We start from the raw sequence: 51,971 nt of genomic DNA, 5'->3' as shown, positions 1-51,971 counted from the left end.
TGAATAGCCTCTATTTTCAAATTCATATTAAACTTAGACAAAAAAACTGCACCTCCAGATTGTTAGATGGTGTCTAACAATTGGGGTGCAGTTCAAATCCTCAGCCTGCTTTCTTATGTTTGATTACTTTGCCGCGGCAGCAACCTGCTGTTTCTCCTTATGCAAAGCAACGGTACGCGCACGATCCCGCTCTAGAATCGGTTTCAAATATTTCCCTGTATAAGATTGATCTACTTTGATGACCTGCTCAGGCGTTCCGGTAGCAACGATCATACCGCCGCCGCTGCCGCCCTCTGGCCCAAGATCAATGAGATAATCAGCAGTCTTAATGACATCCAGATTATGTTCTATGACAAGTACAGATTCACCAGAATCCACTAAACGATGCAGGACATTCAATAGTCTGTCGATATCATGTACATGCAAGCCCGTTGTAGGCTCATCCAAAATGTAGAGCGTTTTGCCGGTCGAGCGACGATAAAGCTCAGCAGCCAGCTTCACGCGCTGCGCTTCTCCGCCGGATAAAGTCGTTCCAGGCTGGCCCAGCTTCATATAGCCTAGTCCAACATCCAACAAAGTCTGTACCTTGCGGAGTATGCGCGGAATATTTTCAAAGAAGGTGCACGCATCCTCGATTGTCATATCCAGCACTTCTGCAACGTTTTTGCCCTTGTATTTCACTTCGAGCGTCTCGCGGTTATATCGCTTGCCTTTGCAAATTTCGCAAGGAACATATACATCTGGAAGGAAATGCATCTCGATTTTGATGATACCGTCACCGCGGCAAGCCTCACAACGTCCACCTTTAACATTAAAGCTGAATCTGCCCTTCTTATAGCCGCGAACCTTGGATTCCGTCGTGCTTGCATATAGATCGCGAATATCGTCAAATACACCTGTATACGTGGCCGGGTTTGATCTTGGCGTTCTGCCTATTGGTGACTGGTCAATATCGATAACCTTCTCCAAATGTTCAATCCCGCGAAGCTCTTTGTACTGACCTGGACGTGTTTTCGCCCTATTGAGGTCGCGCGCAAGCGTTTTATACAAGATCTCATTCACGAAAGTCGATTTTCCAGATCCGGAAACGCCCGTTACGGCAGTGAACACGCCGAGTGGAATTTTCACATTAACGTTTCGGAGATTATTTTCCTTCGCTCCGCGAACCTCTAACCACTTCTCATTCGTCTTGCGACGATCCGAAGGTACTTCTATGAACTTGCGTCCGCTTAAATATTGTCCAGTCAACGAATGCTCATTTGCCATTACCTCTTCTGGCGTACCTTCAGCAATGATCATCCCGCCATGAATGCCGGCGCCTGGTCCAACGTCAATGATATAGTCAGCAGCAAGCATCGTATCCTCGTCATGCTCAACCACTATCAAAGTGTTTCCAAGATCGCGCATATGCTCAAGCGTCTCAATCAATCGATCATTGTCACGCTGATGCAGTCCAATGCTCGGTTCATCCAGTATATAGAGGACACCCATTAAGCTGGACCCGATTTGCGTCGCCAACCTAATCCGCTGCGCTTCGCCGCCTGACAACGTTCCCGCTGCGCGGCTCAGCGACAAATACTCAAGACCTACATTCACAAGAAAGCCTAAACGGCTGTTGATTTCTTTGAGAATCAAGCTTGCGATCGTAAGCTCCTTCTGTGTAAGCTTCAAGGAATCAAAGTAGCGCTGTGCATCTCCGATCGAGAACGATGTAACCTGGGAAATATGATGAGACTGGATTGTTACGGCCAAGCTTTCCTTGCGCAGCCGCTGTCCCTTGCAGCTTGCACACGGCTTGGCGCTCATATAGTTCTCGATATGCTCGCGCATCATATCAGATGCGGTATCCCTGTAGCGACGCTCCAGATTATGAACGATACCCTCGAATGGGACAAACGCTTCCTTCCGATGGCCAAAGTCATTCTCGTAAAGGAAGCGAACGCGTTCGCCGCCCGTACCGTACAACAGCTTCTTCATCTGTTCGGGCTCAAGCTCAGATACCGGCACATCCTGACGAATGCCATAGTGGACGCAAACGGCGCTTAAAAACTGCGGATAATAATTTGAGGTACTGCCTGCCCATGCAAGGAAAGCCGCATCCTCAATGGATTTGCTCATATCCGGAACAAGCAAATCAGGATCGACGATCATCTTGACACCTAAGCCGTCGCATTCTGGACATGCCCCATAAGGACTGTTGAAAGAGAACATCCGCGGCTCAAGCTCTTCAATGCTGAAACCGCACTCTGGACATGCGAGGTTCGAGCTAAAGAGAAGCTCCTCTTGATCCATAATGTCGACAAGCACGCGTCCTTCAGACAGCTTCAGCGCTGTCTCGAGCGAATCAGCCAGCCTTGTCTGAACATCCGATTTCACGACGATACGATCCACTACCACTTCGATGCTGTGCTTTTTGTTTTTTTCCAGTTCAATGTTCTCACTTAACTCGCGCAGCTCACCGTTTACGCGTACCCGGACGAAGCCTTGCTTCTGTATGTCCGCCAACAGCTTCGTATGCTCGCCTTTGCGGCCTGAAATTAATGGCGCCAGAATCTGCAGTTTCGTCTTCTCAGGATACTCCATAATCCGGTCAACCATTTGCTCTACCGTTTGCGAGGTAATTTCAATGCCATGATCCGGACAATGAGGTTTGCCTACTCGTGCAAATAGAAGTCTTAAATAATCGTAAATCTCGGTTACCGTACCTACCGTAGAGCGCGGGTTGCGGCTTGTCGTTTTCTGATCAATGGAGATGGCTGGCGACAAACCCTCAATAGAATCCACGTCCGGCTTCTCCATCTGACCCAAAAATTGACGCGCATAAGCAGATAAGGACTCTACATAGCGACGCTGACCCTCTGCATAAATCGTATCAAATGCAAGTGATGACTTGCCTGATCCGCTTAACCCCGTCAGTACAACGAATTTATCGCGCGGGATGGTGACGTCGATGTTTTTTAAATTGTGGGCACGTGCGCCCTTGATTACTATTTTATCGCTAGCCAATCGTTTCTCCTCCTACTTAGCCCATTTCGGCACGCAGCTCAAGCAGCGCGTCACGCAATTCAGCAGCTCTCTCAAACTGCAAATTTTTCGCAGCATCCTTCATTTCCGCTTCCAGCCTTTGAAGTAGCGCCAGACGTTCCTTCTTATTCATCTTGCCCGCTCCGACCCCGGTTAAGTAATCAGCCTTCTGTTCGGCTACCTTCGTTGCCTCGATGACGTCATGTACTTTTTTGCGAATCGTTTGCGGCGTAACGCCGTGTTTCTCGTTGTACGCCAGCTGTATGGTACGCCTACGATCGGTTTCTTTGATAGCCCGATCCATGGAATCCGTAATTTTGTCGCCATACATGATTACGCGGCCTTCGCTGTTCCGTGCCGCGCGCCCAATCGTTTGGATAAGCGCGCGATCCGAGCGGAGGAAACCTTCCTTGTCCGCATCAAGAATCGTTACCAAAGATACCTCAGGCAAATCCAACCCTTCACGAAGGAGGTTGATCCCGATAAGGACATGAAACACGCCAAGCCTGAGATCACGCAAAATAGCAAGCCGCTCCAGCGTCTTGATATCGGAATGGAGATATCTGACCTTTATGCCTATCTCCTTCATGTAATCAGTTAAATCCTCTGACATCTTCTTCGTTAACGTGGTAACAAGAACCCTTTCATCCTTGGAAATCCGATCGCGGATTTCGTTCAGAAGATCATCGATTTGTCCTTTAGTTGGACGAACGTCTATGATCGGATCAATAAGACCCGTAGGACGAATGATTTGCTCAATCATCTTGTCCGTATGTTCAATTTCATAAGGTCCTGGCGTCGCAGACACATACACAAGCTGCTTCGCTTTCGCTTCGAATTCTTCAAAGCGAAGTGGACGGTTATCCATCGCTGACGGAAGCCTAAACCCGTGATTAACGAGCATTTCCTTGCGTGCGCGGTCACCATTGTACATGGCGCGAATTTGAGGCAGCGATACATGCGATTCATCAATCACGATTACCATGTCATCCGGGAAATAGTCCAGCAGCGTATATGGCGTAGCACCGCGCTCCCTAAAGGTCAACGGACCGGAATAGTTCTCGATGCCTGAGCAAAACCCCATCTCCGCCATCATTTCCAGGTCATATCTCGTCCGCTGCTCCAGTCTTTGTGCTTCCAGCAGTTTTCCTGCCTCGCGCAGCTCGGCAAGACGCTCCTCGAGCTCTCGTTCAATATTCACGAGCGCGACCTTCATCGTCTCCTCCTGCGTAACGAAGTGAGACGCTGGAAAGATCGCGATATGTTCGCGTTCCCCTATAATTTCACCTGTAAGCACGTCAATTTCCGAGATACGCTCAATTTCATCCCCGAACAGCTCTACCCGAATAGCCCTTTCATTATTCGCAACAGGGAATATCTCGACAATATCGCCGCGAACGCGGAACGTCCCCCTTGTAAAGCTAATGTCATTGCGCTGATATTGAATGTCTACCAATCTATGAAGAATCGCATCACGGGGTTTCTCCATTCCAACTCGAAGCGAGAACACTAGACCGCCATATTCAGTTGGCGACCCGAGACCGTAGATGCAGGACACGCTCGCTACGATGATAACGTCCCGACGCTCGAACAAGGAACTGGTCGCGGAGTGCCGCAGCTTATCAATCTCATCGTTAATGCTTGAATCCTTCTCAATAAAGGTGTCGGACGATGGAATATAAGCTTCAGGCTGATAATAATCGTAATAGCTTACGAAATACTCTACCGCATTATTTGGGAAGAAGCTCTTGAACTCGCTGCATAGCTGGGCTGCAAGCGTCTTATTATGTGCAATGACCAGCGTAGGCCGATTCAGCTTCTCCACCATGTTCGCAATGGTGTATGTCTTGCCTGTACCCGTTGCGCCGAGCAGCGTTTGATGCCGCTTACCGGCCTTGATACCTTCTAACAGCTGCTCGATCGCTTTAGGTTGGTCACCCTGCGGCGTATAATCCGATTTCAGCTCAAACAGCTTTGCTTCTTTTGCAAGCTCGCTCATTCCAAACCTCCGCTCTGTCATTCGTCATGCTATTGTTTTATCAGTATGGTCAATTATGTGAAATTGTTTTCATTCGATGCCAGAAAATAAGAATGTTTGTTCCCGTTTATTATACCGTTATCTTTTAACTGACGCAATGTGCCATATACAAAAAAAATACGCGCATCAAAGTCCGAAGTCGGTCTCAGCTGTCGTATTTCTTGAAAGCGGCTGCCTTTCTCAACCGATGTGCTCTTTTCCCATCCTTTGGCTCTGCCACTGCTTGTACCAAGCGCTCACCGGTTCCGCTACTGGCAACCCGAGTTCATTCTCCATCGTTAATATTAACCGCTCATAATGAGCTGAAACCTTGTCATAAAAGCCTAATTCATCGTAAAGCTTCATTACAATCAAGCCTTCCGCTTCATTATATGGATCAGCTGCTTGAATTCTTTCAAATAGATTAAGCGCAATTATGCGACTCTCCTTGTGTTGCAGAAAGCTTTGAGCAAGCCCCCTTGCGCGGCTCAGCCATAGCTGACGGAGTCGTTCTCTCTCATTTTCAGCCCAAATGTATCCATAATCCTGCATATAATCGCCTTCATAGTCGTCAAGAAGCTGCAAAAGCTTATCTTTATTCTGTCCTGCAAGATCATCTTGTTTGGCAAGCTCCCGCTCCCACTTTTCCGTATCCAAAACGACTTGCCCCATGTCGAGAATATAACCCTCCTGAATACTGGAGTTCTGAATGGCCAGCTCCATCCCCATTTTCTGCAAACATTGCCTGATTTGATAGATTGCCGTATATAGCTGCGTCATCGCGCGCTTCAATTCCATCTCGGGAAAAAACAATTCCAGCAGCGTAGACTTATGGACAAGCTGCTTGCGGTGATGCAGCAGATACAGAAACAGCTCCTGTGCCTTTGACGTTCGCCATTTTGGAATCTCTGGAGTTAGCCCCTGTGATTGAAAACGCAGCGTTTTGAAGCAATAAATCATTTGTGGCTGATCGATGTCCTGAAACGACTTTATTCGCCCCGCCCTCCGACTTATTAAACGCTCTACCGTCTTCTGGATACGGGATTTTTGCAAGGGCTTGAGCACATAATCCACTGCATTTAGTTCAAATGCATTAATCGCATATTCATCATGAGCGGTTACAAATACAATATCTGCGTCCGGGCAGGCCTGCTGGATAAGCTCCGCTGCTTGAAGGCCTGATATTTCCGGCATATGGATATCCAGAAATACAACATCAGGCTGCAGCGCTTCGGCCTGCTCTACAGCATGCAGCGGGTTCTGAAATGTATCGATTGCAGTCAGTTCAGCCGCCTGGTTCAACATCCGTTCCAATTGGACGAGCGCTAGTCTTTCATCATCTATTAAAAGCACCTTCAATTGCTTCACTCCCATATATAATCTGGAACATGTCAAATTTAGAATTTTATTTTTCATTTCTGCCATTTCTTATATCGGCATTTTTCTGATAATCATTTACGTAAAACATACGAATACATGCCAAACGAACTATATTGTTCAGAAAATGTACAGATGATCTCTATATAGTAATCATGATGCGAATAAAGTCGTGACTTGACGAATGATGACGGTACAGGACTTTCATTTGTTCAACATTATTCTTTTCGTGGCTACATTATTCTTCAGGATTCGAGCAGCTTGCTAAATTCGTCAGCACAGGTGAGCGTGCGTGTTTATCCTATCAGGCATTAATTTCCTTGCCGATTAGTGAACCAGCTACTAAGATCCTGACATTTTCCAAGCACCTGCCTATTACTTCATCGACTTCCACCTTCAGAGCAAGCAGGCTGACTTCAATAAGGAGGCTGATCCGGCTAATTCTCGTTTACCTGGAATGATGCGTCATACTGCCACATGCAAAAGTAAAAACAGATCGAAAGGAAGGAAGAAAGAACCATGCTATTTCAGAACATGCGGAAAGGTCGTACTCTCCCCTTGGTCATTCTGTTCGCCTTGCTGTTGCAAACAGCGCTGCTGCCCTTAGCGGCTCCAGTAAAGGCGAGCACGCCAATTGATGGGCTTACGATTATTAAAACCGCGGATAAGACAGATGTAAGCGTGAATGACGAATTCAGTTACTTCATTAATGTAGCGCTTGCCAGCACTGTAGCTTTGGCAAAAGACTTGAAGATCGAGGACATTGTTCCCGCTCCCTTTAACATCCAAGGAGTGACAGGCGCTGGAGCAACCGGAAATACTGTTAGTATTAACCGTCAACTCAATCCCGGAGAATCTCTAGAAATAGAAATCAAGGTCAAGGTGGGCAACACATACACCAACTCCGTTGTTACCAAGTCAAATACGGCAACTGCTACGGAACTCTCAAACGGAAACGTGAGCTCCAGCAGCATTGATGTCAAGATTGCTGCGGATCCAACGACTGTCCCTACCAATCCACCAACAGCAACACCAACTCCGACACAATCTACATATGACAAGTGGGCAGCCTTCAAAACCCAAGATTCCGGGTTTACAGGCACTGTACTCAATGTAGGCGGAGCAATAAGCTATAAAGTGGGCATCAAATCGGTACAAAAGGGTAACACCCTTCCTGCCGGCGCGCTTAAAGGTATTACCCTAGTAGATACTTACCCGGCAAACGCAACCGTGACGCTTGCTGATATTCAACATTCAGCAGGTCCTAATGTTACTCCCGTAATCGATACGAGCAATCGTACCATTACATGGTCCAATTTTGATCTGTCATCTGGTCAAAATTTTGAAGCTCGCGTCACACTCAAATTCCCAGATCAACTCGGCTGGTCCGGACCCAATAACCAAACAAATAGTGTTAAGATGAAACACTACACCATAGAAGGACCAACCGAAACAGAAGTAACCGATGAAGATGCAGAGGTTATTACAAAATTCGGACCGCCTGTCTCAGGTGGAGGCGCAATCAGCAAGAACCGTACCTTCCAATACCGTTGGCACGGACAAGAACAAACCTATACCATTGGCGGTATTACGAATACAGCTACAGGCGCGAATTCAGAGCTTCGCAATTTGGTTCTGACCGATACGCTTCCGACGGAGCTTTCGTATACGCAATTGAAAATGCCAAACCGTCAATGGACCTCTTTTTCTTATGTATTGAAAAATGGCGGAGTACAATCTTTCACTCCAAACGCCAGCGGCAATGCAATTGAAAAAGCATCGACAGGCAGTACACTAACCATTGGTCCTTCGGGCAATATTATTGTGCCTGCAGGCGACTCTTTAGTCAGTGTCTCTTGGAATTTCGCAACGCTGCCTATCAATCAAACAATCGGCGGAATTGAAATTAAAGGAACGGTTTTAGACACGGCAACTGGCGCTAGATCAAGCGAGAACGCTGCTTGCGGTACGGTAACTTCGAATGCGGACCCGAGTGTCGAGCAAGGAGATATCATCAAAAACTGTGCCGTCATTGCCTATGACGCCTTGACCGAAGTAACGCCTGGCAACTGGGCATATGCTGCCAAAACACCTGGAAAGGCACCATCGACATTCCTTATTAATGAGCCGAAGCCTTGGCTTACCGCTTCGAAGGACAATCAGCCCGGAGGCGCATTTTACGGTCCACTTAGTATCGTTCCATTTACGATTAAAGTGAGCAATAAAATAGACGCGACCGGTCCATGGGTAGATCCTATCATTTATGACCTTCTGCCACAGGATTTTAATTACTATACCAATCCGAAACAGATTGATGTAACAACAGCACTAGCCGCGTCCTTTACGATTACCGGTTTGCCCGCTGGCGCAGTACCTCCGAAATTAGAAATACTGCCCGACTTGAATGGCAAAACACTTGCCAAATGGTCATGGCCTGCAGGCATTTCTCTTGATCCAGGTACGCAGCTAACCATTACCTACAGTGGTCAAATCCGCGCAGGCGCCCTAGCAACAGGCGGATCGGTTAATTACGTCAACAATCTTTATGCAGCTCCAACTAACTCGACAACACAGTTCTGGCATGATCAGAATAGCAATCCATTTGCTCCTTCCGACTTCCCGGGCTGGGCCTCCGACAATACAGGACGCTCAGGAACAGCTCTAGGGTTTGTCATTAATCCTGCTGACCCTGTTGAGCGCTATTATGTCAATGCAAGTGCACCCGTAGTCGTCAGTTTGGCAGCTGTCGTTAAATCAGCAAAATGGAACAAAGGAGATCTCGCACCCGTATTCGACGTCGCTAACTCTGGCGGCTACAGCGGGGAACCAGCGATTTCATTTACACCTTTTGAACGCGTAGTAGGAGGCTCTGAATATACGGAATTCCCGAGATTCAGTTCTACCTATGAGGGCGGCTCAGCCGATTACAAGCTGGTTATACAGAACAGCGGTAATACTCGTTTATCCAAGGTTGACGCAATCGATATCCTTCCGTTTATCGGTGACCAATCCGTACTCGGAAACACGGCTCGTGGTTCCGAATGGCGTCCAAACCTTGCTTCAGCTCCAACCTCAGGTACCGGAAAAACATTTACTTATGTCCCTGAGAGTGGCGGCCCAAGCAAAACCGTCACCTACGATCTGAATGTATATTACAGTCTTTCAGCTGACAAAAGCGCCATCGTGAACTTTCCCAATGCGGTTGGCAGCAAGAACGGCTGGATTAATCAAGCAAGCTTCACAAGTGATGACCTAACCGATATTCAATCGCTGTACTTTGAGATCAAAAACATTAAAGGCAGTGACGGTAGCAATGATTTGGCTCCAGGTGACTATATTGTTCTTAGCTGGGACATGAACGCCCCAGTAGGAACTGAAACTGGAAAAGTAGCATGGAACTCCTTTGCTATTCAAGCAACAAGCGCAGCTAGCGGCAGAACGATGCTGCCTGCAGAACCTAACAAAGTCGGATTCCTGGTGCATCCTACCAATCAACATGTTCCGCTTGGCGAGATCGGGAACTTCGTCTGGTTCGACAGCAACCGCAACGGCATTCAGGACGAAGAATATCCTGGGGACAGCGGGCAAGGCGCCGGGATAAACGGTATAAAGGTTAACCTTTATAAGTATAAGGATGGAGTAGCCACTCCGTATAAAGAAACGATTACCGGCTATCACCAAAATGGAAGCCCCGGCTACTATTTGTTCCAAGGCCTTCCTACCGGTGAATATGAAGTCGAGTTTGTTCTGCCGGAGAGATATTCCCCGACAACGGCTAATACGCCGGGAGCAGATCCTGCACACGAAGAAGATACCGACTCAAATTTAGTCACTAAACGTGCTCCTATCGATACGCATACGCCATATCGTACAGACATCATCACCATTGATGTTTTAGACACGGATAAAATCAAAAACTTCACGATCGATTTAGGTCTTGTAGAAGAGGGTTCTGTGGTTCCTTCGTTCCCGTCAGCTTCTTTGGTCAAGACAATTGAAGCTGTAGCTAAAGGCTCTTCAACAGAAGCGCCAAGTACTAGCTACGTTGTTGCAGGCAACGAAGTGCAATATAAAATCGAATTTACAAACACTTCATCGGTTACTTTACACAACATTAAAGTGCAGGACACGCTTGATCGCAATCAAGCAGGCTTTGCTTTCACGAAGCTAACGTACGACGGCTCTTCTATTGCAATAAACGGCAATACGCACTCGCGTCCTGATCTTATTTCAAGCGTAAGCAATTCAGGAACCGAACCTTATATCGTGATTAAGAAGTTAGCTCCTGGCAAGAAGATTGTGCTAGATGGCACATATTCCGTAACATCAGATGATTTCGATTTAAGCGATCTCGATAATAAGGCAACCGTTTATTACAATGAAGCTGACAAACCTCTGGAGGATCCAGAAAGCATTCCTACTGCAGGCGTCAATGTAGTAAAAACAAGCAGCAGAACATCTGCATCAAGTGCTGATGAAGGTGATTGGATCGATTACCTCGTAACGGTCACGAACACAGGCAGCAGCACATTGACGAATATCGTCATTACGGACACGAAGGTTTCTGGCATTCCATCCATTCCTTCATTGGAAGCAGGAAAGTCGATTGAAATTACTTATCCGTATCAATTAACAAATGCTGACGTTAGCGGTGCCTCCATCGTGAATACGGTTAAAGCTGACCCAGCGCAAACGCCTCCTGTAACGGATACGCATGAAATTCCGGTCACAGGCGATCCGCGAGGATCTATCGGCGACTACGTATGGTTTGACCTAAACGAAGACGGCATTCAAGATGCAAGCGAGAACGGCATTAACGGCATTACTGTGAAACTGCTTGATGCAGGCAATCACGTCATTGCTACAACGCTTACTCGCGACAAGGATGGAAAAGCTGGTCATTATTCGTTCAAAGGATTGCCTTTTGCAACTTATCACGTTCAGTTTGTCGTACCGAACGACTATGATGTAACTAAATCAAATCAAGACACGATCGCCACGGATTCCAATGCGATTGATGCATCGGGTGTAACGGCAGACATTGTGCTTACGGCCCTTGCTCCTGATGATCCAACAATTGACCTTGGCTTATATCCCCGCGGTGAGATCGGCAATTATGTATGGCTGGATCGCAACCGTGACGGCATTCAAAACGAGCTAGAAAAGAATGGCATTAACGGTATCGTCGTCAAGCTGTTCAAGGATAACCCGAATGGTACAGCTATTGCTACTACGACAACAACGAACGATGGCAGCGGAAACCCTGGCTACTATCTATTCGATCACTTGTTGTCTGGCAACTATTTCGTACAGTTCGTTATTCCTAACGACTACAGCAAAACGGTTGAAGGAACTGTTCCTGACTCAGGTACAGACTCTAACGAAACAAACAACAGCGGAGTTACGCAGCAAATTGTTATCGGAGAAGCGGCTGGCTGGATTGATCACACGATTGATTTGGGTCTAGTCGGCAAAGGCAGCATCGGTAACTATGTATGGGTAGACCGCGACAATAACGGCAAGCAAGACGAGGAAGAGAAAGACGGCGTCAATGGCATCAAAGTCAGGCTATACGATCAAAACAAAGTTCTGCTTGAAGAAACCGTAACTGGAAATGATACGGCTGGTGATCCTGGTTATTATTTATTCGAGCACCTAGTCGGCGGGAATTATTATGTCGAATTTGAAGTGCCGAGCATCTTTGGGCTTGCAAAAGCATCCGCGTCTGGCACAACAACGACAGATGACTCCAATTCGACAACGAACGGCTTCACTCAAGTCATCGAGATTGGCGCATCAGCACCAAGTGGCTGGAATGATCTGACGATCGATTTAGGGCTTATCGGAATCGGCAGCTTAGGCGATTATGTATGGCATGACCGCAACCGTGACGGCATTCAGAATGAGAAAGATTCAGATGGCATTAATGGTGTTGTCGTCAAGCTATACAAGGACACAGCAACCGGTACTCCAGTAGCACAAACGACTACAGCCAACGATCCAAGCGGCAAACCAGGCTACTATAGCTTCAAAGAGCTGCTCGAAGGCGATTATTTCGTACAGTTCGTTCTGCCAACCGACTATGAGAAAACTGTAGCGGAAAGCGGCGACAATGACGGAATCGATTCTAATGGAACAAACGGCACCCATACTACTGCAAAAATTGAAATCGGCGAAGCGGCTGGTTGGATTGATGCAAGCATCGATTTGGGACTGATCGCTAAAGGCGAGATTGGCAACTATGTATGGCTGGACCGCAACCGTGACGGCATTCAAAACGAGAATGCTGCACAAGGGATTAACGGCATCACAGTCAACCTGTACAAGGACTCTGCAACCGGTGCACCATATGAAGAAACAACAACGATAACCGGTCCAGACGGCAAGCCTGGCTACTATCTGTTCGATAATCTGCGTGAAGGCAACTATTTCGTACAGTTCGTCTATCCGATTGATTATGAAAAGACCGCAGCTGGTGCAGGCTCCAATTTAGCTCTAGATTCGAACCCTACGGATGACAGTGGAATCACATCCATCATCACGATTGGACACACCGAAGGATGGATTGACCACACGATTGATCTTGGGTTGATTGCCAAAGGTAAAATCGGTAATTATGTATGGTACGACGGCAATTCGAACGGCAAGCAGGACGAAGCGGTTGAAACAGGCTTTAACGGTGTCGTTGTTAAGCTATTTGACAAGGATAAAAACTTTCTTGAGCAAACGAAAACGGCTAATGACAACGACGGCAAGCCTGGCTATTATTTGTTTGATCATCTTATTAACGGACAATATTATGTTCAATTTATGATTCCTGCTGGATATATTCCTACAATAGCAGAAGCAGATGGCCTCTCTGCTGCCGAGGACTCCAACAAAACAAAAGAGGGTTATACGGATATCATTCACATTGGACAAAGCGCGCCTAATGGATGGGAAGATCTGACGATCGATTTGGGCTTGTACACGGCTCCAACGCCGCCCGTTCTTCCACCCGTTTTGCCACCAGTACTTCCACCTTTAACGCCAGGCGGTCCAGATCCTGAGGTTCCGGTAGATCCAACCAATCCTCCGACTTCCCCAGGTGAAGAAAAACCACCTGTAGAGCATGAAACGACGGAGCAGGATAAACCAATTGAAGGAAATGTCGATATTCCAAAAGACAGCAAGCCGAGCGTTGGCGAGAAGCCAGAGCACGGTACAGTTAAAGTCGACGACAAAGGAAATTGGGTTTATACACCGAATCCAGGCTATACGGGCAAGGATCAGTTCTCTATTATCGTGAAGGACAAAGACGGCAATGAAGAAGAAATTTTCTTCGAAATCGACGTTGAAGTTCCACAAGGCGGTATTGATGCGGGTACTACGCCACCGGTCACCAACCTTCCAAAAACGGGAGAAGAGAGTTATCTGATGATGCAAATCCTAGGTTTAAGCTTGCTTATTCTTGGAGTAGCGCTTCGTTTCAAACGTAAGAAAGCACAAGCGTAAACGGCTGAAGCCGCCCTCTGGCGGCTAAGCTAACGTTTCGCGTAGAGATATAGAGAAAGTTGGAAAATGATATACTTTCCTATATTTTAAAAAAACAGACTGCATGCGGCTGATTATCATCCGTATGCAGTCTGTTTTCTTTTACAATCGCTTAATGCTTCGCTTCCTTTGCGTGATGAGCCCCTCGTCGATTCGATGCATGATAGCTGCGAAGCAGCTCGACCAAGGAAGCAGGTCCGGCGGATGCATAGTAGTTGGCCTGCTCATCGGGAGCAAGGATGACGCCAAGCTGATGATGCTCACCGGCGAAACGTGCTCGCTGCGCGAATTTAATTTCCCCATCCAAATTGAGTACCTCCAGCTTGCAAAACGCGGAGTTCTGTACGAGAGCCTCGTACAGGTCCTCCTTTGACTTCACGCGCACGCCATTCACCTTATGCAGAATCTCGCCCGTCGCAAGTCCCATAGCCGCTGCAGGCGTCCCAGGCACGATACCTAGTATTCGCAAGCCCCGTGAATCATGTACAAACAAAGGGGACTGTCCCGCTTCCTTCACTCGGCTTCTCCATATGATCGCTTCATGCAGCAGGAGCGAGGCACCGGCAGCAACCGGCAGCAGAATAGGCTGCCACCACGCTATTAGAGCAGCGGCTGCCAAACAGATGCTGTACAAGAGCAAGCCTCTCGCCGCATGCTTCGCTTTCTCGCGAGGCAACAACGATCTTGTCATCTCCGTGAATCCTATAATCATCGGCAAGGCTACGAATGACCAGCCCTGCGACCAATCTGCTCCAAAGAGCGGCGTCCAAGGGAGTGCTGCCGTGGACGCTCCACTTATATTCGTCGGAACTAGCATCAGCAGCGGTACTGGCCAGAAGCCCTGAAGCATATAACCGCCAACAAGCTTGCCTCTTTTCCCTTCCAGGAATAACGGTGTTGCCAGCCGGTCACCCTGCCAGCGTACGAGTATGGCTTCTGCCAGATGCAGCAGCGCTACTAAAACCAACAGCCCAGCCGCGTCAATGCTTGCCAGCGAAACCGCCATTGAGCCTAGCCAGTCTGTTCTCTCCGCCAATGCGGTGAAGCCCACAACCCACTGTAGAAGGGTAATGACGCCTGCACTATAAGCGAAGCATAAATAACGTATGCGTATGAGCATTAAAATAGCCGCTACTGCCCATAACCATATCACTGCCGTTCCCGTTAATGCTACCCCGACAAAGGCACCCGCGATAGACACGGCTATGCCTATAACCAAGCCAGCGAACAGCGCTTTCAAAACCAAGCTGGGCCAATTATGCAGTTTAACCGCGAACAATTGCCGTTCCATTCGTATCTGCCTTGTAAATTGTAAAATGATAAACAATACCGCAATATAATAAAATGGCTGTGCAACTAATTGGACAGCCGCTTTCCCGAGCATTTCCAGCAACTCGTTCGCCGTTTCCATAGCTAACACTCCTTCGCTCGTTCCGCATTTCCCGCTTTCGCAAAAAAATAAAAGGCCGACTCCGTTAAACAGAGTCAACCTCTTATTCATTCGACACATCCGGATTATTTCCTGCTTACCGCTTTAATTGCTTCATGCAGCTGGGTATCGTTTTTCTCATCCTGAATCCATTTAATAACCGCGGCTTCAAGCGCTTCACCGGTTAGCTTATCGACTTGTCCCGTAGTCGGCAGGCTATGCTCAGCCTGGAATTTCTTAACCGCCTCAACCGTTTCTAGGCCATAATAGCCATCTTCCCGCTTCGGTTCATAGCCGAGGCCATGCAGCATAATTTGCACGCTGCGCACCTGTTCGCCAAGGGTATCCGGCTTCAGCGTCTCTTCAAGCGCCAGCCTAGCTACCTTATACAAATCAGGAGGCTCTATGGCAATATCCGGCTTGATTCCATTTTCATGGATCCAATTTCCCTTTGGCGTCAACCATTTCGCAATGGTCATCTTCAAAAGGCTCCCGTCACCAAGCGCCTTGTTGTAGCTCACCTGTACCGTGCCTTTTCCGAAGGATGTTTCGCCAACAAGCTTCGCTCCGGCACTCTCTTGCAAAGCTCCAGCCAATATTTCCGAGGCGCTTGCGCTTCCGTTATTCATAAGAACGGCAATCGGGTACGTTTTGCTCTCGCCTTTAGACAACGTTTTCTCCCGTTTGCCTTCCCGATCCTCTACTTGGACGACCGTTGCCCCTTTATCCAAAAAGGATTGGGCGATGTCCACCACAACGGGCAGCACGCCGCCTGGATTGTTGCGCACATCCAGTACGAGTCCCTTCATGCCTTGCTCCTCCAGCTTCGCAAGCTCCTGCTTGAAGCGCTCAGCCGTATGCAGTGAAAACTGCCTGATCTCGATGACCCCTGTCCCATCTTTCCGCAGCTTGCCATATACCGTTTCCACATCAATGTCGTCACGGATCAGCACAAGCTGAATCGGGTCGGAGAAGCCTGCCCGCTGCACCTGAATCTTCGCTTTCGTTCCTTTTGGACCGCGAATTTTGGCGACGGCATCCTGCAGATTCAAACCATCAAGCTTGGCGCCATTTACTGAAAGCAGGACATCCTTTGCAAGCAGTCCCGAGCGCTCGGCCGGCGATCCTTTAATCGGCGAAACGACTACGATTTTGCCATTCTCAAGCGTGACTTCCGCTCCAATGCCGGTAAACGATCCCTCGATCGATTCCGAGAAATGCTGCGCGACATCCTTCTCCATATAAACGGAATAAGGATCATCAAGCGAGGACATCATGCCGCTGACCGCGCCGTCTAGCAGCTCATGGCGGTCAACCTTTTGATAATATTTGGTCTCGATTAATTCCAGTACCGCATTTAACTTCGTTAGCTCGTCCTCTTTCAGCCCGAACTGCTCACCATCGTCACTCGCAGACGCTGTGAGGGCAGGTGCCGAATGCTGATCCGGATTGATCATTTGGTCCGCGATCGTAAGCGTCACGAGCACGGAGGCAATCATCGTCAGCATAACGAACGCGAATACTGTACGTCCTTTGAAATGCACCTGTCTACACCACCTTCTCATCTTCCACGGTCTTAGCTTTAAGACCACCCTAGTATATGACAATTTGTTTGCAATTATTTGTCTTATCCGGCAAAGATGATCATTTCGTCAGGTAAGCGGTCAAAATTTCAAACGAGGCAGCCACATGGGCTGCCTCTGAAAATGCGTTTTGAATAATGCACTATGAATAAACCCTATTTTAAATAGCTGCTCGGATTAACCGGCGTCTGGTTTTTACGTACTTCGAAATGCAAATGCGGTCCGGTCGAATTGCCCGTACTGCCAACCTCGGCGATTTTTTGGCCTTTTTGAACCTTTTCGCCTTTTTCAACCTTAATTCCGCCATTGCGAATATGACCGTATAGCGTCCATAAGCCATTGCCATGGTCAATGATGACGCAGTTGCCGTAGCTGCTCCAGCTCTGGGCTACTAGCACAACGCCATCCTCGGCGGCATAAATATCTGTACCCTGTGGTGCTGCGAAATCGATTCCTGTATGCGTATGCTTCTTGCCCGAAATCGGATGGACCCGCGTACCGAAGTTAGAGCTAATCCGGTAGTTATCCCTAATCGGCATGCCTAGCTTACCGCCGCTATACGGATTCGAGATATTATTTTTCTCTGCATTTAGCTTGGACACTTTGGCTGCAAGAGCCATAAGCAAATCTTCCTGCTCCTTGCTAATTCCTTCAAGCTCCTCGAGCGTACTGTCTATTTGATGAAGCTTACTGTCTATTTGGTCAAGTTTGCCGTCAAGCTGCTGAATGTTGCTGTTGTAGCTCGCAATCATTAACTGCTTCTCTTCTTCCTTCTTAGCCAGATGAGCCTCATACATCTCAAGCTTTTCATAGATCTTAGACATTTCGCCAAATTGCTTCTCTACCTCAACTTTCTTGAGGGCGACAAGCTCCTTTTCTTCCCTTTGCTCTGCCAATATATCGCGGTCCTGAGACAAGATGGATTGAAGAGCATCGAAACGGTCAATGAAATCAGTGAAACTCGTCGCGCTTAGGAGTACGTCCATGTATGAAACAAATCCGTTCGTATACATGAGGCGCATGCGAGATTGCAACAGCTCGTCACGAGTATTCACCCGCTCCTCAGCTTGGTCTAATTCAAGACCTGTCTGCAGCAGCTCTTCTTCCTTAGCATCACGCTGCGCAAGCGCATTTGTTTTGTTAATGACTACATTATCAATCTCGGCCATGATGTTGTTAATCGAAGCAAGGGCTTCTGCCTTCTTATCCTGGATGGTTCCCTTCTCATTCTCTGCAGCTTCAGCCTGCTTGTGCGCATTCGCAGCTTGCTGCTTCACGCTTGCTGCCTCTCTCTCTGCCTTAGCAGCGCGCTGTTCGGCTGCCCTCATCTCGGCTTTGGCAGCTGCAATCTGTTTCTTAATATCGCTTAGAGAAGCCGCTTCCCCTCCAGTTGGCTGCAATACAAACACCGTGAGCATCATCGTAGCTACAAATAATAGCCATTTTCTCTTCTTCACGTTCATATCCACCTACACTTTCAAATACTTTCGTATCGAAATGGTACTGCCCCAAACACCGATAATCGTGCCAAGACCAATGAGCAACGCAGCCGTTAACAGGCCAGAATCCTCTAATGTAACGAGCTTTATCATCATAAGCGATAATTCCATTTGCGTAATTTTGACCAGTTGCGAGTAACTAAGTAAAACGGCTGCCGTTGTGAGAACGGAACTTATAATTCCAATCAACGCACCTTCGATGAAAAATGGCCAGCGAATAAAAGCGTTCGTTGCACCAACAAGCTTCATGATGCCGATCTCGCGTCTTCTTGCAATAATCGTCATCTTAATCGTATTGGAAATTAAGAACATCGCCGTTACAGATAAACCAATAACGACCACGATCCCTATGTAACGAACCGCATTTGTAATTTTGAACAAGGTCTCGACCGTTCCTTGCCCGTATTTGACTTTTGCAATCGGAATCAGCTCATCCGCTGCATTAATGGCTTCTATTTGTTTCGCTGCGCTCTCAATAGATTGGGGGTCGTACACCTCAACCGTAAACGAATCGGGCAGCGGGTTTTTTTCATTTTCATAACCGTCGAGCAAATCCTTATTGTCTTCGCCCAAGTTTTTCCTCAGCAGCTCAAGCCCCTCTGCTTTGGATACGAATGAAACCTTTCTAACCTCGGTAAGATTGCCGATCTTATTCTGAACTTCCGTAATCTTCGCCTGTTCAACGTTCAGCTGGAGAAACACTCGTATTTGCACCTGGCTTTCAATCTGAGCAGCCATATGATTGACGTTTAAAGCAAGCAGTAAGAAGATGCCTAATATAAATAACGATATAAATATCGAGCTCATCGACGCGAAGGACATCCAACCATTTCGAATAATGTTTTTGGCGCCCTCTCGAAGATGTCGGGTTACGGTTCTAAGCTTCATAGCCGTACTCCCCTCTAGCCTCATCACGGACAATATTGCCGTTCTCTATTGCAATGACGCGCTTGCGTATGGAGTTTACGATATCTTTGTTATGAGTAGCCATTACGATCGTCGCCCCGCGGAAGTTAATTTCCTCGAGCAGGTTCATTATGCCAAGCGACGTCTCCGGATCCAAATTCCCAGTGGGCTCGTCCGCTACGATTACAGAAGGATTGTTCACGATTGCCCTTGCAATCGATACGCGCTGCTGCTCACCGCCCGATAGCTGAGCCGGAAGGCTGGCATGCTTATGCTTAAGGCCAACGAGATCGAGCACCTCCATCGTCCGTTTTTTGATCACCCTGGTTGGCGCCTCTATAACCTCCATCGCAAATGCGACGTTTTCAAATACCGTTAATTTGGGTAATAGTCTAAAGTCCTGGAATATGACGCCTATATTGCGCCTGACGAATGGAATTTTACGCGGCTTCAGCTTGCCTATATTGAATCCGTTCACGGAAAGCTGGCCCTTCGTTGGTACTTCCTCGCGATAAATCAGCTTCATAAATGTGGATTTCCCCGCACCTGACGGTCCTACTAGATAAACAAATTCATTGCGATCTATACGAACAGAGACGCCTCTTAACGCATGCGTTCCGTCGGTGTACGTTTTCCATATGTCTTGCATCTCAATCACATTATCACATCCTGTTTATAGTCAGTACTACTATTTCGACAGTTTGTGCTCAATTCCTTCATGAGAAGCTCGCTTTCCTCATTTTTCACAAATCTCATAAAAAAACGTTTGTCGAATCAGCCGCTATTGCGCGCTAGACAAAATTACAGGGCATGAAGCATATACATGTAAGACTGCCTTGTTTTTCACGCGCAGAAAGGAGTGATTCGTATCGTAAAACGTATCCATATTGGCATTATTGTGCTAGCTTCCCTCCTGCTGGCCGCAGCAGTCTGCTGGGGCTTTGTCTGGAACTATGCGCTTCAAAAGACCGTTCCTAAGCAGGTTGATGCCGGCGGCATCCAAATCGGCGGCCTAACGCTGCAAGAAGCGCTCAATAAGCTCGATCAATATGAGAAGTCGCTGCTGCAGCGTACAATTACGATCCAATCTTCTGCTGCTGTGGCGAGCGACAGCAAGCAATGGACCGTTTCGGAGCTTGGCTATAAGGCTGCATTCACAGGAGCCCGGGAAGCTCTCGCTAAGCTTGAAGAGGGAGACATATGGGAACGTGCCGTATATCGGTACCAATTCCAGAAATCCTATGCGCTTATTCAAAGCTGGAATGCCGATGTTTTTGATGCCGCCGTACGCAAGCAGTGGAGCTGGGTTGAGAAAAACGAAACCAAAAACGCTACACGAACCATAACGGACGACGACCATGTCGTATATGAGCCGCATGTTGATGCTTACCGACTTGATACTGCCGAGCTTACGGCTCGTGTTGATCAATGGGTTATGCTGCCCAAGGAAAAAATCGGATTGCCCGTCGAAATGGCTTTTACAGATACCCTTCCGATTACAACCATTCACCCCGAGCTTACGCTTGAAAAGCTGAAGGATGAAGGGATCGAACGTAAAATCATTTCATTCTCCACCGATTTCAAGACAAGCGCAGAAGGTCGTGCCCATAACGTTACGGTTACGGCTGAGGCGCTTGACGGCTGGGAACTGGCGCCCGGCGAGATCTTTGATTACAACAGTCTCATAGAACATGCGGAAGAGCTGTACGAATATCGAGAGGCGCCTGTTATCCTAAACGGGAAACTGGTTCCCGGCATCGGTGGCGGAATCTGCCAGGTTTCAAGCACGCTTTACAACGCGGCGCTGCGAGCGGGCCTCGAGATTGTGGAGCGGCGCAACCATTCCCTGCCAGTCGCCTATTTGCCTATTGGTCAGGATGCCACCTATGCCGGCGGTGCCATTAACTTCCGATTTAAAAACACAACGGGCAAGCATCTGATCATTCGAACCCAAGTAGAGGATCGAAAGCTAACGATTAAGCTCTTCGGGACCATGGACCCTAACGAGAGCTACGATATCGAATCTGTGACTTTGAAAACTATTGCTCCCTCTGTGCAAGAAAGAAGCAACGCCAGCCTATCTCCTGGTCAAAAGGCGGTTGTGGAGGAAGGCAAGCTGGGCTACGTTGTAGAAACCTTTCGCACGCTTAAGAAGAACGGCAAACTTGTGAGCCGAGACCGTATTTCACATGATACCTACAAAGCGCAGCCTGCCCTGATCGAAGTAGGTCCGCACAAAGGCGGGAATAACCCGGCTGCCACGCCGACACCTGCTCCGAGCGTGAATGAGCCGCTTTTAGAGGATGGCATCTAATACCTACGCAGCTTTTGAAATGCTTTGCAGCATCTACACTTACACGCTCATAAAACAAGAAGAAACGGATATCGTCCTCTGCAAAAGGACGGTATCCGTTTCTCGTAGAAATAGAATATTATTTTAAGCGTGAAGCTTATAAAGTCATATATATAAAAGCAGTTCGGCTGCTCGCCCGCTAGGGCTTCGCCGAACTGCTTTTTATATGCAATGCCTGAACGATCAGGCTTCATTATCTGCTGCGTTCCAAATACTCGGTTACCCAAGCTGCGGTTTCTGCCAGAACAGTCTCCGCACGGCCGATTGCATCTTCTACCTGTGTTTTTGCTGTTCCGCCGTAGACATTACGCGCATTCACAACCTGCTCCGGTTGAAGCACCGCATAAATACGGTCATCGAACAAAGAGGAGAATTGCTTGAATTCTTCCAACGTAAGATCTAGCAAATATTTGTTTTGCTCGATGCAGTAGAGAACCGTCTTGCCAATAACCTCATGCGCTTGACGGAATGGCAAGCCTTTGCCGACGAGGAAATCCGCAATATCGGTTGCGTTGGAGAAATCTTGGTTCACGGCTTGGCGCATGCGTTCCTTGTTCACTTTCATCGTTGCGATCATGGGAGCGAACAGCTGAAGCGCGCCTTGCAGCGTCTTCACCGTATCGAACATGCCTTCCTTGTCTTCCTGCATGTCCTTGTTGTACGCAAGCGGCAAGGATTTGAGCACAGTCAGCAAGCCGACGAGGTCGCCGTAGACACGGCCAGTTTTACCTCGCACCAGCTCGGGAACGTCAGGATTTTTCTTCTGCGGCATAATGCTGCTGCCCGTGCAGAAAGCATCATCAAGCTCGACGAAATGAAACTCCGTGCTCGACCACAGAATTAACTCCTCGCTGAGACGCGATAGATGCATCATGATAATCGAAGCGTCCGCCAGAAATTCAACGATGAAGTCGCGGTCACTTACCGCATCCAGGCTGTTTTCATAGACGCGATCGAATTTCAATTGGCTCGCTACAAAGTGGCGGTCGATCGGGAACGTCGTCCCCGCAAGCGCGCCCGCTCCAAGCGGCAGCACATTAATACGCTTGTAGCTGTCCTGCAGACGCTCGATATCACGGCCGAACATGGAAACATAAGCCATCAAATGATGGGCAAATAGAATCGGCTGCGCGCGCTGCAAATGCGTGTACCCCGGCACGATCGTATCGATATTCGCTTTGGCTTGCTCGATAAGCGCGGATTGCAGCTTATAGAGCATATCCACAAACTCGACTACCCTTTTGCGCAGCCACAAATGCATGTCTGTTGCTACTTGATCGTTTCGGCTGCGTCCCGTATGCAGCTTGCCGCCAACAGAGCCCACATCATCAATGAGTGTTTTCTCGATATTCATATGAATATCTTCGTCTCCGATTGAGAATTCGATATCATCGCGCTTAATGCGCTGCAATACCCGGTGCAAGCCGTCTTTGATTTTCTCCACGTCGTCGGCCGGCAAGATGCCTTGCTTGCCCAGCATTGTTACATGCGCAATGCTGCCTTGAATATCTTCTTCGGCAAGCTCTTTATCAAACATAATGGATGCTGTATATTCCTCTACCAATTGGTCCGTTTTCTTCGTAAACCGACCGCCCCATAATTTACTCACTGGTTCGTTACACTCCCTTGTAAAGCTTATTTGTTGCTGACAGCCGAGGAAACCTTCAAGCGCAAAGCGTTCAAACGGATGAAGCCTGTCGCATCGCCTTGGTCGTAAGCTTTGGACGGGTCTGCTTCCATCGTAGCGATGTCTGGGTTGTACAAGCTAACTGGGCTTTGTACGCCTGCACCAATTACGTTGCCTTTATATAGTTTCAAGCGAACAACGCCGCTTACGTTCCTTTGTGATTCTGTTACGAGTGCTTGAAGAGCAAGGCGCTCAGGCGCGAACCAGAAGCCGTTGTAAACAAGCTGGCTGTATTTGGCGATTAAGGAATCGCGAAGATGCATAACCTCGCGGTCCATCGTCAAGGATTCCATTTTGCGGTGGGCTGTAAATAGAATCGTTCCGCCCGGTGTCTCATATACACCGCGGCTCTTCATGCCGACGAAACGGTTCTCTACCATATCTACACGTCCGATGCCGTGCTTGCCGCCAAGCTCGTTGAGCGTATCCATCACTTCAAGCGGGCTAAGCTCCTTGCCGTTAATGGCCGTACAATTGCCTTCAGCGAAAGTAAGCTCGACATATTCCGCTTTATCCGGCGCATTCTCCGGCGAAACGCTTAGCACGTACATGCTCTCGTTTTCTTCTGAGCTAGGATCAAACCAAGGATCCTCAAGCATGCCACTCTCAAAGCTAATGTGAAGCAGATTGCGGTCTGTCGAATAAGGCTTAGCCGCGGATGCCGTTACCGGAATATTGTGCTTCTCCGCGTATGCGATCATTTCCGCGCGTCCCGGGAATTCCTCGCGGAACGCTTCAAGGCGCCAAGGCGCGATAACGCCGATCTCTGGTGCCAAAGCAGCTGCCGTCAGCTCGAAACGCACTTGGTCGTTTCCTTTTCCTGTTGCTCCGTGGGCAATATACGCAGCGCCTTCTGCACGTGCAATATCAACCATCCGCTTAGCGATAAGCGGACGAGCGATCGATGTTCCCAGCAAATACTGGCCTTCATACAGCGTTCCCGCTTGGAACATCGGGTAGATAAAGTCCTTAGCGAACTCATCGCGCAGATCATCGATGTATACTTTCGATGCGCCAGTTGCCAATGCTTTGGCCTCCAAGCCGTCAAGCTCGTCCTTTTGGCCGATATCAGCCGTGAATGCGATGATTTCCGCGTCGTATGTTTCTTTCAACCATTTGAGGATAACCGAAGTGTCCAAGCCGCCGGAATAGGCGAGCACGATTTTTTCTTTTGCCATAATAGTGTTTACTTCCCTTCGAATGAATTCATAACGTTAAGCGGTATGTTAAGACATAATAGCTGCCATGATTGCTTTCTGCGCATGGAGACGATTCTCCGCCTGATCGAAAATAATAGAGCTGTCGCCGTCGATTACGCCTTCGCTCACTTCTTCGCCGCGATGTGCCGGCAAGCAGTGCATAAAGAGATAATCTTTTTTCGCGTATTTAATCAAAGCCTCGTTTACCTGATACGCGGCAAAAGCAATCTCGCGTTCCTTCTGCTCGGCTTCCTGCCCCATGCTCGCCCACACATCCGTGTATACGATATCCGCATCGGCAATAGCTTCCTTCGGATCGCGGCAGATGCGGATTTGCGAGCCCGTTTCTGCAGCATGATCCTTCGTTTGCTGAATAATATCCGCATCCGGCTCATAGCCTTCAGGTGTCGCTACGGACATATGAAGACCCAGCTTGGCAGCACCCATTAACAGGGAATGCGTCATATTGTTGCCGTCGCCGATATAGGCAATCTTCAACCCTTCCAAGCGGCCCTTCTGCTCGAGAATCGTTTGATAATCGGCAAGCGCCTGACAAGGATGAGACAGATCTGTCAATCCGTTAATGACCGGAATGGTAGCTCCGCGCGCCAGTTCAACGACTTTACGATGAGCGAACGTACGGATCATGATGCCATCCAGGTAACGCGATAGCGTCTGAGCCGTATCCCAGATCGTCTCGCCTCGGCCGATTTGCAGGTCATTCCCGCTTAGGAAAAGTCCTTGTCCGCCAAGCTGATACATTCCCACCTCGAATGATACGCGCGTGCGCGTAGACGACTTCTCGAAAATCATCCCCAACGTTTTTCCTTTTAGCACATGATGCGTTTCGCCTGCTTTTTGCTTTTGCTTCAGATCAATGGCTAGATCGATCAAGTAGCGGATTTCCTCCGGCTTGAAGTCGACCAGCATGAGAAAGTCGCGCCCCTTTAAGCTTTGCGCCAACTCCTCTTTTACAATTCCTTGCATGGTGTAGCCCTCCTTCATGTTGAATCCATCTGCTTCTATTCCTTATTAAACGACTGGGCGCTTTTCTTCCAGCAGCTCTGCCAGTATGGCAACAGCCATGTCAATTTCTTCGTCCGTTACTAACAAATTAGGCAATAGGCGGATGACGTTCGGTCCAGCCGAAATTGCGATTAACCCGCGTTCTTGCGCTTTATTCAATATATCTGCGATCGGCTCGGCACATTCAATGCCTACGAGCAGCCCAAGTCCGCGCACCTCGTGGACAAAAGCATTTCCTGCCAGCTTCGTACGAAGCTGATTCATTAAATATTCGCCTTTTTGCGCTGCACGCTCGGACAAGCCTTCACCCACAATCGTCTCGACCGTAGCTTTTACGACTGCTGTGGCAATCGGCGTACCGCCGAAGGTTGAACCATGACTGCCCGCTGTGAAGCCCTCGCGCAGCTTCTCCTTTGCTGCCATCGCGCCGACCGGGAAGCCGCTTCCGAGACCCTTGGCCATCGTGAAAATGTCCGGCTCAATGCCATAGTGCTCATACGCAAACAATTTGCCCGTACGGCCCATCCCGGTTTGAATCTCATCGACGATTAACAGAATGCCTTGCTTCTCGCACAATGCGATAAGTGCTTTGAGGTATTCTGGATCAACCGGGTAAATACCGCCCTCAGCTTGCACCATCTCCAGCATGATAGCTGCTGTCTGATCCGATACAGCCGCCTCAAGGGCAGCAAGATCGTTCAACGGAATCGTCGTAAAGCCGGCTGGCAGCGGCGCAAAGCCTTCTTTCACCTTCGCTTGGCCCGTTGCCGTAAGGGTAGCCAATGTGCGTCCATGGAAGGACTGCTCGAAAGTGATGATTTCAAAACGGCCATTATTCAGCACCTTCTGGTTGTATCGGCGCGCGAGCTTGATCGCTGCCTCGTTTGCTTCCGCTCCAGAATTACAGAAAAAAACGGCATCCGCACAGCTGTTGTCCGTAATGAGCTTGCCCGCTTCCGCTTGGTTCGGAATATGGAACAGGTTAGATACATGCCATAATTCATCGAGCTGCTTGATTAACGCTGCTTTGATTTGTTTAGGAGCATGCCCGAGATTCGTAACCGCAATACCACTCATGAAATCAAGGTATTTATTCCCTTTATCGTCCCACAGCCAGCTTCCCTCGCCCTTTACAAGCGCCATTGGATATCTTGCATAGGTTGGGAACAAGGATTGGTCAACCACCGTCTCTGTTTTTGTACTGCTCATCGGATCTACACCTGCCCTTCATTCGTTTGAACAATCCGAGTACCTACTCCGCCTTCGCGGACTGCCTTCGTCAACACGCCTGGCTCTTCGCCGCTCACAATAACAACTTCGCGGACTCGGCCTTGTATGCACTGGATCGCTGCTCGTACTTTTGGAATCATGCCGCCATAGATTTCGCCGCTGACAATCATCTCTTCAATTTCTTCAACGGAAACGACAGGCAGCACCTGCTTCTGTCCATCCACTGTTTTAAGAATACCCGGCACATCCGTCACCACGATCATACGCTCTACGCCCAAATGGGATGCGACAGCTCCAGCTGCCGTATCGGCATTGATATTGTAACGCTGGCCTTGATCATCGATTCCGATTGGGGCTATTACCGGCATGTAGCCCATGCCCATTATGCCTTCGATAATGGCTGCATTCACATCTGTAACCTCGCCGACAAAACCAATCTCAGCGGCGTTCGCTACCGGAACAGCTTGAATGAGCTTGCCGTCGACGCCGGAAAGTCCCAAAGACTTTGCACCGTTGATTTGAATTTTTCGGACGATCTCCTTATTGATGCGGCCTGCGAGCACCATCTCGACCACATCCAGAACCGCTTCATTCGTTATCCTCAGTCCATTCACGAATCCCGTCTCGATGCCGAGCTTGCCCAGCGTCTCCGAGATCGCAGGTCCGCCGCCATGCACGATAACCGGCAAAATACCAGCAAGCTGCAGCTCGCGCAGCTCGTCAAAAAAACGGTTTGGAAGCGCCGCGAGCGTGCTGCCGCCGCATTTCATTACAAATCGTTGCTCCGTCACTGATTCATTACCTCCATGCGTGTTCTTTGCTTACGTCCGATACGCCGCATTGATGCGAACGTAATCATAGGTCAGATCGCAGCCCCAAGCCGTTGCCTTTCCTTCACCATTATGTAGATCTACGCGAATCACAACCGTATCGCCTTTCAAATATTCCAAGGCAATCTCCTCATCGAATGCGACAGGACGGGACTGCTCTAATGTCCAAATATCGCCTAGACGGATATCTACTGTTTCAGGATTAACGGGCTGGCCTGCGCGGCCTACTGCCGCAATAATACGCCCCCAGTTCGCATCAGCTCCAAATACGGCGGATTTAACAAGCGAGGATCCGATTACCGTCTTTGCAATCGCTTGTGCAGAATCGTCACTGACAGCGCCATTTACCTGTACCTCAACCAGCTTAGTTGCCCCTTCGCCATCACGTGCGATCGCCTTCGCGAGCACCTCGCACACATAACGAATTGCCGCTGCGAAAGCAGCCCAGCCCTCGTGAGCTTCCGTCAGCTCATTATTCCCTGCAAGCCCGCTTGCCATCGCAACTAGCATGTCGTTCGTGCTTGTATCGCCATCAACCGTAATCATATTAAAAGTCAAATCAGTCGCTTGACGCAGCAATAGCTGAAGTGCCTCGCTGCCGATCGCTGCATCCGTTGTGACGAAGCCAAGCATCGTTGCCATATTCGGATGAATCATGCCTGAGCCTTTCGCCGCACCGGCAACGGACACGCGTTTGCCATCCAGCTCAAGTTCGACACAAACCATTTTCTGCACTAGATCCGTTGTCAGAATAGCTTGGCAGAAATCATCCGCGCCCGTGCGCGAGCCATTCAACCTAGCTGGCAGGCCATCAATGCCATTACGCACATTATCCATCTTAAGCAGTTCGCCAATGACGCCTGTTGAAGCAACTGCAACTTGATCCTTTGAGACACCAATGGACTCCGCAAATCTAGCGCTCATCTCATAGGCATCGGCTTCGCCCTGCTTGCCTGTGCACGCATTCGCATTGCCACTGTTCACCAGCACCGCACGCAGGACACCGCCAGCGGCGATGCTCTCACGGGTTACTTGCAGCGGTGCGGCTTGAAACGCATTCGTCGTATAAACGCCAGCCGCAGTTGCAGGGACCTCGCATACAATTGCGCCAAGGTCATGTCGCGTCGTTTTTTTGAGACCGCAGTGCAGTCCGCCTGCCGAAAAGCCTTGAGGCGTTGTGATCGAGCCGTCCGAGACGACCGTGAACAAAGCTGTCGTATTATCCTGTACCATCGTAAAATCGTTTCTCCTTCACCTGTATGAATAGGAATATAAGTTCAAAAATGATTCAAGTCTGCTTAAGGATAAACGGGAACAAATTGCAAGCCCAGCGTCTCATCCCAGCCCATCATGATGTTCAGGTTTTGAATCGCTTGCCCTGCCGCCCCTTTAACTAGGTTGTCAATAACTGACACGATGGTTACCCGGCCCGTACGTTCGTCAACCGCAAAGCCTATATCGCAATAGTTCGAGCCCCATACTTCCTTCGTCGTCGGCCATTGGCCTTCTGGACGAATACGTACAAATTTACGGCCTTCATAGTAGGAACGGTAAAGCTCTACGAAGTCAGCTGAGCTCCGCTCGCCTTGTACAGCAGCATACATCGTCGACATAATCCCGCGCGTCATCGGTACGAGATGCGTAGTAAAAGTCGTTACGACCGGCTTGCTTGCCACGTCCGATAGCACCATTTCAATTTCTGGGATATGTTGATGCTGGTTCAATTTATAAGCCTTCAGATTTTCGTTCAGCTCGGAATAATGTGTGCCTAAAGATGCACCGCGGCCTGCCCCGGAAACTCCGGACTTGGCATCAATAATAATAGTGGAGGGATCAATCCATCCCGCTTTAACTGCCGGAATAAGGCCTAGCAGCGTTGCTGTCGGATAACATCCGGGATTCGAAATAAATGGAGCATTCAGCACTTGGTCTCCATAAATTTCGGCCAAGCCGAATACCGCCTGCTTCAAGTAAGCTTCATCCGCTGCAGGCTTTTTATACCATTGCTCATACAATGCAGGCGACTTCAGTCGGAAATCACCTGACAGGTCAATAATTTTCAGATCTGCTTCAAGCAACGATGGCACTAGCTTTGCTGCTACACCCGCTGGCGTTGCCAAAAACACAACATCTGCTTTAGCCTTGATTGCTGCTGGATCTACATCATCTAGTAGCTCCTCGCGAATACCGGTCAAATGCGGATATCCTTCCGTGATTGGCGTACCAGCGCTTGAAGACGAAATGACCGATGTCACCTCTGCAAGCGGGTGGGAAGCAAGCAAACGAATGAGCTCTACGCCGCCGTAGCCGGTCGATCCAATAATTGCTATTTTTACTTTTATGCCCATATTGATCTCTCCTCGAAACGAAATGCCGCAGGCCCAGCAATAATCGCGCCGCAGCTGTATCTATTGCTCTTTCCGCACGCGGAAAGGTTGACTTCTTCTTCAACTTATAATTGTACAACATTCGGCAGTTGATGGAAATATGCAGGTTTATTCGTATTATTATACATTCCAATTCATAATAATACAACGAACAATTATGGCTATTTTTTATCCAATATTCAACTTTAAAAGGATAAATATATTCATAAAACAGAACAAACGTTCTCGTTTTTATGTTATCATACGAGTAGCAGAAATGATATACTAATTTCAACGAGAGAAAGATGGACGGCGCCACACCAAGCTAAACAGCTATTCATTCAAATGGAGGTGACTTAAGTATGGGAGAGAACATTTTGCAGCAAATTCTAAATGAGTTAAGCTCATTGAGAGACGGGCAGCAGAACATGGAGCGTACGTTAAGCGAGGTCAAAGAAGAACAGCAGAGCATGCGGCATACGCTCAGCGAGGTCAAGGATGAGCAGCAGAGCATGCGGCATACGCTCAGCGAGGTCAAAGAAGAGCAGCAGAGCATGCGGCATACGCTCAGCGAGGTCAAAGAAGAGCAGCAGAGCATGCGGCATACGCTCAGCGAGTTAAAGGTCGAGCAGCAAACAACTAACCAACGTCTGCATCAAATCGAAGCTCTCGTCGTTGATATTCCACTGATTCGTCAGGCTGCGCTGGAAACACTCGAGATTTCAAAACGACTCGATGCCGGACAAGCGAGCTTCGAGCGCAAAGTAACAGCTGAATTGAATACGCACAGCTTCGGGATTGATATTCTGAATCGAGAACAGCTTAATCTTAAAACGGAAATTGAAAAGCTAAAACGAAAGTAATCTAATACCAGCGATCCAATGAGGATACAAGCCCGCCTTGCCATTCAACGGCAGCCATTTCTTGTATCCTATATATTCCCTTTCACCGCAGACGCTCCAACTTTGCTAGTTCTCCAATTTAAAGCCCTGCCCCAATACCTCAGCCGTATTGCTGATGATAACAAAAGCACCGGGATCAATCGCTCGTACCAGCTGCTTCAGCTTTGGAACCTCATTCTGCCCTACCACTACCATAAGAACAGTACGCCCTGCACCCGTATACCCGCCATGGCCGTCTAACCGCGTTAAGCCACGATCCAGATCATTCAGTATGGCAGCACTAACCTCTTCTGAATAATCACTTATGATGAACGCCACCTTGGACAGCTGCAGCCCGCTTTGTACGAAATCAATCGTCTTGCTCGTCACGAACAAGCCAATCAATGCGTATAAGGCGACCTCAGGCGATATGATGAAACCAGCAGCTACAATCACGCAGCCATCGAAGCACACAATAGCTAAGCTCAGCGGCAAGCCCGTATAGCGATGCAATATTTGTGCCGCTAGGTCCAGGCCGCCCGTCGAGGCGCCCCCGCGAAAAACAAGACCGAGGCCAAGCCCCACTCCAATACCGCCATAAATAGCCGCTAGCAGCGGATTATCTGTCGGAGACTGGAATCCGTCTGTCAGTAAAACGAACAAAGGCAATATGATGGAACCAAGCGCTGTTTTTGCACCAAACCTTTTACCGAGCAGCCAGAGACCTGCGATAAATAAAGGGATATTGATCGCCCATTGCGTAATGGCAGGCGTGATATTCGCTACTCGTTGAACCAGTATCGAAACGCCAGATACGCCTCCCGATGCAATGCCGTTCGGAACCATAAACATATTGAAGCTGATCGCAACAATAATAGAACCGATAAGAAGCTGGACAATGCTCCATGCCGACTGGGCGCGCGGGCTCATCCTCGGTCCGTTCTTTCTTCTTTTCACTGTACTAGCGCTCATGCTAAATATCTCCTCGCAAGCTGATTTTCGCAAAAAGAAGAGCTCCACACGCAGAACGTGTCGGAACTCTTCCCCTAATGCTATTCTTTAATCATGACGAATCTGATGGCGCAAGTAACCGTCAATAAACGCATCTATATCGCCATCCATCACGGCGCCAACATTGCCTGTCTCAACCGATGTCCGATGGTCCTTGACCATACTGTAAGGATGGAATACGTAAGACCGGATTTGACTGCCCCAAGCAATCTCTGACTGATCACCGCGAATTTCGGCAAGATGCTTCATCTGCTCCTCGATCTTTCGATCATACAGCTTGGAGCGCAGCATCTTCATCGCCTTCTCCCGGTTCTGAATCTGCGAGCGTTCCTGCTGGCACGCTACCACAATGCCAGAAGGAATATGCGTGATGCGGATAGCCGATTCCGTCTTATTGACGTGCTGGCCGCCCGCTCCGCTCGCACGGTACGTATCTACCTTCAAATCCTCCGAGCGAATCTCAATCTCGATGCTGTCGTCGATTTCAGGAACGACATCGCAAGAAGCGAATGACGTATGACGTCGGCCAGCGGAGTCGAATGGCGAAATGCGAACAAGCCTGTGCACGCCTTTCTCCGCTTTTAAATACCCATAAGCGTTGAAGCCTTTAACCAGAATAGTAACGCTTTTGATTCCAGCCTCGTCACCGGGCAGATAGTCAAGCAGCTCTACCTTGAAGCCGCTTTTCTCTGCCCAGCGCGTGTACATGCGGTACAGCATCAGTCCCCAGTCTTGCGACTCAGTCCCGCCCGCGCCAGGATGCAGCTCAAGAATGGCATTGAGCTTGTCATACGGCTGGTTGAGCAGCAATTGAAGCTCGAAGTCGCTGACCTTGCGCATCAGCTTCTCTACGCCGCTTACAACGTCCGCGGCAAGCGACTCATCGCTTTCCTCTTCCGCCAACTCCAGCATCATTTGCAGGTCTTCCTGCTCGCCATTCAGCCCATCATAATGGTCTACGACTGACTTCACAGCATTTAACTCCGCGATGACGCCTTGCGCTTTCTCATTATCATCCCAGAAATCAGGAAGCGTCATTTTCTCCTCGAAATTGGCGATGATCTCTTGCTTAAGATCTAAGTCAAAGAGACCCCCTGAGCTCTTGGAGCCGCTTGGCCATTTCACGCAGGTCTTGTTTAACCGTTATGTCTATCATAGCGTCCGCTTCACCTCAAAATAATTGTTCGTTCTCTACACTATGCCGTGCCTTCGAACGCCGTTCCTTACTTGCCGTGGCAAAGCTTATACTTCTTGCCGCTGCCGCAAGGGCAAACATCGTTGCGTCCAACGCGCTCCTCGCGCTTAGCCGGACGTTTTTCCATTGCCTCTCCGCCGCCGCTTGTCGTCGTCGTTTGGCCCTGAGCAACCTCTTGGCGCTCCAAGTTGCTCTCTACGCGTGCCTTCATGATATATCTCGCGACTTCCTCTTGGATGCTCTCGATCATTTCCTTAAACATCTCGAAGCCTTCGAATTGGTATTCGCGAAGCGGATCCGTACCGCCGTATGCACGCAAATGGATACCTTGGCGAAGCTGATCCATCGCATCGATGTGATCCATCCACTTGCTGTCTACTGCGCGAAGCACGACAACCTTCTCGAATTCACGCATCGTTTCCGCGCCAAGCTCTTCCTCACGCTCATCGTAAGAAGCTACGACCTCAGCAAGGATATATTCAACGATCTCTTCCTTTTCCTTGCCCCAAATCTCTTCCTTGGTCAAAGAACCTTCGTTCAGGAATGTCGCATGCGCGTAATCCACGATTGCTTGAAGATCCCACTCCTCCGGAATATCCTCCGAGCAATGCGCTTCCACGATGCGTTCAATGACAGGCTTAAGCATATCCATCACTTCTTGGCGGATGTTCTCCGAACCAAGGATATCACGGCGCTGTTTATAGATAACTTCACGTTGTTGGTTCATCACATCATCATATTGAAGGACAACCTTACGAATATCGAAGTTATTACCCTCAACGCGTTTCTGTGCAGATTCAATCGCTCTAGAGATCATGCGGCTTTCGATCGGCTGATCCTCATCAAGGCCCAGCTTGTCCATCATGCCCATTATGTTCTCAGAACCGAAGCGGCGCATAAGCTCATCTTCAAGCGATAGGTAGAACTGCGATGAGCCTGGGTCGCCTTGACGTCCCGCACGACCGCGCAGCTGGTTATCGATCCGACGGCTCTCATGGCGCTCCGTACCGATAATATGCAAGCCTCCAAGATCAGCAACCTGATCGCCTAGCAAAATATCCGTACCGCGGCCTGCCATGTTCGTTGCGATCGTCACGGAGCCCGCTTGTCCTGCGCGCGAAATAATTTCCGCTTCCTCCGCATGGAACTTCGCGTTAAGCACCTTATGCGTTACGCCGCGGCGTTTCAGCATATCGGATAACTTCTCTGAGTTCTCGATAGATATTGTACCGACCAGTACAGGTTGGTTCTTGCTGTGGCGCTCGACGATTTCTTCTACAACCGCTTTAAACTTGCCGTTCTCAGACTTGTAGACTACGTCTGCAATGTCCTTGCGGATCATGGAACGGTTCGTAGGCACTTGAATAACATCAAGTCCGTAAATACGCTTGAACTCTTCTTCCTCTGTTTTCGCCGTACCTGTCATGCCCGCAAGCTTGCGGTACATACGGAAATAGTTCTGGAACGTAATCGTCGCAAGCGTCATGCTTTCATTCTGAACCTTTAGCTGTTCTTTTGCTTCAATAGCTTGATGCAAGCCGTCGCTGTAACGGCGTCCAGACATCAGGCGACCCGTAAACTCATCGACGATCACAACCTCATCATCTTCCACAACGTAATCCACGTCGCGTTTCATTATGAAGTTGGCTTTGAGTGCCTGCTGAACATGGTGGTTCAGCGTAACATTCGCATGGTCGAACAAGTTCTCAATTTGGAACGCCTTCTCCGTCTTCTCAACGCCTGATTCCGTCAGCATAACGCTGCGCAGCTTAATATCAATCGTGAAATCCTCTTCAGGCTTCAAGCGGCTAATAAAACGGTCTGCGGCAAAATAAAGCTCAGTCGATTTCGCGGCTTGCCCGGAAATAATAAGCGGAGTCCGCGCTTCGTCGACCAAGATGGAGTCCACTTCATCAATGATGGCAAAATAAAGCGGACGCTGAACCATTTGTTCCTTGTACAGAACCATGTTGTCGCGCAAATAGTCGAATCCGAACTCATTGTTCGTTCCGTACGTAATATCGCAAGCATACGCCTCTTGCTTCTCGTCATGCGACAACCCGTGAAGATTGCAGCCAACCGTCATACCTAGGAAGCCATAAAGCTGGCCCATCAGCTCGCTATCGCGCTGAGCCAAGTAATTATTGACAGTAATGACATGTACGCCTTTGCCGAGCAGAGCGTTCAGATAAACCGGCAGCGTAGCTACCAGCGTTTTACCTTCACCCGTTCTCATCTCCGCGATCTTGCCTTCATGAAGAACCATACCGCCTAGCAGCTGTACATCGAAGTGACGCATGCCAAGCGTACGCTTGGAAGCCTCTCTAACCGTTGCAAAAGCTTCTGGCAGAATCTTGTCCAGTGTTTCGCCTTTTTCAATTCTTGCTTTAAATTCCTCAGTCTTCGCGCGCAGCGCTTCATCGGATAAGGCCGTATACTTCGACTCTATCGCATTTACTTCATCTACCGTCCGCTGGAGCCGTTTTACCTCGCGCTCGTTATGGTCACCAAATATCTTCTTCACTAATCCGAGCATGGAATTCCCCTTTCGTAATGACGCCTCTTTGCATTAAATTGTATCAGTTTGTCGACACCGCCGCAACGAGGACGCGTGTAAAAGAAAAAGCCTCTCTCCTTATCGGAGAAAAGGCCCTTCGATGTTAAGTATAATGGCGTTTAGCCTTGCTCAATTAATCCATATTTGCCATCGCTTCTTTTGTATACAACACTGATTTCCTTGTTGTCTACATTGGAGAAAACGAAGAAGCTATGCCCTACCATATTCATCTGTAAAATCGCTTCTTCCACATCCATTGGCTTGAGTGCGAAGCGTTTGGTTCGTACCAGCTCCAAATCATCCTCTTCCTCAAGAACGCCCACTGCTGAGCCTTCTTCCTTAAACAGTGCGCGAACGCCGCTGCCTTGGCGGAACTTACGATTTACTTTCGTTTTATGTTTGCGTATTTGACGTTCGAGTTTGTCCGCAACCACATCAATCGATGCGTACATATCCTCGCTTTTCTCCTCGGCTCTTAGCATAACGCCGGTGAGCGGAATGGTCACCTCAACTGCATGTTTGCCTTTGGTAACCGATAGTGTCACATTAATATCGGAGGTGATTGGTGCTTCAAAATATTTATCCAATCGGCTGAGTTTTTTTTCGACGTAGTCTCTCAATGCATCTGTCACTTGAAAGTGTTGACCTCGAATGTTGTAGTTCATGGGGAACTCCTCCTTTACATGGTCTTATTATAGCATATGTAAGCATTGAGATCAAAATAGTTTTTGTTTTATTTAGAATTTTCAGATAAATAATACGATGGAACTAATAGACTCCTGTACCCAAAGCAACGCCTTGCTTAACCGATTATGATTCGCCCTACAGGAAACAAAAAAAAGCCCCGGTTACCCGGAGCTGATGTTAAATGCATATGTGATGATCCAAAATATAAGTTGGCTGGATCAGCCGAATGATTACAGTTTAACTACGTTAGCTGCTTGTGGTCCACGAGCGCCTTCAACAATATCGAACTCCACGGATTGGCCTTCTTCAAGTGTTTTGAAACCTTCAGTTTGGATAGCGGAGAAATGAACAAATACGTCGCCGCCTTGCTCAGTCTCGATAAACCCATAACCTTTTTCTGCGTTAAACCATTTAACTTTACCTTGCATGTGCAAACATTCCCTTCATCTTCAAATACTGTGAGGCATCTCTTCGTATAACCCACAATTTGACTATAACACCGACTTCACGGAATTGTCAAACAATTTGTTGTAAGCGGATTCAACCGCTGTTTTAGCTAATGTACACAATATAGTTCTTAAAGACACAGATGCATTTTTATCATAAAATATCCGATAATGGTCATTGTAAATCTTGATTCACTACTGATTATCAATCGTTCTAAGTTCGGCTGCTAAAAAATCTCTTTTATCTAGATATAAGGGCATGGTAGACAATCAAACTTCTTCCATCGTTTCGTTTATGCTGTGAAATTAAATTCAGATATAGTCCACTTTGTTTGTTTCCGTATATCGCATTCTGACGTATGGATGCCACCAGGCCACTTAGATCCTGCCATCAGAAATATCAACTGCTTAAAGCTGAGGATGGACTCTGTCAAATTCAAGCTTGTTTCTGTCGTTTTATTCAACGTAAAAGCTGCGAACGAGCTAACAATGCCTATCACTTGATATTCATCTTTCACAAAAGAAAAGGCATCTCAGCTAGCTCCGCAGCCTACATCCAAAATAACAGCGTCCCGATCATTGAACACATTTTCGCAAAATCACAAAATGTGGATTCCTCTTGAATATTCACTTTTGATAAAACCCAATTAAATATTTGAAGTTCAACGGTTCGCGATCGTTTTGCTTGCACTGCTTTCAATTAATATTTCGCATAAACGAAAATCAGTTAATGTATCGATATCGATGGACCTTTCATGGGGCATAACATAGGCCACCGTCTCTTCCGTCAAAAATGATTCTGTCTCCTTTAATTGCTCGACACTAGAAACGTACACAGCACCATTCAGAGAATAAACTTTAGGCAAGTCCTGCCTCGGTACGGCTATTGCCTCGCCCATTACTGGTTTCATTCTATTTTCTTCATTTAATTGAAACATCCAATACGGGCTCTTCTCTTGCTCGGTAACCGATACGGCCGCTGTAGCGGCAGAAGCAACAAACAACTCAATGCAACTATCAATGTCATTATAATTCCTTAGAGGTGACGTAGGCTGTAGTAGAACAACATAGTCATAACCAGGGATTTGCTCGATTGCGTGCAGAATCGGTGAGATTCCGGACGTATCATCTTGTGCCAGGCTCGCTGGTCGAATAAAAGGGACATTTCCTCCGTATTCGACGGCTGCTTGTATTATGGCTTCGTCGTCAGAAGAAACAATGACTAGATCAATATAAACCGATTTATTGGCCTCTTCGATCGTCCATGCTATAAGCGGCTTTCCAGCAAGATTATGAATATTTTTACCAGGAACACCCTTAGAGCCTCCTCTAGCAGGAATGATGGCCAAAACCTTTTTCTCATTTATCATATTAGAAGATCCCTTCTAAATGTTCGCTATTCGCTCGTTCAAAGTCATCCATTCTGCCGATATCCATCCAATATTCCCGAATCGGAAATGCTGAAGTTGGTGCATTAAGCTGCAGCAGCTTTTCGAACAATGAAGGCATATCATAAAATGTTTGCTCAGGAATGTGATGCAGCACCTCAGGGGAAATCACATAGATTCCACCACTAATAAAAAATTGTTGAACGGGCTTCTCTTCTATGCTTTGAAGCCTATAATTATCCACCTTGACAACACCGTAAGGTACTTGAAACTCGTATTCTCTGACACACATTGTAGCTTTTGCCCCTGTATCCAAATGAAAATCAAGTAATTGCTGGAAATTAACTTTCGTCAGTAAATCCCCATTCATGACAAGTATAGGTTTGTCTGGTATGAACGGTAATAAGCTTAACGCTCCTGCAGTACCTAACCGTTTATTCTCCTGCAGGTATATAATTTCAACGCCCCACTTCAATCCATTTCCAAAATACTCCATAATCATATCTGCTTTATAGTTAACTGATATAATAAACCGATAAAACCCATTCGAGATGAAGTTCTCCAATATCACTTCAAGAATTGGCTTGCTACCTACTTTCAATAACGGCTTAGGACAGTCCCTTGTTAATTCACCCAGTCTTGTCCCTAACCCGCCCGCCATTAAAACGACCCAGTTGTCGCTGCGTTCAAGTTTAATGATCTCACCGAGCAATTCTAGTCGTAGGATCTTCCCATCCGCATTCGTTATTGGTATGTGTTTTAAGTTATAGTTCTTCATCTTTGCATAGACAATATCTTTACTGTCCACGTCAAGCGAGGTGATTGGATCGTTTTTCATAATTAGATTTACTTCGCTATTTAAATCGATTCCCCTTAATATCCCCCTGCGGATATCACCATCTGTTATTGTTCCAATCAGTCGTTTATCAGTATCAACTACAAGTGCAATTTGAACGGTGCCTTTATCAATAATATGTAGAGCCTCCAATATGGAGGTGTGTGGTGAAATCAATAGTTTATCGATCTGTTTCATTTTCAGTCCCCCTTTTAGCCCTAGCTTGTACTCTATATATCGGTAAGCACTCGTTATAAAATAAGAAAAACCGCAAGAATATAGCTCTTTGCGGTCTGGTAAATAAATCTATAGCTTGATGCAAACGCCCTATTAAGCATGATCTCAATCAATTAGATCATCCGCATTATAAGCTCTGCTCGCCTGTTTGCCAAGTAAACTCCAGTACGCAGAAGGAGGCAAACCACTGCCTGGCCGTTTTAAAGTAAGATTGGCTTCTGTCATTTTTTCCCCAATGGCAATCGGTTGTGCGGCAACTATGCTTTTCCGAGCTGGACTCGCATTGCGCAACTCCGAAGCCGCCGGGATTTTATTTGATATTCCCATCGCCAGCTCTACATTGCGAATTTGGCTAACTAGTCCGCGCAGCTCTTCAGGCTCCATTGATGCCAAATGGTCAGGACCATCTAACATTTTATTTAACGTGAAGTGCTTCTCAATGACAGTAGCTCCTAATGCAACAGCCGATACCGATATCTCTGAACCATTGGTGTGATCAGAATATCCTGTCAGTAAACCAAATGCTTGGCGTAAGGTAATCATTTTGTTTAAGTGAACATCACTATATGCAGTAGGATAATCTGTTGTACAATGCAGAAGGGTCACTTTCTTACGCAGCAATGCCTGTCCTTCCTCAGAACAATAAGCCTCCCTGAAACGAGATAACGAAGGGAGGTTCTCGTTTCCCAAATAGGCAAAAGCTAAAGCACCTAACGCTTCTTCGATCTCTCCAAGTATTGATATTCCAGTAGATAATATAACGTTGGCCCCACTTTTGCCGGCTTGATGTAGAAGAGGGAGATTTGTAATATCTCCTGAAGATATTTTTAATGTTCGCAAGCCTAATTGCTCTGTCAATAGCTTAAGACTCGATTGATCAAACGGCGTTGACAAAAATTCAATCCCAGCCATTTGACACTCATTCATAAGCACTACGTGATCTTCCGCTGTCAACTCGAGCCTACGTATCATCTCCAGTTGCGATTCTTCCGCATCCGTCGTTTTTTTCTGGTAGTCCGCTTTGGCTGCATGTCTGCTGACGAGTTTATCTGCTTGAAAGGTTTGAAACTTTACAGCATCCGCACCCGCTGCAACTGCTGCATGAACGAGTTTCTTAGCCAATTGAAGCGAACCGTTATGATTAACACCAGCCTCAGCAATAATATATACACTCATTCAAATACCTCCCTTTAACTAATTGCGCATATGGATTATTATGCGATACTACCCTCTACGTTACGTAATCAAACCTCTGTTATAAATTAAAGAATGTATCTAAATTATGGAGTATACTGCTAACAACATATAATTTCGACTGCTGGCTTACATCTTACAATTCAACCTCAAAAAACTTTTTGTTAATTATTCCGTCTATATCGACATGCCTCAAAACGTGTTTCACTTTCTTGGCTGTCATTCCATCCCCATATATGGACACGGCCTCTTCAACATTTGATTTTAAAAAGATTGGATCGAGTGCTTGGGATATGGACTTAATAATTTCCTCACTTTGTTCTGAAGTTTCTATTATGGTTGACCCCTTCAGTCTACCTTTCTGCCTATTACCAATATCGATTGTTGGCTTTTTAAACATAGGGACCTCAATGACACCGCTAGAAGAGTTCCCAATAACAACATCAACATATTGCAAGGCGCTCAAATATCTTAGTTTCCCAAGTGACTGGAAACTTACGGTACGCCCAGGGTTTTTTTGAGTGTAATCATCTATCATATGGCCAATAATTCTACCATTTGTATCCGCATTCGGTTTAGTGAAAATGATATTGGCATGTTTAAAATAGTCTAAAGCCTCTAACAAGGCTGTAGTCAGCTCCTCAGAGCTTGCTTGCTTGAGCGTTAGAGGATGATAGGTAACTAAAAAGTTCACGGCTCCCAACTTAAAATCAATTGAAGCTTCAAACTCTTTTCTGGAAAGTAAATTCAATTGCCGAACATTATCTAGCCCTATTGCGCCCACGTTATATACGCGATCTGGGTGCTCCCCTAGTTGTATGACTCTATTGCGATATTTTTCTGTTGAAGCAAAGTGCAGATGTGACATCTTTGTAATAGAGTGTCTAATGGCTTCATCCAAAACCCCCTCCGTGCTTTCTCCTCCATGAAGATGAGCAATAGGGATATTAGCGATCATCGCGGCTTGTGCGGCTACCATTGTTTCAAAGCGATCACCAAGCAGCACAACGATATCAGGATTTAAACGGTTAAGCACATCAGCAAAGCCAATCAGACCTAAACCCATTGATTTGGTAACCCCGACTCGCGTATCGCTTGACAGTAACATCTCGACCTTTTCATCAATATGAAAACCATCATCCAAAATCTCTTTGTATGTGTTCCCGAACTCTGGAGCCAGATGCATGCCTGTTACGACCAGCTGCAGTTTCAGTTCCAGATCTGCCTGTATCTCTTTCAATAGGGGATATAATAAGCCGTACTCAGCGCGAGAGCCTGTAACAACGCATATTTTCCTCACTTTGTTTTCTCCCTCACTCCATTAATGTCACACTGCTTGGAATATTAATGACTCGCATTTCCAACTCTTCAGTGGTACTCAAATCCATCCGGGGGCAATCCTGATACATGAGCAAACGGTGCATAGGAGTCCATATTGGCCGAGTCATAATGCCCGCTTCGTTCGTCGCATCTAGAATTTGGTTTCTTAATCGCTCATCAGACTGATCCAATATAATGGCATTCAGCCAGTAATTGCTTGAAACATGATTCTGTTCTTCGAACCACTGTACACCGTCTACTTGCAGCAACGATTCTTTATACCGTTGTGCAAGCTTACGTTTTCTTATTAGAAAATCTGGCAGCTGTTCTAATTGTGCACAGCCCAAAGCGGCATTCAAATTAGGCATCCTCATATTAAAAGCTGTTTCGTCGTGATGAAAAGCCCAACGATGCGGAATTTTGGCGGTTGTCGTCAAATGCTTTACTCTTTTCGCTATCCCTTCATCCGCTGTAAGAACAGCTCCGCCGCCACCGGTTGTAATAATTTTATTGCCATTAAAGCTCAATGCCGCCAATTTGCCATAGGTCCCTGTATGGTGGCCTTTATAATAAGAGCCAAGTGATTCTGCCGCGTCTTCAACCATCACCAGCCGATATCTTTCGCAAACCTCTACTAGAGCATCTAATTCAACCGGGTGCCCAAACGTGTGCATGGGAACCACAACAGAGATTCTACGCCCTGTTTGCCGGTTATAAGCATATCCATCCGTTTTAACGTATACAATCTCTTGCAAATACTGATCTAGTTTAACTGGATCTACGCCCATTGTTTGATTTGCTACATCGATTAGATGCGGGATAGCGCCGCAATACGAAACGGCATTTGCGGTTGCCACGAACGTTAATGATGGAATAAGTACTTCATCATTCGCTTGGACGCCTGCTAACAGCAAGCTGATATGAAGAGCCGCTGTACCGTTCATAACGGCAATAGCATATGGTGAGCCTGTATATTCTGCGAGATTACGCTCAAATTGATCAACGTATTGCCCTACGGAGGATACCCATCCTGTATCCAGACATTCCTTTATATATTCCCATTCACTTCCCTGGAACGCCGGCTCATGCAGCGCTGTGAAATTTTTGGGATTAGAAAGTGCTTGCTGGAGAGTCTCCAATATTAACGTTGGTAACCGTTCTCTACTCATTGCAAGGCCTCCTATGTTAAAATTATATATTATATTGATCGGCCTTGTATCTCGACAAATTGTTTTGATCCGTAAACCATTGTACCGTTTTTTCAATTCCTTGCCGAAAGCCTTGAATCCCTCCTAATTCAGGCGTCCAGCCTAAAAGGCGTTCAGCCTTCGAATTGTCAGCCCATAACCGTTCTACTTCACTTTTCTCAGGCCTAAATCGCGTTTCATCGCTTACGATTTCAATATCCTTATTCATGACCTTGCTGATGAGTTTAGCCGTATCGCCTATGGAAATTTCATAATTGCTGCCTATATTTATTTCTTCTCCGATACTATTGCTAGACTCTAGCATTGCGATAAAGCCATTAACCGTGTCCAGAACATAATTGAAATCCCTGGTGGGATGAATGGTTCCCAATTTAATTTGTTTATAACCCGATGCTATCTGGGTGATAATAGTCGGAATAACGGCTCTTGCAGACTGACGGGGCCCGTACGTATTAAATGGTCTAATAATGCCCACAGGTGTTTGAAAGGAGCGGTAGAAAGATAAAGCTAACTGATCTGCGGCAATCTTTGTTGCGCTATATGGCGATTGTCCCTGCAACGGGTGCTCCTCTGTAATCGGTACGAATCTTGCAGTTCCATAAACCTCGCTTGTAGAGGTGTGAATAATTTTGGAAACCTGCAGTTCACGGCCTGCCTGTAATACGTTTAAAGTACCCTTGATGTTCGTATCTACGTAAGTGTCTGGAGAATGATAGGAGTAGGGAATGGCTATAAGTGCTGCTAAATGCAGTACTGCATCGCAGCCTTTCATCGCTTCCTTCACACCATAAGGATCACGGATATCGCCTGCAAACGCTTCGAATTTCCCGCAAACATCTTCTGCACACTGATCCAACCATCCCCAAGTATTAAATGAATTATACATAGTAAAGGCACGGACCTCATACCCACTGCGAATTAATGCTTCTGTCAAATGTGATCCAATAAAACCATCTGCCCCTGTTACCAAAACCTTGCGATAGCTGCTCATAGTTTACTCCTTATCTGTCTTGTTATCTCAATTGTTTATAACCGTTTCTATTCTTTGCTTCGATTCCTTAACGATATCCATCAACTCCGCACTTCTATCGATCATCGTTTTTATAAGAGGCTCCATATGATTGCGATAAAAGATAACTTGATCCCGCAGCGTTGTAGCCGCATTCAGCTTCGACAATTCACCTTCAAATTGTTTTAATTCACCTCTACACGCCCTCATGTACAATCCTTTAAATGGATTGCTGGAAGTGACAATTTCCCAATGTCTATCAATTTCCCTGATCGTGGACAAACATTTCTTTGCATTCGTTCTACATAGCCCTGTGAGAAGCCCAATTTGGCTAACAATTTCTCTGCATTGACTCTCACATACCTTCATTTGTTCGGGTAATTGAGCGATACCTTCGTAAATTTCCATAGCCTGCTTTTTACTATAGCTTTGTAGACCAACCATTTCCTTGATCAGGAAATCCTCATGTATAACCCTATTATTCAGCTGTTGTAAAACTTCGATCATTGGCTCCCAGCTTGTATGCTTGATTTTCGCACCCAAGTGTGTCGTATTAACAAACCGGATTTCAGGATATTGCGACAGAAGCTCCTCTAAGTTGTACAGCATGGCTTTCATTCCGTTGTTCGTCCGATTTATTGCTCCCTGTACATTTTCTACTGTGAGTGTTGCTTCCCTAATTCTCGTTTCATTTTGTTCTGCAGATAAGTGCTTTGCTCCACTTGCATACACCTGCGTACCTGAATACGATAGATCCTGTCCTGCAAATACAATATCCTTACAGCCCATATAAATGGCCGCTTGGACGGCAGTCCCTGTCACGGAATGTGTTGTTTTGAATACCGCGTTTTCCATTGCTTGAACTCCCATAAAATGCTCAATTGTCGAATCACTCTTAAGATGCACATGAAGCAAGCGGTTCACCCGATGTTCGATGATTCGATAATTAATCATCGCTGCAAACAACAGCGGAATATGATTGACCTCAAGCGGCTGGAAAGCTTTATAATTCCCCTCTGACCCATCAATGGAAACAATCAGATGCGGCTCTATCCCATAATGTAGCAAGGTTTGGATCGATGTACCCGCAGCAATAATGAATGCATGCTCCTTTAGCTTTCGCAAGTAATCAATATCTACTTCCAGAGACGGACCTGCTCCGACGATAACAGCGGTCACCCCGTCCATCTTATTTTTCATCCCCTCAATTGATGGAGCAGCAAGAAGCGATCTGAGATTATACATGCTATTTCTAGTCCATTCGACACCAAATTTCTTAAAATTATAAATACCATTATTATGATCCATAATCGCTTTTTCTGCATAGCTATAAATCACTTTCAACTCTTCAGCTTTGATCTTACGATATACGGGAAGAACAACAATATTAGGACTATCACTGCTGTATTGGTTAAAGCGCTTCAGCATATCATCTACAACATCCTTCGAAGTACCGACGGCAAATCCGATTATATTCAAGCTCTCAAATAAGCTTTCTATGTCCATTACGCTCATTGCCGCGAGGAGCACCTGTATGTCGGGCTCATAAAGAAATAGACTGTGCTCGGAGTAGACTGCCGCATACTCCTTAGCATGGTATCCATATCCGAAACCATACATCAAAACCTTCGACTTCACTCGTGCGGTACCCGCCATTTTATTAATCCAGGATTTTGCCTCGTTCACCGGATTAAATTGACTGTATACCTGCAATGGCTTACCATTAGCCACGGATATGCTCAGTGTAGGCATTCCATTTCTAGCGTATGCAACATGGTAATGACGATGATCGATCAACTGTATATGGATCTGCGAATATACCTTGTGGTAGCTGTTCTTTAAATATTGCATATTGGCAGCAAAAAATTGTTCCCGCTTACTCTTTACATCTCCAAACTCAACAGCAAGCTGCTGAAATGTGGGGATTAATTCAAATCGAATACATTCACTGGCACCCATGTAATCATCTTGGTCCATGCTCAGGTTCATTGCTCCAAACTTAGCCTTGATGCTGGCAAGAGCACGAATGACACTGTCATGCATAGGATGATAGCTTGCTTTTTCAGCTAGCTCTACTTGAATGTCATTCAGTGTTTTATAGAGATCATCCATTCCCTCGACCATGTCGCCGAACTGAAGCCACGATTGCTCCGTCATGGGGGCGTGAAGCATGTCCTCAACTACTAAGCAAGCCTCAATAAGTTTAGGTAAAAAAAATCTAATATCCTCAATTATTTCGTTTATTGGATATGGAGTGTTAGTCATTCGTCGAGCCTCCTGTCATTCTACCCTATATATCGGTTTTATAGAAAAATATAATAATAAAAACCGTCAGGAAATAATATCCCTGACGGCTTCATAAACCTTTACCTCTATACTTGCTGACTGCTATTGATACTCTCTTCTACTCTGCGCTTAGCTTCTTTAACCACTTCAAACAATTGTGGAGAGTGGCTAATTAGCTTTTGAATCAGTGGCTGCATGATATCTTGAATCAACTTTGATTTTATAACTAAATTTAGTTCAGTCGCCAGCTCTGGCAGGTCACGCTCAAATCGGTTCAGATCATTTTTGAATATCATAAAATAGAAAGCCTTGAATGGGCTGCTGTGTATGATTGCTTTCCATTCCGTATCAATTAAGTTAAACATCTCATAGCATTTTTTCTGGTTTGTCCTGCTTAGCTCGGATAGCTTCCCTATGGTGTCATCAATACGTTTTAAACGTTTTTCATTCAACAGCATTTCGTTTGGCAGCTGTGCGATTTGAGTACGGATTTTATTTACACGATTTTCTTCATAGCCCTTCGCCTGTTGCAGCTCTTTAATGAAAAACGTACTCTCAAGAATATTTCCTTGGAGTCGCAATAAGACTTCCTCCATCGTGCTCCATTCTGTATGCTTGATCTTAGCGCCCATTTGGGTAGTATTGATAAAACGAGCATCTGAAGCATGCTTCAAAGTCATACCCTCAATATCCAATAGGGTTAAACTCATGGCGTGGCTGGTTCGATTCTGTGTTCCTTGTACATTCTCTACGGTTACACCCATAGCTTTAATGGAATTAATGATTATCTCATTTCTCTGCTTCGACATATGCCGGGCGCCTGGAGAATATGTATTTTCACTCGGATAAGATAAGTCCTGTCCTGTGAACACAATCTCTTTGCAACCCAAATACACGGCTGCTTGTATAGCTGTACCTGTCACGGAATGGTTCGAATTAAAAATAGGATCCGGCTCTTGCAGTCCCATAAAATGTATAGTAGGCGAGTCATTGATAAAATGGACATGGCACAGGTTTTCATTTTTTTCATCAAGAATACGATACTTGAGCATAGGTGTAAACAGTAATGGAATATGCTGAATATCCAAACCCTTAAACGCATTGTAATTCGCCTCGGATCCATCCATCGAAACAATTAAATGCGGCTCAATTCCAAAATGAAGCAGCGATTGGATCGTTGAACCTGCCGCAATAATGAACGCATGGTCCTTGAGCTTCCGCAGACACTCGATGTCAGCTTCTAAAGAAGGTCCCGCTCCTGCAATAACGGCCGTCATTCCCTCTAACTTATTCTTTAGATGAAGGATGGAGGGAGTAGTTAACGTTTTCCCTAGGTTATACATACTATTTGTTGCCCACTCCATACCATATTTCTCATACATACGAACGGTGCTGTCATAATTTAATATGGCTGTTTTGGCGTCCTTAGAAAACTCTGTTATATTCACGCTTTTTATACGATCATAGATGGGAATAGAAATGATTTCCGGATCACCCTTCATAAATTTTAGAAACCTGAAAAACAGTTTATCCCTACCTGCTTTATCTGGCCCTACTACAAAATCCGTTATATTCAGCTGATCGAACAAATCCTTGAGATCAATGATGCTCATAGCAGCCAGCAATATTTGTTCATCCGGCTCATAAATAGAAAGCTTCTGGGTCGGATATAACTTCGCGTAACTTCGCGCATGATACCCTAATCCTAAACCAAACATGATGATTTCTGATTTATGTTCAACTTTTTCTGCAAGTGATTTCGCCCAACGTTCAGTCCCAAAGGCCGGATCATATTGGCTGTATAAATAAATGGGTGCTTCTCGATCTGTAACCATGCATAGATTAGGCAAGCCGTTTCGGGCAAATGCCTGTTGATAATGGTTTTTATCTGTAACGACTTTACTTAATTGCATATACAGCTTTGGGTATTTTTGCTGTAAAAAAGTCATGTTGGCAGCATAACGTTGAGCGGCTATCCCCTTAGTATCACCTAGCTCAATCGCAAGCTGTTGAATAAGTGGCGTTAACTCATACTTGATGTAGTCACTCGCTGTAATAAAATCTTCATCATCCATACTTGCATTCATTGCTTGAAATTTTTCAGGTAATTGACTTAACACGACATTTATGGATGCTTTCGGAACATCAAAGCCGTCCAATTCTTCGATCTCTTTAGCAATTGAGGTTAGTGCTTTAAACAGGTCATCCAAGCCTTCTACTAGATCTCCGAATTGCTGCCATGTCTGTTCCGTCATCGGTTCATATAACACTTCGATGACTGCTTCAGATGCATGGGTGAGCCGAGGCAAAAAAAGTTTAATCTCTTCGATGGTTTCTTCTACATATTGCCGACTTTCCATTTTGTATCCCCCCAGCTCCTATTTATTATATCGGATTTTCCTTGACTTAAAATAATATGAACCGCCAGATCACATCTCTAGCGGTTCATGTATAACATTTCATTTTTTAATTAAAAACAATTATTTTTTTTGATCAATGAAGTAGCTTTCAGATGGTGAATTTGAATCATAGCTATTCTTTTGTATGCGTGTCTTATTGACCTTAATAATCATTGCTGCCGCTTCTTGTTTTAACTCATTCATCCGAGCAACCATAACCTCATCATACCCCACGATTTTCCGCAGCATCCGCTTCTCGTCTTCCTCTAATTTAGGTCGACGCTGTAGGACTGGGATAACCTCATCTCTCAACTGAATGAGATCCATCCATTCTTCCATGCTCGTATCCTCCAAGCGCTCCGACAGTTCCAAAGTGGTTTCATACAATTCAATTAATGTACCACTCACTTTAAACTGTCCCCGATTGAACATTTCCTGGCGCGCTTTTTATGGCCTGCTTCCACGCATCACGAAGCTCCATCAGATGTCCAAGCACTTCGCTTGCCATTCTTGCATCTTTTTTGAAATTCGATTGAATGAGTAAATTTAGCATGTATTCATAAATACGAGCCAAGTCTTTTGATATCTCATATTCATGGTCGAGCGAAGCAATCAGTTCATTGATAATCGCCTGTGATTTCATCAAGTACGTATTTGCCATTTCTAAGTTGCGTTTTTCAATTCCTTCTATGGCCGTTTTAGTAAATCTTATTGCTCCTTCATACAGCATAATAATAAGCTGACCTGGTGCCGCTGTTTGAACAGAAGACTGTTGATATACTTTGTATGGCGAATTAAGCAAAGCTTTTCACTCCTTTAACTACGAATAAAAGCTACCCAAGGTTGAGGATTGGCTATTAAATTTATTAATAGCCGATTCCATCGCGCTGAATTGCTTATAATATTGGTCCTCCATCCGATCGAGACGGGTAAGAAGGCTGCTCTCTCTAGATTTCATACTTTTGATTTGAGTACTCAGTGCCGAATTCTCCATAAAGCTTGAGTTCAAATCCGTGCTCACAAGCGAAGTGCCTGCTTTTTTAGAGAGACTGTTTAACGCTGTCATAGATGATTTTGACATCTTGCTAAACACACCCGTAGTGCCGGTAAATAAAGCAGATACATCAGCGGGACTAGATTCGAGTGCGGTTCTGAGCTTGGCTTCATCTAACACGAGTTTACCTTTCTCGGTATAACCTCCTGTAGTGATTCCAATTGAAAGCTTCTTGCCGTCTCCATCCACAATTCCACCTATAAGCGATGTGACCGTTGTTCTCAAATCAGAAACGAGTTGGGAAAGCGTACTATCATTACGAAGTGTGCCGCTCCTTGCTTTTGTTTCCCATTGTTCAATCTCCTTGTCCGTCAATTCTTTCTTCTCTTCACTCGTTAATGGAGCGAAGCTGCGGTTTCTCGCCTCTGACAGCTCCGAGTTGACCGCGTTCATCAAACTGTTATATTCCGTGACAAATGATTTGATCGTTTCAATCGTTTTATTCGTATCCTGTGTCGTTGTAATAGCAGTTGAACTACCTGAAGCCGTCTTTCCTTTGACAGTAAAGTCGATACCGCCTACAGAAAAGCGATTGTTCGCCTGGATATATTCAATTCCGTTAATTTGGACCCTCGCATTTTTGCCATCCTTATATGTTTCCGTTACATCCGTTGAAGCAAAACCGGTTACAGCTAGCCCATTAGTAGTTGATCCATTACCGTCGTCTGTCGTAGAACCCGTCTTAGTTGCCGTTATTGAAAATGAACCTGAAGCGGGATCATACAGAGCCGTCGCTTTAGCAGTGCCGCTAACCGCATTAATTTGTTTTGCAAGCGTACTGAGAGTATCAGTCCCTTTAGCTGTAATCAATACATTATTGATCTCGATGACAGCATCGCCTCCGGTGATATTAAAGCCCAACTCACTTAATGTTTTTTCCTGTCCAGTGCTCGTTGTACCTTTATTAAATTTAAACACGGTATTTGCAGCCGTAGCCACCTCATCTACAAGAATGTCCAGAGAACCCAATGCTGTTGGAGACGTAGAATTGACCGTTAATGCAGCAGTATCACCACTAATCTCAGAAGTTTTAGCGCTCATTGCACTCGACAAATTAAAGGAACTAAGCTTGTTGTTCCGAAAATCAACAATTTTCGTACTAATCGAACGATAGTCCTCTTGCTGCCACTCGACCTTTGTTCGATTCTTGATCATGTTATCATACGTGCTTCTCTTGGCTTTCATCAACTCTTTAACCATTGCGTCAATATCTAGCCCAGAAGCTAAACCTGAAAGTCGCATCTGTCATTTCCTCCCTTATTAAACCCTCTCATCAATGAGGATGCCTGTCAGTTCCATAAGTAGTGCAGCCGCATCGAGCAGCTTCTCTTCAGGAATTTCGCGAATGACCTCCCCACTTTCCTTATCCTTCACCTTGTATACAATGTGATTCGTTGCTTCATGTACAGATCGTTCAATAGTCCTGTCCGGTCCTTGAACAGCTTCTATTAGAAGTTTCATACTTCTCTTTAGATGCGAATCCTCACCATTTAAAGCCGAAATTTTCTGTTCGTTTACTGATAACCGTCCATTATTGGGTACTGCATTGACTACTGCGGCTTCCTTCTCAGGTCCGCTACTCATTTTCTTATCTGTCAAATAGCCCGCCGTGGTGTGTGCAGATGAAATATTCATCATCAATTTCCCCACCTTGATTTCATTTATCTTCTTATTATAATATCGGACTTATCTAGCGTCTTTGTTAGCGCAATTAATAGAAATATACTCATTAAATTATTATTTTCGTGAAATATATAAAAAGAGTCCTTAGAATATCTAAGGACTCTCTTATCTCTAAAAATTTTATTGCAGCAAGGACAATACGCCTTGCGGCTGTGAGTTAGCTTGAGCAAGCATCGATTGAGAAGCTTGTAGAAGAATGTTATTCTTCGTAAGGTTAACCATCTCTTTCGCCATATCTGTATCACGGATACGGGACTCAGCTGCTGTAAGGTTCTCTACAGTCGTACCCAAGTTGTTCGAAGTGTACTCTAGACGGTTTTGCACAGCTCCAAGTTTAGCACGCTCTGTGGAAACCGATTCAATTGCTGTTTCAACATCTGAAAGTGAGCTATCCTTGTCAAGCGCATTAAATGAAGATGTAGTAATAGAACCGATAGAAATCGATTGCGATGCATCATCGGATTGGATAAATGCGCCAGAAGTAATGTTCTTACCATTGAATTTCGTATCGTTCATGATGTT

The 51,971-nt window shown here is 46.5% G+C and carries 36 protein-coding genes; 3 read left to right on the top strand and 33 right to left on the bottom strand.

The genetic code is table 11. From position 1 onward, the window contains the following. Window positions 1-123: 123 nt before the first annotated feature. From uvrA to FHS16_RS23220, 3 genes are all read right to left on the bottom strand, one after another. A complete protein-coding gene (uvrA, locus tag FHS16_RS23230; protein ID WP_183568497.1) occupies window positions 124-3,006 on the bottom strand; it encodes an excinuclease ABC subunit UvrA in 2,883 nt (960 codons plus the stop codon). A 16-nt stretch (window positions 3,007-3,022) separates the two neighbouring features. Beyond that, window positions 3,023-5,023: an excinuclease ABC subunit UvrB gene (gene uvrB, locus FHS16_RS23225; RefSeq protein WP_183568494.1), complete on the bottom strand. Its 2,001-nt coding sequence runs from the start codon at window positions 5,021-5,023 to the stop codon at window positions 3,023-3,025. Window positions 5,024-5,242: 219 nt separating this feature from the next. Continuing rightward, entirely contained in the window at window positions 5,243-6,394 is a 1,152-nt protein-coding gene (locus FHS16_RS23220) for a response regulator (RefSeq protein WP_312891050.1), read from the bottom strand. A 543-nt stretch (window positions 6,395-6,937) separates the two neighbouring features. On the opposite strand from FHS16_RS23220, the gene FHS16_RS23215 reads away from it, so the two are divergent. After that, complete coding sequence (locus tag FHS16_RS23215) at window positions 6,938-13,912, top strand: SdrD B-like domain-containing protein (protein WP_183568487.1); 6,975 nt, start codon at window positions 6,938-6,940, stop codon at window positions 13,910-13,912. Window positions 13,913-14,063: 151 nt separating this feature from the next. Here the strand turns inward: FHS16_RS23215 and FHS16_RS23210 are convergent, their stop codons facing one another. The 5 genes from FHS16_RS23210 to ftsE form a co-directional block, all read right to left on the bottom strand. Further along, window positions 14,064-15,362 (bottom strand): PDZ domain-containing protein, encoded by a 1,299-nt coding sequence (locus FHS16_RS23210; RefSeq protein WP_183568484.1) that lies wholly within the window; start codon window positions 15,360-15,362, stop codon window positions 14,064-14,066. Between the two features lie 104 nt (window positions 15,363-15,466). Then, window positions 15,467-16,924 (bottom strand): S41 family peptidase, encoded by a 1,458-nt coding sequence (locus tag FHS16_RS23205; protein ID WP_312891049.1) that lies wholly within the window; start codon window positions 16,922-16,924, stop codon window positions 15,467-15,469. Window positions 16,925-17,118: 194 nt separating this feature from the next. Continuing rightward, on the bottom strand, window positions 17,119-18,426 hold the full coding sequence (locus FHS16_RS23200) for a murein hydrolase activator EnvC family protein (RefSeq protein ID WP_183568478.1): 1,308 nt from the start codon (window positions 18,424-18,426) through the stop codon (window positions 17,119-17,121). 6 nt (window positions 18,427-18,432) lie between these two features. Beyond that, entirely contained in the window at window positions 18,433-19,350 is a 918-nt protein-coding gene (gene ftsX, locus FHS16_RS23195; RefSeq protein ID WP_183568475.1) for a permease-like cell division protein FtsX, read from the bottom strand. After that, window positions 19,340-20,026 carry a cell division ATP-binding protein FtsE gene (gene ftsE / locus FHS16_RS23190; RefSeq protein ID WP_183568472.1) on the bottom strand — a complete coding sequence of 229 codons (687 nt, stop codon included), beginning with the start codon at window positions 20,024-20,026 and terminating at the stop codon, window positions 19,340-19,342. Before ftsE ends, ftsX begins: the two co-directional genes overlap by 11 nt. Before the next feature lie 201 nt (window positions 20,027-20,227). Here ftsE and FHS16_RS23185 point away from each other — a divergent pair, with 201 nt between their 5' ends. Next, window positions 20,228-21,682 carry a VanW family protein gene (locus tag FHS16_RS23185; protein WP_312891048.1) on the top strand — a complete coding sequence of 485 codons (1,455 nt, stop codon included), beginning with the start codon at window positions 20,228-20,230 and terminating at the stop codon, window positions 21,680-21,682. A gap of 232 nt (window positions 21,683-21,914) precedes the next feature. On the opposite strand, the gene argH is transcribed toward FHS16_RS23185, so the two are convergent. The 7 genes from argH to argC form a co-directional block, all read right to left on the bottom strand. Beyond that, window positions 21,915-23,330 (bottom strand): argininosuccinate lyase, encoded by a 1,416-nt coding sequence (gene argH, locus FHS16_RS23180; protein WP_183568469.1) that lies wholly within the window; start codon window positions 23,328-23,330, stop codon window positions 21,915-21,917. Between the two features lie 26 nt (window positions 23,331-23,356). Then, a complete protein-coding gene (locus FHS16_RS23175; protein WP_183568466.1) occupies window positions 23,357-24,586 on the bottom strand; it encodes an argininosuccinate synthase in 1,230 nt (409 codons plus the stop codon). A gap of 48 nt (window positions 24,587-24,634) precedes the next feature. Further along, window positions 24,635-25,594: an ornithine carbamoyltransferase gene (gene argF / locus FHS16_RS23170; protein ID WP_183568463.1), complete on the bottom strand. Its 960-nt coding sequence runs from the start codon at window positions 25,592-25,594 to the stop codon at window positions 24,635-24,637. Window positions 25,595-25,639: 45 nt separating this feature from the next. Beyond that, window positions 25,640-26,842: an acetylornithine transaminase gene (argD, locus tag FHS16_RS23165; protein ID WP_183568459.1), complete on the bottom strand. Its 1,203-nt coding sequence runs from the start codon at window positions 26,840-26,842 to the stop codon at window positions 25,640-25,642. 5 nt (window positions 26,843-26,847) lie between these two features. After that, entirely contained in the window at window positions 26,848-27,633 is a 786-nt protein-coding gene (gene argB / locus FHS16_RS23160) for an acetylglutamate kinase (RefSeq protein WP_183568531.1), read from the bottom strand. Window positions 27,634-27,684: 51 nt separating this feature from the next. Further along, on the bottom strand, window positions 27,685-28,926 hold the full coding sequence (argJ, locus tag FHS16_RS23155; RefSeq protein WP_183568456.1) for a bifunctional ornithine acetyltransferase/N-acetylglutamate synthase: 1,242 nt from the start codon (window positions 28,924-28,926) through the stop codon (window positions 27,685-27,687). A gap of 65 nt (window positions 28,927-28,991) precedes the next feature. Continuing rightward, the gene (argC, locus tag FHS16_RS23150) at window positions 28,992-30,041 is read right to left on the bottom strand and encodes an N-acetyl-gamma-glutamyl-phosphate reductase (protein ID WP_183568453.1); all 1,050 of its coding nucleotides are present in this window, start codon (window positions 30,039-30,041) and stop codon (window positions 28,992-28,994) included. Between the two features lie 380 nt (window positions 30,042-30,421). Here argC and FHS16_RS23145 point away from each other — a divergent pair, with 380 nt between their 5' ends. Then, window positions 30,422-30,922, top strand: a complete 501-nt coding sequence (locus FHS16_RS23145; protein ID WP_183568450.1) for a hypothetical protein — start codon at window positions 30,422-30,424, stop codon at window positions 30,920-30,922. A gap of 105 nt (window positions 30,923-31,027) precedes the next feature. Here FHS16_RS23145 and FHS16_RS23140 read toward each other — a convergent pair whose 3' ends face one another. From FHS16_RS23140 to FHS16_RS23055, 18 genes are all read right to left on the bottom strand, one after another. Further along, complete coding sequence (locus FHS16_RS23140) at window positions 31,028-31,912, bottom strand: YitT family protein (RefSeq protein ID WP_183568447.1); 885 nt, start codon at window positions 31,910-31,912, stop codon at window positions 31,028-31,030. 87 nt (window positions 31,913-31,999) lie between these two features. Further along, a protein-coding gene (gene prfB / locus FHS16_RS23135; protein WP_183568444.1) for a peptide chain release factor 2 occupies window positions 32,000-33,107 on the bottom strand; the annotation gives its coding sequence in 2 pieces (ribosomal slippage) (window positions 32,000-33,034 and window positions 33,036-33,107; 1,107 coding nt in all). Window positions 33,108-33,174: 67 nt separating this feature from the next. After that, entirely contained in the window at window positions 33,175-35,682 is a 2,508-nt protein-coding gene (gene secA, locus FHS16_RS23130; RefSeq protein ID WP_183568440.1) for a preprotein translocase subunit SecA, read from the bottom strand. Between the two features lie 140 nt (window positions 35,683-35,822). Further along, window positions 35,823-36,368, bottom strand: a complete 546-nt coding sequence (hpf, locus tag FHS16_RS23125) for a ribosome hibernation-promoting factor, HPF/YfiA family (protein WP_183568437.1) — start codon at window positions 36,366-36,368, stop codon at window positions 35,823-35,825. 252 nt (window positions 36,369-36,620) lie between these two features. Next, entirely contained in the window at window positions 36,621-36,818 is a 198-nt protein-coding gene (locus FHS16_RS23120; RefSeq protein WP_028608231.1) for a cold-shock protein, read from the bottom strand. Between the two features lie 680 nt (window positions 36,819-37,498). Beyond that, on the bottom strand, window positions 37,499-38,206 hold the full coding sequence (locus FHS16_RS23115) for an acylneuraminate cytidylyltransferase family protein (protein ID WP_183568434.1): 708 nt from the start codon (window positions 38,204-38,206) through the stop codon (window positions 37,499-37,501). Between the two features lies 1 nt (window position 38,207). Beyond that, window positions 38,208-39,257 carry a nucleotidyltransferase family protein gene (locus tag FHS16_RS23110; RefSeq protein ID WP_183568431.1) on the bottom strand — a complete coding sequence of 350 codons (1,050 nt, stop codon included), beginning with the start codon at window positions 39,255-39,257 and terminating at the stop codon, window positions 38,208-38,210. Window positions 39,258-39,401: 144 nt separating this feature from the next. Next, window positions 39,402-40,472, bottom strand: coding sequence for an N-acetylneuraminate synthase (gene neuB / locus FHS16_RS23105; protein ID WP_183568428.1), 1,071 nt, complete (start codon window positions 40,470-40,472; stop codon window positions 39,402-39,404). Window positions 40,473-40,626: 154 nt separating this feature from the next. Continuing rightward, entirely contained in the window at window positions 40,627-41,790 is a 1,164-nt protein-coding gene (gene neuC / locus FHS16_RS23100) for a UDP-N-acetylglucosamine 2-epimerase (RefSeq protein ID WP_183568425.1), read from the bottom strand. Between the two features lie 13 nt (window positions 41,791-41,803). Further along, the gene (locus tag FHS16_RS23095) at window positions 41,804-42,979 is read right to left on the bottom strand and encodes a LegC family aminotransferase (RefSeq protein ID WP_183568422.1); all 1,176 of its coding nucleotides are present in this window, start codon (window positions 42,977-42,979) and stop codon (window positions 41,804-41,806) included. Between the two features lie 22 nt (window positions 42,980-43,001). Further along, the gene (locus tag FHS16_RS23090; RefSeq protein ID WP_183568418.1) at window positions 43,002-44,009 is read right to left on the bottom strand and encodes an NAD-dependent 4,6-dehydratase LegB; all 1,008 of its coding nucleotides are present in this window, start codon (window positions 44,007-44,009) and stop codon (window positions 43,002-43,004) included. A gap of 27 nt (window positions 44,010-44,036) precedes the next feature. After that, window positions 44,037-46,292 carry a motility associated factor glycosyltransferase family protein gene (locus FHS16_RS23085; RefSeq protein ID WP_183568416.1) on the bottom strand — a complete coding sequence of 752 codons (2,256 nt, stop codon included), beginning with the start codon at window positions 46,290-46,292 and terminating at the stop codon, window positions 44,037-44,039. Between the two features lie 107 nt (window positions 46,293-46,399). Further along, window positions 46,400-48,673, bottom strand: coding sequence for a motility associated factor glycosyltransferase family protein (locus FHS16_RS23080; protein WP_183568413.1), 2,274 nt, complete (start codon window positions 48,671-48,673; stop codon window positions 46,400-46,402). A 120-nt stretch (window positions 48,674-48,793) separates the two neighbouring features. After that, window positions 48,794-49,051, bottom strand: coding sequence for a hypothetical protein (locus FHS16_RS23075; RefSeq protein ID WP_183568410.1), 258 nt, complete (start codon window positions 49,049-49,051; stop codon window positions 48,794-48,796). Between the two features lie 70 nt (window positions 49,052-49,121). Further along, on the bottom strand, window positions 49,122-49,514 hold the full coding sequence (gene fliS / locus FHS16_RS23070) for a flagellar export chaperone FliS (protein ID WP_183568406.1): 393 nt from the start codon (window positions 49,512-49,514) through the stop codon (window positions 49,122-49,124). An 18-nt stretch (window positions 49,515-49,532) separates the two neighbouring features. Further along, window positions 49,533-51,008 (bottom strand): flagellar filament capping protein FliD, encoded by a 1,476-nt coding sequence (gene fliD, locus FHS16_RS23065; protein WP_183568403.1) that lies wholly within the window; start codon window positions 51,006-51,008, stop codon window positions 49,533-49,535. An 18-nt stretch (window positions 51,009-51,026) separates the two neighbouring features. After that, window positions 51,027-51,404, bottom strand: coding sequence for a flagellar protein FlaG (locus FHS16_RS23060; RefSeq protein WP_183568400.1), 378 nt, complete (start codon window positions 51,402-51,404; stop codon window positions 51,027-51,029). Between the two features lie 165 nt (window positions 51,405-51,569). Beyond that, on the bottom strand, window positions 51,570-51,971 hold a 402-nt coding region (locus FHS16_RS23055), incomplete at its 5' end, for a flagellin (protein WP_281379168.1).

The organism is Paenibacillus endophyticus (assembly GCF_014192395.1).
Taxonomy (GTDB): Bacteria; Bacillota; Bacilli; order Paenibacillales; family Paenibacillaceae; genus Pristimantibacillus; species Pristimantibacillus endophyticus.
This window is presented reverse-complemented; position numbering and strand designations above follow the sequence as displayed.

Excerpts from the sequence above, each read along its gene's own strand:
- argD (WP_183568459.1), bottom strand. The coding sequence starts at position 26,842 with ATGAGCAGTACAAAAACAGAGACGGTGGTTGACCAATCCTTGTTCCCA.
- FHS16_RS23085 (WP_183568416.1), bottom strand. The coding sequence starts at position 46,292 with ATGACTAACACTCCATATCCAATAAACGAAATAATTGAGGATATTAGA.
- argF (WP_183568463.1), bottom strand. The coding sequence starts at position 25,594 with ATGCAAGGAATTGTAAAAGAGGAGTTGGCGCAAAGCTTAAAGGGGCGC.
- FHS16_RS23215 (WP_183568487.1), top strand. The coding sequence starts at position 6,938 with ATGCTATTTCAGAACATGCGGAAAGGTCGTACTCTCCCCTTGGTCATT.
- FHS16_RS23175 (WP_183568466.1), bottom strand. The coding sequence starts at position 24,586 with ATGGCAAAAGAAAAAATCGTGCTCGCCTATTCCGGCGGCTTGGACACT.
- uvrB (WP_183568494.1), bottom strand. The coding sequence starts at position 5,023 with ATGAGCGAGCTTGCAAAAGAAGCAAAGCTGTTTGAGCTGAAATCGGAT.
- argJ (WP_183568456.1), bottom strand. The coding sequence starts at position 28,926 with ATGGTACAGGATAATACGACAGCTTTGTTCACGGTCGTCTCGGACGGC.
- fliD (WP_183568403.1), bottom strand. The coding sequence starts at position 51,008 with ATGCGACTTTCAGGTTTAGCTTCTGGGCTAGATATTGACGCAATGGTT.
- FHS16_RS23060 (WP_183568400.1), bottom strand. The coding sequence starts at position 51,404 with ATGATGAATATTTCATCTGCACACACCACGGCGGGCTATTTGACAGAT.
- FHS16_RS23200 (WP_183568478.1), bottom strand. The coding sequence starts at position 18,426 with ATGAACGTGAAGAAGAGAAAATGGCTATTATTTGTAGCTACGATGATG.
- FHS16_RS23080 (WP_183568413.1), bottom strand. The coding sequence starts at position 48,673 with ATGGAAAGTCGGCAATATGTAGAAGAAACCATCGAAGAGATTAAACTT.
- FHS16_RS23110 (WP_183568431.1), bottom strand. The coding sequence starts at position 39,257 with ATGAAACAGATCGATAAACTATTGATTTCACCACACACCTCCATATTG.
- FHS16_RS23210 (WP_183568484.1), bottom strand. The coding sequence starts at position 15,362 with ATGGAAACGGCGAACGAGTTGCTGGAAATGCTCGGGAAAGCGGCTGTC.
- neuB (WP_183568428.1), bottom strand. The coding sequence starts at position 40,472 with ATGAGTGTATATATTATTGCTGAGGCTGGTGTTAATCATAACGGTTCG.
- FHS16_RS23095 (WP_183568422.1), bottom strand. The coding sequence starts at position 42,979 with ATGAGTAGAGAACGGTTACCAACGTTAATATTGGAGACTCTCCAGCAA.
- argC (WP_183568453.1), bottom strand. The coding sequence starts at position 30,041 with ATGGGCATAAAAGTAAAAATAGCAATTATTGGATCGACCGGCTACGGC.
- hpf (WP_183568437.1), bottom strand. The coding sequence starts at position 36,368 with ATGAACTACAACATTCGAGGTCAACACTTTCAAGTGACAGATGCATTG.
- FHS16_RS23115 (WP_183568434.1), bottom strand. The coding sequence starts at position 38,206 with ATGATAAATGAGAAAAAGGTTTTGGCCATCATTCCTGCTAGAGGAGGC.
- FHS16_RS23075 (WP_183568410.1), bottom strand. The coding sequence starts at position 49,051 with ATGGAAGAATGGATGGATCTCATTCAGTTGAGAGATGAGGTTATCCCA.
- FHS16_RS23090 (WP_183568418.1), bottom strand. The coding sequence starts at position 44,009 with ATGAGCAGCTATCGCAAGGTTTTGGTAACAGGGGCAGATGGTTTTATT.
- FHS16_RS23145 (WP_183568450.1), top strand. The coding sequence starts at position 30,422 with ATGGGAGAGAACATTTTGCAGCAAATTCTAAATGAGTTAAGCTCATTG.
- FHS16_RS23120 (WP_028608231.1), bottom strand. The coding sequence starts at position 36,818 with ATGCAAGGTAAAGTTAAATGGTTTAACGCAGAAAAAGGTTATGGGTTT.
- ftsX (WP_183568475.1), bottom strand. The coding sequence starts at position 19,350 with ATGAAGCTTAGAACCGTAACCCGACATCTTCGAGAGGGCGCCAAAAAC.
- argB (WP_183568531.1), bottom strand. The coding sequence starts at position 27,633 with ATGAAATGCGGCGGCAGCACGCTCGCGGCGCTTCCAAACCGTTTTTTT.
- FHS16_RS23140 (WP_183568447.1), bottom strand. The coding sequence starts at position 31,912 with ATGAGCGCTAGTACAGTGAAAAGAAGAAAGAACGGACCGAGGATGAGC.
- secA (WP_183568440.1), bottom strand. The coding sequence starts at position 35,682 with ATGCTCGGATTAGTGAAGAAGATATTTGGTGACCATAACGAGCGCGAG.